The 57,000-nt window shown below is 59.0% G+C and carries 54 protein-coding genes (1 of these 54 only partly in view); 31 read left to right on the top strand and 23 right to left on the bottom strand.

Annotated elements, in window-relative coordinates; genetic code table 11:
* The first annotated feature begins 281 nt into the window (after nt 1–281).
* On the top strand, nt 282–554 hold the full coding sequence (locus VD17_RS23310) for a DUF2790 domain-containing protein (protein ID WP_046055860.1): 273 nt from the start codon (nt 282–284) through the stop codon (nt 552–554).
* Between the two features lie 63 nt (nt 555–617).
* On the opposite strand, the gene VD17_RS23315 is transcribed toward VD17_RS23310, so the two are convergent.
* The 5 genes from VD17_RS23315 to VD17_RS23335 form a co-directional block, all read right to left on the bottom strand.
* Entirely contained in the window at nt 618–1,556 is a 939-nt protein-coding gene (locus tag VD17_RS23315) for a LysR family transcriptional regulator (protein WP_046055861.1), read from the bottom strand.
* Nucleotides 1,557–1,725: 169 nt separating this feature from the next.
* Nucleotides 1,726–2,676 (bottom strand): aldo/keto reductase, encoded by a 951-nt coding sequence (locus tag VD17_RS23320; protein ID WP_046055862.1) that lies wholly within the window; start codon nt 2,674–2,676, stop codon nt 1,726–1,728.
* A gap of 23 nt (nt 2,677–2,699) precedes the next feature.
* The gene (locus VD17_RS23325; protein ID WP_046055863.1) at nt 2,700–4,190 is read right to left on the bottom strand and encodes an efflux transporter outer membrane subunit; all 1,491 of its coding nucleotides are present in this window, start codon (nt 4,188–4,190) and stop codon (nt 2,700–2,702) included.
* A 19-nt stretch (nt 4,191–4,209) separates the two neighbouring features.
* Nucleotides 4,210–5,694 (bottom strand): DHA2 family efflux MFS transporter permease subunit, encoded by a 1,485-nt coding sequence (locus tag VD17_RS23330; RefSeq protein WP_046055864.1) that lies wholly within the window; start codon nt 5,692–5,694, stop codon nt 4,210–4,212.
* The gene (locus VD17_RS23335) at nt 5,694–6,830 is read right to left on the bottom strand and encodes an HlyD family secretion protein (protein WP_046055865.1); all 1,137 of its coding nucleotides are present in this window, start codon (nt 6,828–6,830) and stop codon (nt 5,694–5,696) included. Before VD17_RS23335 ends, VD17_RS23330 begins: the two co-directional genes overlap by 1 nt.
* A 226-nt stretch (nt 6,831–7,056) precedes the next feature.
* Here VD17_RS23335 and VD17_RS23340 point away from each other — a divergent pair, with 226 nt between their 5' ends.
* Together VD17_RS23340 and mug are read left to right on the top strand one after the other, a co-directional pair.
* On the top strand, nt 7,057–7,683 hold the full coding sequence (locus VD17_RS23340) for a TetR/AcrR family transcriptional regulator (protein WP_046055866.1): 627 nt from the start codon (nt 7,057–7,059) through the stop codon (nt 7,681–7,683).
* Nucleotides 7,684–7,691: 8 nt separating this feature from the next.
* Nucleotides 7,692–8,213 carry a G/U mismatch-specific DNA glycosylase gene (gene mug, locus VD17_RS23345; RefSeq protein ID WP_046055961.1) on the top strand — a complete coding sequence of 174 codons (522 nt, stop codon included), beginning with the start codon at nt 7,692–7,694 and terminating at the stop codon, nt 8,211–8,213.
* Here mug and yghX read toward each other — a convergent pair.
* The 6 genes from yghX to glcD form a co-directional block, all read right to left on the bottom strand.
* Nucleotides 8,210–9,097, bottom strand: a complete 888-nt coding sequence (yghX, locus tag VD17_RS23350; protein ID WP_046055867.1) for a YghX family hydrolase — start codon at nt 9,095–9,097, stop codon at nt 8,210–8,212. The two genes, mug and yghX, sit on opposite strands and share 4 nt — an antisense overlap.
* 288 nt (nt 9,098–9,385) lie before the next feature.
* The gene (locus VD17_RS23355) at nt 9,386–11,566 is read right to left on the bottom strand and encodes a malate synthase G (protein ID WP_046055962.1); all 2,181 of its coding nucleotides are present in this window, start codon (nt 11,564–11,566) and stop codon (nt 9,386–9,388) included.
* A gap of 55 nt (nt 11,567–11,621) precedes the next feature.
* Entirely contained in the window at nt 11,622–12,023 is a 402-nt protein-coding gene (locus tag VD17_RS23360; protein WP_033056518.1) for a heme-binding protein, read from the bottom strand.
* Nucleotides 12,020–13,261 carry a glycolate oxidase subunit GlcF gene (gene glcF, locus VD17_RS23365; protein WP_046055868.1) on the bottom strand — a complete coding sequence of 414 codons (1,242 nt, stop codon included), beginning with the start codon at nt 13,259–13,261 and terminating at the stop codon, nt 12,020–12,022. Before glcF ends, VD17_RS23360 begins: the two co-directional genes overlap by 4 nt.
* Nucleotides 13,262–13,264: 3 nt before the next feature.
* Nucleotides 13,265–14,329 carry a glycolate oxidase subunit GlcE gene (gene glcE / locus VD17_RS23370; RefSeq protein WP_046055869.1) on the bottom strand — a complete coding sequence of 355 codons (1,065 nt, stop codon included), beginning with the start codon at nt 14,327–14,329 and terminating at the stop codon, nt 13,265–13,267.
* Nucleotides 14,329–15,828 (bottom strand): glycolate oxidase subunit GlcD, encoded by a 1,500-nt coding sequence (glcD, locus tag VD17_RS23375; RefSeq protein WP_046055870.1) that lies wholly within the window; start codon nt 15,826–15,828, stop codon nt 14,329–14,331. The genes glcE and glcD overlap by 1 nt, the downstream gene beginning before the upstream one ends.
* 234 nt (nt 15,829–16,062) lie before the next feature.
* Here glcD and glcC point away from each other — a divergent pair, with 234 nt between their 5' ends.
* The 6 genes from glcC to VD17_RS23405 all read left to right on the top strand — a co-directional run bounded on the left by glcC (nt 16,063) and on the right by VD17_RS23405 (nt 21,910).
* Complete coding sequence (gene glcC, locus VD17_RS23380; RefSeq protein ID WP_046055871.1) at nt 16,063–16,830, top strand: transcriptional regulator GlcC; 768 nt, start codon at nt 16,063–16,065, stop codon at nt 16,828–16,830.
* Nucleotides 16,830–17,741: a LysR family transcriptional regulator gene (locus tag VD17_RS23385; RefSeq protein ID WP_046055872.1), complete on the top strand. Its 912-nt coding sequence runs from the start codon at nt 16,830–16,832 to the stop codon at nt 17,739–17,741. Before glcC ends, VD17_RS23385 begins: the two co-directional genes overlap by 1 nt.
* 105 nt (nt 17,742–17,846) lie before the next feature.
* On the top strand, nt 17,847–18,776 hold the full coding sequence (locus VD17_RS23390; protein ID WP_046055873.1) for a hydroxymethylglutaryl-CoA lyase: 930 nt from the start codon (nt 17,847–17,849) through the stop codon (nt 18,774–18,776).
* Nucleotides 18,777–18,800: 24 nt separating this feature from the next.
* Entirely contained in the window at nt 18,801–19,991 is a 1,191-nt protein-coding gene (locus VD17_RS23395) for a CaiB/BaiF CoA transferase family protein (protein WP_046055874.1), read from the top strand.
* A 12-nt stretch (nt 19,992–20,003) separates the two neighbouring features.
* The gene (locus VD17_RS23400; protein WP_046055875.1) at nt 20,004–20,528 is read left to right on the top strand and encodes a gamma carbonic anhydrase family protein; all 525 of its coding nucleotides are present in this window, start codon (nt 20,004–20,006) and stop codon (nt 20,526–20,528) included.
* Nucleotides 20,529–20,593: 65 nt separating this feature from the next.
* Nucleotides 20,594–21,910: an MFS transporter gene (locus tag VD17_RS23405; RefSeq protein ID WP_046055876.1), complete on the top strand. Its 1,317-nt coding sequence runs from the start codon at nt 20,594–20,596 to the stop codon at nt 21,908–21,910.
* A gap of 50 nt (nt 21,911–21,960) precedes the next feature.
* Here the strand turns inward: VD17_RS23405 and VD17_RS23410 are convergent, their stop codons facing one another.
* Nucleotides 21,961–23,724, bottom strand: a complete 1,764-nt coding sequence (locus VD17_RS23410) for an L-lactate permease (protein WP_046055877.1) — start codon at nt 23,722–23,724, stop codon at nt 21,961–21,963.
* 172 nt (nt 23,725–23,896) lie between these two features.
* On the opposite strand from VD17_RS23410, the gene VD17_RS23415 reads away from it, so the two are divergent.
* Nucleotides 23,897–24,133, top strand: coding sequence for a hypothetical protein (locus VD17_RS23415; RefSeq protein WP_008151753.1), 237 nt, complete (start codon nt 23,897–23,899; stop codon nt 24,131–24,133).
* A gap of 42 nt (nt 24,134–24,175) precedes the next feature.
* Nucleotides 24,176–24,592, top strand: a complete 417-nt coding sequence (locus tag VD17_RS23420) for a DUF1801 domain-containing protein (protein ID WP_221174447.1) — start codon at nt 24,176–24,178, stop codon at nt 24,590–24,592.
* 33 nt (nt 24,593–24,625) lie between these two features.
* Here the strand turns inward: VD17_RS23420 and VD17_RS23425 are convergent, their stop codons facing one another.
* Nucleotides 24,626–25,555, bottom strand: coding sequence for a LysR family transcriptional regulator (locus VD17_RS23425; RefSeq protein ID WP_046055879.1), 930 nt, complete (start codon nt 25,553–25,555; stop codon nt 24,626–24,628).
* 81 nt (nt 25,556–25,636) lie between these two features.
* Nucleotides 25,637–26,611 carry a quinone oxidoreductase family protein gene (locus VD17_RS23430; protein ID WP_046055880.1) on the bottom strand — a complete coding sequence of 325 codons (975 nt, stop codon included), beginning with the start codon at nt 26,609–26,611 and terminating at the stop codon, nt 25,637–25,639.
* A gap of 691 nt (nt 26,612–27,302) precedes the next feature.
* Here VD17_RS23430 and VD17_RS23435 point away from each other — a divergent pair.
* Nucleotides 27,303–28,706: an MFS transporter gene (locus VD17_RS23435; protein WP_046055881.1), complete on the top strand. Its 1,404-nt coding sequence runs from the start codon at nt 27,303–27,305 to the stop codon at nt 28,704–28,706.
* 122 nt (nt 28,707–28,828) lie between these two features.
* On the opposite strand, the gene VD17_RS23440 is transcribed toward VD17_RS23435, so the two are convergent.
* On the bottom strand, nt 28,829–29,878 hold the full coding sequence (locus VD17_RS23440; protein WP_046055882.1) for a substrate-binding domain-containing protein: 1,050 nt from the start codon (nt 29,876–29,878) through the stop codon (nt 28,829–28,831).
* Between the two features lie 182 nt (nt 29,879–30,060).
* Between VD17_RS23440 and VD17_RS23445 the strand changes: the two genes are divergently transcribed.
* From VD17_RS23445 to VD17_RS23480, 8 genes are all read left to right on the top strand, one after another.
* Nucleotides 30,061–31,173: a fatty acid desaturase family protein gene (locus VD17_RS23445; RefSeq protein ID WP_046055883.1), complete on the top strand. Its 1,113-nt coding sequence runs from the start codon at nt 30,061–30,063 to the stop codon at nt 31,171–31,173.
* 37 nt (nt 31,174–31,210) lie between these two features.
* Nucleotides 31,211–31,531, top strand: coding sequence for a MocE family 2Fe-2S type ferredoxin (locus VD17_RS23450; RefSeq protein ID WP_046055884.1), 321 nt, complete (start codon nt 31,211–31,213; stop codon nt 31,529–31,531).
* 18 nt (nt 31,532–31,549) lie between these two features.
* Nucleotides 31,550–32,791, top strand: coding sequence for an NAD(P)/FAD-dependent oxidoreductase (locus VD17_RS23455; protein ID WP_046055885.1), 1,242 nt, complete (start codon nt 31,550–31,552; stop codon nt 32,789–32,791).
* Nucleotide 32,792: 1 nt separating this feature from the next.
* Nucleotides 32,793–33,641 carry a sugar phosphate isomerase/epimerase family protein gene (locus VD17_RS23460; protein WP_046055886.1) on the top strand — a complete coding sequence of 283 codons (849 nt, stop codon included), beginning with the start codon at nt 32,793–32,795 and terminating at the stop codon, nt 33,639–33,641.
* A gap of 73 nt (nt 33,642–33,714) precedes the next feature.
* Nucleotides 33,715–34,533, top strand: a complete 819-nt coding sequence (locus VD17_RS23465) for a CHAD domain-containing protein (protein ID WP_046055887.1) — start codon at nt 33,715–33,717, stop codon at nt 34,531–34,533.
* Nucleotides 34,534–34,724: 191 nt separating this feature from the next.
* Nucleotides 34,725–35,660, top strand: a complete 936-nt coding sequence (locus VD17_RS23470) for a Ppx/GppA family phosphatase (protein ID WP_046055888.1) — start codon at nt 34,725–34,727, stop codon at nt 35,658–35,660.
* Between the two features lie 60 nt (nt 35,661–35,720).
* Nucleotides 35,721–36,137: an arsenate reductase ArsC gene (locus tag VD17_RS23475; protein ID WP_046055963.1), complete on the top strand. Its 417-nt coding sequence runs from the start codon at nt 35,721–35,723 to the stop codon at nt 36,135–36,137.
* Nucleotides 36,138–36,915: 778 nt separating this feature from the next.
* Complete coding sequence (locus tag VD17_RS23480) at nt 36,916–37,356, top strand: cupin domain-containing protein (protein ID WP_046055889.1); 441 nt, start codon at nt 36,916–36,918, stop codon at nt 37,354–37,356.
* Between the two features lie 13 nt (nt 37,357–37,369).
* Here the strand turns inward: VD17_RS23480 and VD17_RS23485 are convergent, their stop codons facing one another.
* Nucleotides 37,370–38,800, bottom strand: coding sequence for an MFS transporter (locus tag VD17_RS23485; protein ID WP_046055890.1), 1,431 nt, complete (start codon nt 38,798–38,800; stop codon nt 37,370–37,372).
* A 134-nt stretch (nt 38,801–38,934) separates the two neighbouring features.
* On the opposite strand from VD17_RS23485, the gene VD17_RS23490 reads away from it, so the two are divergent.
* The 6 genes from VD17_RS23490 (at nt 38,935) to VD17_RS23515 (ending at nt 45,956) form a co-directional block, all read left to right on the top strand.
* Nucleotides 38,935–39,825, top strand: coding sequence for a LysR family transcriptional regulator (locus VD17_RS23490; protein ID WP_046055891.1), 891 nt, complete (start codon nt 38,935–38,937; stop codon nt 39,823–39,825).
* A gap of 483 nt (nt 39,826–40,308) precedes the next feature.
* The gene (locus VD17_RS23495; RefSeq protein ID WP_046055892.1) at nt 40,309–41,697 is read left to right on the top strand and encodes a diguanylate cyclase domain-containing protein; all 1,389 of its coding nucleotides are present in this window, start codon (nt 40,309–40,311) and stop codon (nt 41,695–41,697) included.
* Nucleotides 41,698–41,715: 18 nt separating this feature from the next.
* The gene (locus VD17_RS23500; protein ID WP_080932061.1) at nt 41,716–43,032 is read left to right on the top strand and encodes a glycosyltransferase family 2 protein; all 1,317 of its coding nucleotides are present in this window, start codon (nt 41,716–41,718) and stop codon (nt 43,030–43,032) included.
* On the top strand, nt 43,032–43,883 hold the full coding sequence (locus VD17_RS23505; RefSeq protein ID WP_185753201.1) for a hypothetical protein: 852 nt from the start codon (nt 43,032–43,034) through the stop codon (nt 43,881–43,883). The genes VD17_RS23500 and VD17_RS23505 overlap by 1 nt, the downstream gene beginning before the upstream one ends.
* A 6-nt stretch (nt 43,884–43,889) precedes the next feature.
* A complete protein-coding gene (locus tag VD17_RS23510; protein WP_046055894.1) occupies nt 43,890–45,005 on the top strand; it encodes an HlyD family secretion protein in 1,116 nt (371 codons plus the stop codon).
* Between the two features lie 3 nt (nt 45,006–45,008).
* Nucleotides 45,009–45,956: an NAD-dependent epimerase/dehydratase family protein gene (locus VD17_RS23515; RefSeq protein WP_046055895.1), complete on the top strand. Its 948-nt coding sequence runs from the start codon at nt 45,009–45,011 to the stop codon at nt 45,954–45,956.
* On the opposite strand, the gene VD17_RS23520 is transcribed toward VD17_RS23515, so the two are convergent.
* Nucleotides 45,928–46,188, bottom strand: coding sequence for a hypothetical protein (locus VD17_RS23520; protein WP_046055896.1), 261 nt, complete (start codon nt 46,186–46,188; stop codon nt 45,928–45,930). The genes VD17_RS23515 and VD17_RS23520 overlap by 29 nt on opposite strands.
* Nucleotides 46,189–46,601: 413 nt before the next feature.
* On the opposite strand from VD17_RS23520, the gene VD17_RS23530 reads away from it, so the two are divergent.
* On the top strand, nt 46,602–47,687 hold the full coding sequence (locus tag VD17_RS23530) for a lipoprotein (protein WP_046055898.1): 1,086 nt from the start codon (nt 46,602–46,604) through the stop codon (nt 47,685–47,687).
* Between the two features lie 2 nt (nt 47,688–47,689).
* Nucleotides 47,690–48,043 (top strand): DUF1428 domain-containing protein, encoded by a 354-nt coding sequence (locus VD17_RS23535; RefSeq protein WP_046055899.1) that lies wholly within the window; start codon nt 47,690–47,692, stop codon nt 48,041–48,043.
* Nucleotides 48,044–48,057: 14 nt separating this feature from the next.
* Here VD17_RS23535 and VD17_RS23540 read toward each other — a convergent pair whose 3' ends face one another.
* Nucleotides 48,058–48,252, bottom strand: a complete 195-nt coding sequence (locus VD17_RS23540) for a hypothetical protein (protein ID WP_033056474.1) — start codon at nt 48,250–48,252, stop codon at nt 48,058–48,060.
* Between the two features lie 59 nt (nt 48,253–48,311).
* Between VD17_RS23540 and thpR the strand changes: the two genes are divergently transcribed.
* Nucleotides 48,312–48,854, top strand: coding sequence for an RNA 2',3'-cyclic phosphodiesterase (gene thpR, locus VD17_RS23545; protein WP_046055900.1), 543 nt, complete (start codon nt 48,312–48,314; stop codon nt 48,852–48,854).
* Between the two features lie 236 nt (nt 48,855–49,090).
* Here the strand turns inward: thpR and VD17_RS23550 are convergent, their stop codons facing one another.
* From VD17_RS23550 to VD17_RS23570, 5 genes are all read right to left on the bottom strand, one after another.
* Entirely contained in the window at nt 49,091–50,188 is a 1,098-nt protein-coding gene (locus VD17_RS23550; protein ID WP_046055901.1) for a polyamine ABC transporter substrate-binding protein, read from the bottom strand.
* Between the two features lie 285 nt (nt 50,189–50,473).
* A complete protein-coding gene (locus tag VD17_RS23555; RefSeq protein ID WP_046055902.1) occupies nt 50,474–51,358 on the bottom strand; it encodes an ABC transporter permease subunit in 885 nt (294 codons plus the stop codon).
* Complete coding sequence (locus VD17_RS23560; protein ID WP_185753205.1) at nt 51,355–52,236, bottom strand: ABC transporter permease subunit; 882 nt, start codon at nt 52,234–52,236, stop codon at nt 51,355–51,357. Before VD17_RS23560 ends, VD17_RS23555 begins: the two co-directional genes overlap by 4 nt.
* Nucleotides 52,237–52,265: 29 nt before the next feature.
* The gene (gene potA, locus VD17_RS23565; RefSeq protein WP_046055904.1) at nt 52,266–53,408 is read right to left on the bottom strand and encodes a polyamine ABC transporter ATP-binding protein; all 1,143 of its coding nucleotides are present in this window, start codon (nt 53,406–53,408) and stop codon (nt 52,266–52,268) included.
* 374 nt (nt 53,409–53,782) lie between these two features.
* Entirely contained in the window at nt 53,783–54,544 is a 762-nt protein-coding gene (locus VD17_RS23570) for a gamma-glutamyl-gamma-aminobutyrate hydrolase family protein (RefSeq protein ID WP_046055905.1), read from the bottom strand.
* A 280-nt stretch (nt 54,545–54,824) separates the two neighbouring features.
* Here VD17_RS23570 and VD17_RS23575 point away from each other — a divergent pair, with 280 nt between their 5' ends.
* Together VD17_RS23575 and VD17_RS23580 are read left to right on the top strand one after the other, a co-directional pair.
* Complete coding sequence (locus VD17_RS23575; RefSeq protein WP_033056466.1) at nt 54,825–56,201, top strand: glutamine synthetase family protein; 1,377 nt, start codon at nt 54,825–54,827, stop codon at nt 56,199–56,201.
* 184 nt (nt 56,202–56,385) lie between these two features.
* On the top strand, nt 56,386–57,000 hold the start of the coding sequence (locus VD17_RS23580) for an aldehyde dehydrogenase (protein ID WP_046055906.1). The gene runs 876 nt beyond the window's last position; only the first 615 of its 1,491 coding nucleotides appear in the window; the start codon lies at nt 56,386–56,388; its stop codon lies off the right edge, out of view.

Consider the following 57,000-nt stretch of genomic DNA (forward strand, 5'->3'; position numbering starts at 1 on the left):
AGGCACCGAATGGAGGGGCAAGAGCCTTTGGTTACTTTGGGCTTTTCAAAGTGACTCGCTGTAAGAGCGAAACCGTAATCAGCCATCCCCGCAGAAACGGATATGTACCCCGACCTTAACTGAACAGCACTACCATTCATGCGGAATCTGGCAACAGTGTTTGTCCAGCTGGCTGCTGTTTGAGGGAGGGGTAAACACCTAGCATCGTCTCTACCCAGTGAGCAAAAAGAACAAGCGTCAACCCGCTCACGAGGTTAACTTTTAACGATAGGGTGAATACGATGAAAATCTCAAAACTTGCGATGTTTCTTGCACTTGGCGTTTTAGGTTCACAGGCCTTTGCAGGCGAAAGCCAATCAACTGCCGAGGACAGCAAGACGCCTGTTGAAACCTACACATACGACACGAAACTGGATATCCAGAAAGTCATTAAGGTGACCGATATCGCTGACCAGTGCGGGCCAGTCCCGGCGCAAATGACCTATGAAGACTCTCAGGGTCAACGGCATATCCTGCAGTATCAAGTCATGGGAACTGGCTGTTCAAATGGTTGAGCCGTGTGTGGAAGATGGAGGGTCGACACTCCATGCCTGCCACACTCGTCATTTAAAAGCTTGTTATCGTTTCCTCGGCGAACCTGTGATTTTTTCATCGGATGCCAACAAGTCCGGAATATAACTTTTAAGAAACTCCACCCATGTCTTGATCTTTGCATCCACGAATTTTCGTGATGGGTAGATCGCAAACAAATTCAACTCTTCAAGATGATAGTCGGGTAATACCCGCACTAACGTGCCCGCCCGGAGTCCATCGACTGCCGAAGCAATCGGCTGAATGCCGATGCCCATTCCGTTTGTAATCGCGATGGTCATGCCATCGGCAGTATTGATGTGCAAGGGAGACAACGGGATGTTGACGGTTTCCATGCCTTCTGGCCCCTCAAATGCCCAGTTTTCAGCCGGCATGACGGTATTCACAATTCTCAGGCAATCATGTGAGCCAAGCGCACTCGGGGACTCCGGGTGTCCGCGTTTCTTCAGGTACGCAGGCGAAGCGCAGAGGATGCTGTAGGTCATGCCGAGCCGCTGAGCGACAAACCCTGAATCGGGTAAATCCCGCGCTAAGACAATCGACATGTCATAGCCTTCTTCCAGCAAGTCAGGGAGCCGGTTGGTCAGGGTCAAATCAAACATCACCGAGGGATGAGTCTCTCTATAGCGGGCGATGGCATCGATCACGTAATGGTTGCCAATGGCTGACATCGCGTGAATTTTCAGCCGGCCAACGGGCAGGGTGTGAGCGGTGCCTGCTTCTTCATCCGCTTCGCGCATTTCGTCCAGGATTTTCTCGCAACGTTGCAAGTAGCGCAGACCGGCTTCGGTCAGCGCCAGGCGTCGGGTTGTCCGGTTGATCAAGCGTGTTTGAAGTCTGGCTTCCAGACTCGAAACAGCTTTGGAAACGTTGGTTGTTGTGGTGTCCAACACCTCAGCCGCCGCCGTAAAGCTGCCGCTCTGAACGACCGCAACAAAAAAACGCATGGTTTGGAAAACGTCCATCGTTTCCACCTCAGGGGTATGGATAAAAAGGGCGGCCCTGCAATAAGACCGCCCCCTCGTGGCTAATGCCGGTCAGTTAAGGTGAATAACCTGTGGGAGCAAGCTCGCTCCCACAGAGGTTGTGGTGTTCACACCCTTAACTGACCGGCATTAGCCGCCTCGTGGTGTATTACTTTTTCTGCGGAATAAATCCAGGTACACCCGTTTCCACGACTGAGTTGAATCGAACCCGGGTCGTAATATCTGACTGGATTTCAAGCATGGCCCTGTGTGGCAGGGTAGAAATATCAATGTTTTCCTGAATATGGCTCGGTGTCGCAGACGTGGTCAGGAAAGCGACTCCCCGCTGTACCGACCAGGCCAGTGCCACTTGAGCCGGGGTCTTCTGTATGCGCTTGGCGATCCCTGTGATTACCGTGTCTTCCAATACGTTCGGCTCCATACCATGGCCGAGTGGCGCAAAGGCAAGGACGATAATTCCATGTTGCTGGCAAAACTCAAGCAGTTCCCATTCAGGCAAATAAGGGTGGGATTCTACCTGCACCACGGCGGGTTTTATCCGGGCCACTGCCACGATTTCTTGCAACCGCTCCAGCGTGATATCAGACAAGCCGATGGACTTGCAGCGGCCTTCATCCACCAGGCGCTCAAGCGCCCGCCAAGTCTCAATTAACGTCACGCCTGAGTCGTAGATGACTCGACCGTGTTCGTCTCTGGGGTCCTGATCATCACCGGGTTGAAAGGCAAAAGGCGTATGGATCAGGTAGCAATCGATGTAATCAACTTGTAGCCGTCGGCAACTTGCCTCAAAAGCAGGTTCGACGCGCTCGGGACGATGGTTGGTGTTCCACAGTTTCGTGGTAATGAACACGTCCTCGCGCCGGACCTTACCCGCCTCAATCACTTCCTGTAGGGCAACGCCGACCCTCTCTTCATTTCGATAACGTTCTGCGCAATCGAAATGGCGAAAGCCTGCTTCCAGTGCGGCCTTGACCGCTTGTGTTGTAACGCTGAGATCCCGAAACAGCGTGCCAAAGCCAACGGCCGGCATCTCACCGGATCCGTGGATCAGAGGGAATCGGGTATCGCGAAGTGCATCGTGAAAGGATTCGTAAGGCATATCTTTGACTCCAATATCGGGTGCTACTGATAGGAAGGTTTCTGGTCTTCGCGACTGGCCACTCGTTGCTCAAACACGCCAACGGAGTTACCGCCGAGTGCCACATACAGGCGCACCGTGTCGAGGTACTGCGCGGTCTTCACTCTGATTTGACCCAGTAACGCTTGCTCATAAGCACGCTCCGCCTCCAGCACCTGGAGAATGCTGTTCTCGCCTTGCGCGTAGGCTTGTTGGTTCAGCCGAAAGCTCGTTTCCGCCGCTCGCAACGCGTCCTCCTGCGCCAGGTTCTCCTCGGCGTCATGATTGATCGCTTGCAGGGTGTCGGCGACCTGGCCGAATGAATTGATGACGGTTTGCTGGTAGCCGGCGAGGGTTGCCTTGTAGCCGTCGACGGCGGCCTGACGTTCAGCTTTGAGCGTTCCGCCATTGAAGATGGGCGCCGTGAGCCCGGCAGCGAAACCCCAGAGTGCGGCGCCGCCATTGCCTGAAGCCGCTTGTGCAAGCGACGCGGACAGCTCGACATGGGGATAGAGGTTGGCTGTCGCCACGCCAACCGCCGCGCTGGCCATGTGCAGTTCAGCCTCTGCTTGCCGTACGTCCGGCCGGTCGTGGGCCATTTCGGAAGGCAGACTGACCGGCACGTTTGCCGGCAAGGCAAATTCGGCGAGCGTGAAGTCAGGTGCGATCCAGTCAGCCGGGCCTTTGCCCGTCAGAATCGAGAGCGCGTGACGTGCCGAATCGCGCTGCTGGGCGAGGGGCGGCAACAGCGTGCGGTCCTGAGCAAGCCGCGTCTCGGCCAGCGAAACATCGATCTGCGTGGTGCTGCCATTGGCGTGCGCCATGCGCACCAGCTCGAGGTTCTTTGCATCATTGGCGAGCAACTTCTCGACGGCTGCCATCTGCGCGTTGGCCGAGGCCAGCAACAACGCCTGGCTCGCGACATCGCCCGTCAGGGTCAGGTACGCCGCTTCGTAGCGATGCTTCTGCAGATCGGTAAACGCTTGCTGTTGTTCGACCTGGCGCTTGTTACCGCCGAAAACGTCAAGGTCGAAGCCAACCCGTGGCCCAATCGCATAGAAGTTGGAGATGGAAGGCTCTTTCGCGGTGTGTACCCGTTGGCGGCCAGCCACGGCACCAAAATCGACTTGCGGATACAGCGCACCTTCCGCCGCAGCGACGGAGGAAGCCGCTTGCCGGATCGTCGCGTCCGCAGCTACGAGCTCAAGATTGCCGTCGATGGCGCGACGGACAAGCTTGTCGAGCTTCGGCGAACGAAACGCAGACCACCAATCACCGTTGACCTTCTTGCCCAGGTCAATGCGTTGTTCGCCGGGCTTGTTACTGCCTTGGCCGAGACGCTGCTCGGCCTGTTGGTCGTAGTGCTGCGACAGGCTCGGTGGCGGCATTTGATAGTCAGGGCCGACGGTACAGGCGGTCAGGAACGCAAGAGCCGACACCGCACCGAACGTGGTTTTGAACATCCGTCTGTTGATGAAGCGCGCATGGGATTTCATTTGGCAAACTCCACGAAAACTAGTTGGTCGCAACGGGCTTGCGAAGAAAAATAACCAGTGGGCTGACCACCAGCATCGCGAACATCAAAATCTTGAACTGGTCGATCACCGCGATAAAAGCCGCCTGGCCGGTGATCATTTCGTTGAGCCCCGCCAGTGCTTGCAGGGACGTCGGCGCGGAATGCGCAGCGGCGCGATACGGCGTCAGGTTACTGGCCAGCGCCATGTGCATCGCTTGCGTGTTGTTGAAGAAAAACAGCTGCACAATCGCAACGCCGAGGGTGCTGCCGTACACACGTGACAGATTGAACAGACCAGTGCCTTCCGGGCGTAACGTGGGGTCGAGCGTGCTGAACGCGACCTTTGTCAGCGACGGCATCAGCATGCCGATGCCAATCCCCTGGATCGCACCCGCCACCGCCACGGGCGACCAGTCCATCAACGGCGAATAGCCGAGCATCAGCCAGTTGGCATAAACCACCACGGCGACGCCCGCTGCCACGAACAATCGACGGTCGAAACGCTCGGGAACACGGCCCATCAACAGGAACGCACTGATCAGCCCGATCCCGCGTGGAATCGTCAGGGAACCCGTGGTGTCAGGCGGGTAGCCGAGAATCTCGTCGAGCATTGGCGAGGTCAGCGCCATGGTCGACAACAGCACGAAACCCACGGCGAAAAAGATCACCGTCGACAGCACGAAGTTGCGGTCTTTGAACAAACGCTTGTTGAGGAAATGCACCTTCGCAGTCAGCACATGCACCGCGAACAGGTAGAGCCCCAGTGCACAGCCGATCGCTTCCAGCCAGATCTCGGTCGAGGAAAACCAGTCCAGGCGTTCACCGCGATCAAGCAACATTTGCAGGCTGATCAAACCCAGCGTGAAGCTGCCGAAGCCAAAGAAGTCGAACGACGGACGTTTCTCGGCCTTCTTCTCGGCCAGCAACAGCGCCATCACCAGAAAGATAAACGTCGATAACGGAAGGCTGATGTAGAAGATCGGGCGCCATCCGAAATGTTCGCCAAGCCAACCGCCGATGCTCGGGCCACTGACGATGCCGAACAGCACGATGGCGGTCCACGTTGCGCCAAATTTCGCACGCTTCTCGAGTGGCAATGTCTCCATCGAAATCGCCATCGACAGCGGTGCCAGCACGCCACTCGCCAGGCCTTGAACAATGCGCGCGCCAACGAATTCCAGCGGCGTCGTTGCCTGTGTGGCGAGCAGCAAGCCAACGACGAAGAAGGCCAACGCGGCTTGGTAAACCCGCTTCAAGCCATAGCGCCCGGCGAGCCATTGCGCAATCGGCATCGTGATGGCGCTCGCCGCGAGGTACGAGGTAAATATCCAGCCAGCCTGGTCGTCGGTCATCGACAGGCTGCCCTGAATCAACCTGAGTACTGCATTCGGCAAAGGCAGGTTCGCCGACTGCATGTAGGTGGCGAGCAACGCGGCGAACCGTAATTCCCCCGCACTTTGAGGCCCCGCAAGATTGGCGTTCATCAGAAGTTACCTGCGGTCAACAGCGCTTTGAGCGGATGCCACCAAGGCGTGCGATACCCGGTATCGACCTTGACCGTGGCGCTGGTGCCCGAGAAAAGGGGCAGGGCAGGGTCCACCTCATCGAGTTCAAGTCGGACCGGCACCCGCTGGACCACCTTGACCCAGTTGCCGGTCGCGTTTTCAGGCGGCAGCAGGGCGAAGTCTGATCCGGCACCGGGGCTCATGCTGGTCACGTGGGCTTTGAAGGTGTGATCAGGGTACGTATCGATACTGATGGTCGCTTCCTGGCCTGGACGCATGTGGGTCACGTCGGTTTCACGGAAGTTGGCTTCAACCCAGATCTCGCGATCGGACAGCAGCGCGAAGGCTGGCGCACCGTTGTTGACGTAGTTGCCCACCTGCAAATCGTCGACCTTGGCCACGATGCCATCGTCCGGCGCATACACCGTCGCGTACGAGAGATACAGCTGCGCCTCGTCGAGCTGAGCCTTGGCTTCGCGCACCGACGGGTGACTATCGGCTTCGATGTTCGGGTTGCCGTTCAAGGCAACGACCGTGCTGGCGAGCTGTTGTTCGACCGACGCTATTCGTTGCCGGGCAACTTTAACGTCAGTGTCGGCGCGCTCGTAAATCGAGCGCGAGACAAACTCTGTAGCGACCAGCGCCTTCTTGCGGGCAAAATCCCGTTGGTCGAAATCGGCCGATTCTTTGGCTGATTGCAGTTCGGCTTGCTGCTGGCGGTAGCTGGCCTTGAGGCCATCGATGCGCAGCCGCGCGACGCTCAACTGTGCTTGTGCACGGTCAACCGCAATCTGCAGCGGTTTCGGGTCGATCCGAAACAGAACCTGGCCCTTGTGAACAGGCTGATTGTCCTCGACGGCGATCTCGACGACTTGCCCGGAAATGCGCGCGTTGATCGATGCTTTCGCCACGCGGGCGTAAGCGTTATCGGTCGAAACAAAGGGCTCGCCCGCCACATGGTGGGCGTATCCCACCGCAGCGAAGAGGAGAGGGAAACCCACCATCAGCACTGGCCGTAATTTCTCTTTAAGCGGCTTCTTGATGGGCGAATCAGACGGGTTCGGCCCTGGATGCTCGAAGGTCTGTGTCGCTGGGATGTCGAACTGTTTGGTCATGATCGAATGCACCTATTAACCGGGAAGTCGGGCTAACACCCACAAAAACAGCCATACCGTGTGCGGCCAGGAGGATCGCTCCGCCGCCTCTGTTTCGTCGCCGCAATACCCAGTTCGAGCTCCGCTACAACAAACCTGAAAACCAAGGAATTTCTGGTTCCTTAATTTTGTGCGATGGTGTAAGAATATCCCCCGAGCCCATCTTCATTCAAGGATTTTGTACGACATGGCACAAAAAAAGATTACAGAGGGCAAAGGCCGTGGCCGCCCACGCGCGTATGACCCGCAGACAGCGCTGCTGCAGGCACTTGATGTTTTTTGGAATACCGGATATTCCGGCGCTTCTCTGGACAGCATTGCCACAGCCGCCGGCATGAATCGCCCAAGCCTCTATGCGGCATTCGGTGACAAACACGCGCTCTATATCAAAGCGCTGGAGCAGTATTGGGAGTTTGCCGCGGCGGCCATGCAGGAGGCGCTGACGGACAACGAACTGACCTTGAGCCAGGCATTGATGCGGTTTTACGAAGGGCAGTTGTCGATTTACTTCTCGGGTGACGGCCAGCCGCGCGGGTGCTTTGCGATCGGCACGGCGACGACCGAAGCCGTCGAGGATTCTGAAATACGAGACGTGCTGTCGGACCGGCTCAGCAGGCTCGATGCCGATCTCGAAACGCGTCTGCGAGCGGCAATAGATTCCGGCGAGTTGAAAGGCAATGTCGACCCGGCAGCTCTTGCCGTACTCGCGTCATCCCTGCTGCACAGCATTTCGATACGTGCGCGGGCGGGCAAATCCCGCGATGAACTGACCGAGCTTGCACGCAGTGCGGTCAACGTGATCTGCGGTGGGTGAGGTTTTCAGTGAGTGAAGGACTCGACGATATTCTTGCCAAACAGCTAGCCGTGATTTTTTGTGGCATCAACCCAGGCATGACTGCCGCTGCCCAAGGCCATCATTTTGCGGGCCGGGGCAATCGCTTCTGGCGCACGCTCCATCTCGCTGGCTTTACGCCTGAGGAGGTGCGCCCGGAAAACGATCGGACGATCTTGCAGTATCAGTGTGGATTAACGGCCGTGGTGGAACGGCCGACGGCGCGAGCGGATCAGCTGTCTGCCCAAGAATTCATCGCTGCCGCTGCGGACTTTGAACAAAAGATCGAGCGCTATGCGCCACGCTTTGTGGCGTTTCTCGGTAAAGCGGCGTATTGCGCGCTATCCGGCCAACGAGACATTCCGTGGGGCCTTCAGTCAAAGACCTTCGGCAATGCTTCGGTCTGGATCCTGCCCAATCCCAGTGGACGAAATCGCGCATTCACGCTTGATCAACTGGTGGGCGCGTACCGCCAACTCTATTTAGCTACAGGCGAGCAACCACACCATTAAGCCAGGTATCGCCGAAACCACACCAGCGTCCGGTCCCAGGCCAGCTTGGCCGCAGCTTCATCGTATCGAGGCGTGGAATCGTTATGGAAACCATGGTTGGCGCCGGGGTAAATGTAGGCTTCATAGGTCTTGCCCGCAGCTTTCAGTGCCTTCTCATAGGCGGGCCAGCCTTCGTTGATGCGCGTATCCAGTTCACCGTAATGAAGCATCACCGGCGCCTTGATTCGGGCGACATCCTTGGCTTCTGGCTGACGGCCATAAAAGGACACTGCCGCCCCCAGTTCCGGATAAGCCACGGCCGCCGCATTGACGACGCCACCGCCGTAGCAGAACCCGGTGATGCCGACTTTTCCAGTGGTCGCGTCATGCTTCATCAACCACTCGATGGCAGCGAAAAAGTCATTCATGAGCTTTTCCGGGTCGACGGTCGCCTGCAACTCCCGGCCTTTGTCATCATTGCCAGGATAGCCGCCCACCGACGTCAGGCCATCAGGAGCGAGGGCGATGAAGCCTGCCTTGGCCACACGCCGCGCGACGTCCTCGATGTAAGGGTTGAGCCCGCGATTCTCATGCACGACCACCACCGCCGGCACCTTGCCGGTGGCTTTCGCCGGGCGCACCAGATAGCCACGAACCTGCCCGTTGCCCTTGGGGGAGGGATAGGTGATGTACTCGGCAACAATGTCCGGGTCGGTAAATTCCACCTGTTCGGCAAGCGCATAGTTCGGGCTCAGGGCGGCGAGCAGGGCGCTGGCGGTCAAACCACCCAAGGTGAACAACGCCGCCCGATCCAGAAACTCACGCCGGTTGATCTTGCCGTGGGCGTAGTAGTCGTACAGTTCGAGCAGTTCCGGGGCAAAGTCTTTCGCAGTGAGACGGGTCATCTGTGCGCTTCCTCTTGGGCGGGTCGATTGCTCTGTTGGCTGGACAGCATGGGCGATACCTATCGAGCGTAGCTGCCCACAAAAAAAAGAGGCCGGAGCCTCTAATGCTGATCAGTTAAGGATTTGAACACCGCTATCCTTGTGGGAGCGAGCTTGCTCGCGATAGCGGACTGGCAGACAACGTAAGTGTTGAATGTAAGACCGCCATCGCGAGCAAGCTCGCTCCCACAGGTTCCTCGGCTTAACTGACTGGTGTCAGGCCGGAGCCTCTTCTTTTGTTCCCTCTGCTTACACCCTCGACTGCTTGAACGCGAGCCGGAATTTATGCAACAGCGGTTCGGTATAACCATTGGGTTGTGCGCGTCCCTCGAACACCAATGCGCAGGCCGCTTGAAATGCAACCGACTGCTCGAAGTCCGGCGCCATTGGCGTGTAGATCGGATCACCGGCGTTCTGCTCATCGACGACCCGCGCCATGCGCTGCAATATCTCGACCGTCTGATCCTTGGTGATTACCCCGTGTCGCAGCCAGTTGGCCATGTGCTGACTGGAAATGCGCAAGGTCGCGCGATCTTCCATCAGGCCCACGTTATGGATGTCGGGCACCTTCGAGCAGCCAATCCCTTGTTCGACCCAACGCACCACATACCCCAGCAAGCCTTGGGCATTGTTTTCGACTTCCTGACGAATCTCATCGGCCGACCAGGATGGCTCGGTGACGACCGGCACGCTGAGCAAGCCGTCCAGAAGTGCCGGGCTGGCGCCACCGAAGTCCGTTGTTTCAAGGGACTCCTGCACCGAACGCACGTTGACCTGGTGGTAATGCAGCGCGTGCAAGGTGGCGGCGGTCGGCGAGGGCACCCATGCGGTATTTGCGCCTGCTTTGGGGTGGGCGATTTTTTGTTTGAGCATATCGGCCATCCGGTCCGGCATGGCCCACATGCCTTTGCCGATCTGCGCCCGCCCACGCAATCCACAGTCCAGGCCGACGAGCACGTTGTTGCGCTCGTAGGCCTCGATCCACGCGGTATTTTTCATGTCACCCTTGCGCAGCATCGCGCCTGCTTCCATGGCGGTGTGCATCTCGTCGCCGGTGCGATCCAGGAAACCGGTGTTGATGAACGCGACCCGTGAAGAAGCTGCGGCGATGCAGGCCTTGAGGTTGACGCTGGTGCGCCGCTCCTCGTCCATGATGCCCATTTTCAACGTATGACGTTCCAGCTGGAGCAGCTCTTCGATGTGGCTGAACAATTGCTCGGCGAAGGCCACTTCGGCGGGGCCGTGCATTTTCGGTTTGACGATGTAGACGCTACCGGTGCGGGAATTGCCGCGGCGTTGCAGGTCATGCAGGGCAATCAGGCAGGTGATGACGCCGTCGAGAATGCCCTCCGGGATTTCCAGTCCGTCCTTGTCGAGAATCGCCGGACTGGTCATCAGGTGCCCGACGTTGCGGATGAACAGCAACGACCGCCCGTGCAGCGTCAGTGAGCGGCCATCGGCGGCGGTGTACTCGCGGTCCGGGTTCAATTGTCGAGTGATGGTTTTACCGTTTTTCTCAAGGTCCTCTTTCAGGTCGCCCTTCATCAAACCCAGCCAGTTGCGGTACACCTGCACCTTGTCATCGGCATCGACCGCCGCGACCGAGTCTTCACAATCAATGATGGTCGAGAGCGCTGCTTCAATCAGCAGGTCCTTGACCCCAGCGGCGTCAGCCTGACCGATGACACTCTGGCGATCGATCTGAATCTCGACGTGCAGATCGTTGTTTTTCAGCAGGATGGCCGTGGGGTCAGAGAGCGAACCCTGATAACCGATGTACTGCGCGGCGTTCGATAAGCCGGTTTGACTGCCGTCATTCAAGTTGGCTTCCAGGGTGCCGTTGTCGATCCGGTAGCGTGACACCGCTGCATGGGAGCCGCTGCTCAAGGGGAATGCCTGATCCAGAAACGTCCGTGCAAACGCGATGACTTTCGCCCCGCGCACCGGGTTGTAAGTCCGGCCCGGTTCGGCACCGCCATCATCAGAAATCACATCGGTGCCGTAGAGCGCGTCGTACAGCGAGCCCCAACGAGCATTGGCGGCATTCAGCGCATAACGCGCGTTGACCGCCGGGACGACCAGTTGCGGTCCGGCCTGCACACTGATTTCTGTATCGACGTTTTCGGTGCTGACCTTGACGTCTGCGGGTTGCGGTTGCAGGTAACCGATACCGCTCAGGAAGCTGCGATAAGCCGGCATGTCTGTCACCGGTCCCGGGTGGGCGCGGTGCCAGATGTCCAGTTCGGTTTGCAGGCGATCACGTTCAGCCAGCAGCGCGCGGTTAAGAGGTGCCAGTTCATGCACCAGTGCGGCGAAACCACTCCAGAACGCTTGAGGGGCCAGGCCGGTTCCCGGCAGCACGTCCAGATCAACGAAACGTTGCAAGACAGGCGCGACCTTGAGGCCTTGGCAGTTCACGAATTCGGTCACTTTTTGCATCTCCATCACACAGTATTTATCGAGCAACGACAGCGTCACGTTCAGTTCACTTCAGGCATTGCGCGCCGGCCTTGGCCACTTGGGCATCCTGTTCGGCCTTGACCCCGGACACGCCGACCGCGCCGATCACCTGGCCGTCGACGATGATTGGCACGCCGCCCTCAAGGGACGTCAGCAATGGCGCGGACAAAAAGGCGTGGCGTCCACCATTGACCATCTCTTCATAGCCTTTGGATTCGCGCCGCCCCAGGGCCGAGGTGCGGGCCTTTTCGGTGGCGATGTAGGCGCCAATCGGAGCGCACCCATCGAGGCGTTCGAGAGCCAGGGGATGGCCGCCGTCATCGACAATCACGATGGTCACGGCCCATTGGTTGTTCTGCGCTTCGGTGCGTGCCGCCGCGAGGATTTGGCTGACTTCGGTCTGGCTCAGTACGGCTTTGCTTTTCATGAGGATTCTCCAGTGCTCGTTTGGGGCAAGGCGGCTTCGACTAATTCGATCCAGTGCCTGACAGGGGTTCGGCCCGCACCGTCGAGGTGGGACTGACAGCCGATATTGGCCGTGACAATGACTTCGGGATGTCCGCTTTCCAGCGCGTTGAGCTTGTTGTCGCGCAGTTGCCGGGACAGTTCAGGTTGGGTCAGCGAGTAAGTGCCCGCCGAGCCGCAACACAGGTGACTGTCGGTAACAGGCGTGAGGTTGAAGCCCAGGCTGGTCAGAATCGCTTCCACTGCGCCGCCCAGTTTCTGCGCGTGCTGCAAGGTGCAGGGGCAATGAAAGGCCAGGCGTTGGGCGCTGTGGATACCGAGCTTTTCCAATGGCTCGTCGCGCAGCACTTCGACCAGATCCTTGGCCAGCGCACTGACCTTTTTCGCCTTCTCGGCATAGGCCGGGTCGGTGCTGAGCAGGTGACCATAATCCTTGATGAAGGCACCGCAACCGCTGGCGGTTTGCACGATGGCTTCGGCACCGTTTTCAATGCTTGGCCACCACGCATCAATGTTGCGACGGGCGCGATCCAGGCCGGCCGCCTGAGCGTCGAGGTGATAATCCACGGCGCCGCAGCACCCAGCTTCGCGGGTCGGTGTGACGCTGATCCCCAGTCGATCCAGTACTCGGGCGGCGGCCGCGTTGGTATTGGGTGACAGACTCGGTTGCACGCAGCCTTCGAGCATCAGCACCTGCCGGGCGTGTCGAGTGACCGGGCGCGGCTTGGCCGGATAGATGCGGCGAGGCAACTTTATCTGCAAGGTGTTGGGCAACAATGCCCGGAACACCTGACCGCTGCTGACCAGTCCTTTGAACAGCGCAGGATTGGGTACGACGCTGCGCAGTCCCTCGCGCAATAACCGCTGACCGAGTGGGCGCGGCACCGCCGCATCGACCACCGCCCGGCCGATGTCCAGCAAGTTGTGGTAGTCGACGCCGGAAGGGCAGGTGGTTTCGCAGTTACGACACGACAGGCAGCGATCCAGGTGTTGTTGGGTCTTTTGCGTGACTTCGTTGCCCTCCAGAACCTGCTTGATCAGGTAGATGCGGCCCCGCGGTCCGTCCAGTTCATCGCCCAGCAATTGATAGGTCGGGCAGGTGGCATTGCAGAAACCGCAGTGCACGCAGGTGCGCAAGATGCTTTCGGCTTCTTCGGCGCGGGGCAGTTGGCGGGCGTGTTCGCTCAAAGTGGTCTGCATGGGTCAAAGCTCCGCGTACAGGCGCCCGGGGTTGAAGATGCCCTGAGGATCGAGTTGTTGCTTCAAGTTCCGGTGGTAGCGCATCAATGCGGCTGGCAACGGTTGGAACGGGCTGTCGATCAGGCCATGGGTGTAGCAGGTCACATGCCCGCCGACTTCTTCGACGATCGAGCGAACGAATGCTGCCTCTGCGTCGGATTTGAGCCAGCGCTGCGCACCGCCCCAATCGAGCAACTGACGGCCAGGCAGGGAAAGCCGAGGCGTGTTGTGAGGGACGGACAGGCGCCAAAGTGCCTGGTCCTCATCGAAGAAACTCAATCGATGTTCGTTGAGATCATCCCAATATGAAGCGTCCAGCAACTCGCCGCCGAGTCGGTCATGAGCCGCCGCCACCGAGCCTTCGCCACCCTCAAGCCGCAGGTGCAGGCGCTGCCCATCGTGGCACGCCGCGCTGATCGGCAGCGGCTGTTGTCCCCATTCCGCGAGGCGCAGCAAGGCGCGATCGCTGTCCATCTCCAGGCTGATGCTTAACGCTTGGCGCGGCTTGGGCAGGACCTTGAGCGAGACTTCGGTGATCACGCCGAGCGAGCCGTAGCTGCCGGCCATCAAGCGCGACAGGTCGTAGCCGGCGACGTTTTTCATGACTTCGCCACCGAAGCGTAAATGCTTGCCATGACCGGTGATGACCCGTGTCCCGAGGACGAAGTCCCTGACGGACCCGGACCAGGGACGCCGTGGTCCCGACAGCCCGCTGGCGATCATTCCGCCGACCGTCGCGCCGTCGCCGAAGGAGGGCGGTTCGCAGGGCAGCATCTGCTGCGCCGCGTCCAACACTTCAGCCAGTTCTGCCAATGGGGTGCCGCAGCGAACGGTGATCACCAGCTCGGTCGGGTCGTAGCTGACGATGCCTCGGTGGCTGCGCGTGTCGAGCACTTCGCCCGCCACGATGCGTCCAAGAAACGCCTTGCTGTTGGAGCCTTGAATGCGCAACGGCGTAGCGTTTTGCAGCGCCTGGTTGACCTGCTCCAGCAGCGAGGCGCTGTCGTCGATATCGTGTTCGCTGCGCATCAGAAACGCTCCAGTTCAGGGAAGGGCAACTGACCCATGTGAACGTGCATGGCGCCGAACTCGGCGCAGCGGTGCAGCGTCGGAATGTTCTTGCCGGGGTTGAGCAAGCCACTCGGATCGAAGGCGGCTTTGACGGCATGGAACACGGTCAGCTCATCGCTATTGAACTGCGCACACATCTGATTGATTTTCTCCCGGCCCACGCCGTGTTCACCGGTAATGCTGCCACCGACCTTCACGCACAATTCGAGGATCTTGCCGCCCAGTGTTTCGGCGCGATCGAGTTCGCCCGGTTGGTTGGCATCGAACAGAATCAGCGGGTGCATGTTGCCGTCACCGGCGTGAAAAACGTTGGCCACCCGCAGGCCGTACTCGGCCGACAATGCGGCGATCGCCTGCAGCACACCGGGCAACTCGCGGCGAGGAATCGTTCCGTCCATGCAGTAATAATCCGGTGAGAGACGGCCCACCGCCGGAAAGGCATTCTTGCGTCCAGCCCAGAAACGCACGCGTTCGGCTTCATCGCGGGCCTGGCGCACTTCGGTGGCACCGGCCTGTTCCAGCACCTGGCGCACGCGGTCGCAGTCATCATGAACGTCGGCTTCAACGCCATCGAGCTCACACAGCAAAATGGCTTCGGCGTCGACCGGATAGCCGGCGTGGATGAAGTCTTCGGCTGCGCGAATGGCCAGGTTGTCCATCATTTCCAGGCCACCGGGGATGATGCCGGCGGCAATAATGTCACCCACCGCACGGCCAGCCTTCTCGACGGAATCGAACGCCGCCAGCAGCACTTTGGCGGTCTGGGGTTTGGGCAGCAGTTTGACCGTGACTTCGGTGATGACACCGAGCATGCCTTCGGAACCGGTGAACAATGCCAGCAGATCGAAGCCCGGAGAATCGAGCGCCTGGGAACCCAGGGACAGGTGTTCGCCGTCGGCGGTGAGGATGTCGACCTTGAGCAGGTTGTGCACGGTCAGCCCGTACTTCAGGCAATGCACGCCACCGGCGTTTTCCGCCACATTACCGCCGATTGAACAGGCGATCTGCGAGGAAGGGTCCGGCGCGTAGTACAAGCCAAACGGCGCGGCTGCCTGGGAAATCGCCAGATTGCGCACCCCCGGCTGAACCCGAGCCGTGCGGGCGGCGGGGTCGATGTGCAGAATATTATTGAAGCGCGCCATCACCAGCAGCACGCCTTTTTCCAGCGGCAATGCACCGCCGGACAAACCGGTCCCGGCACCGCGGGCGACCACCGCGACCTGTCGCTCATGGCAGAGCCGAAGCACGCCTTGCACCTCGTCGATGTGACGCGGCAGCACCACCAGCATCGGTGTGGTGCGGTAAGCAGACAGTCCGTCGCATTCGTACGGTTTGAGCTCTTCCTGTTGATGCAGGACTTCCAGATCCGGCCACTGCGTGTGCAGGGCTTGCAGCAAGGCAGCTCTGTCGACATCAGGCAGGACGCCGTCGACGCGTTCATCGTAAAGAATGTTCATAGTCGGTTGACGACCCTCAGTTGTTTTTATAGGAGGTCTGTGTCCGTTTACCGCTGACTTGCATCATTGGCCTGAGGCGTTCTACTGTCTATGTGTTGTTTGGCTGGTCGAACCAGTTTTTTATTTGATGGTTTTTTATTTATGCAAAAAAACAGTTTTAAAACATTGGCTTATGTTGGTGTTTGAACATTTTTGGTTTTGGCAGTGAGGCTGGTCATACCAGTTGGAGAGTCGATGGAAAAGGCAGAAACGAGCCGCAATCCACAAGTCGCAGACGTGGTCTGTGAACGCATCGAACGGCTGATCGTGGACGGGGTACTCAAGACCGGGCAACTATTGCCGTCGGAGCGTCGTCTGACCGAGAAACTCGGCGTTTCACGCACGGCGCTTCGCGAGGGCCTGAAGCTGTTGCGCGCTCGCGGGATTATCAAGACAGAGCAGGGCAAAGGTTCATTTGTCGCCGACCTTTCGGGTCACGGTGCTGCGTCGCCGCTGATGCACTTGTTCAGCTCACAGCCTCGCACGCTCTACGATTTGTTTGAGGTCCGCAGCCTGCTCGAAGGCGAGTCCGCACGCTTGGCGGCGTTGCGCGGAACCGACGCCGACTTTGTCCTCATCACCCGCAGCTACGAGGCGTTGCTCAATGCCCATAGTCGTTCGCTGGAGGCGTCCGAACACGCCCGGCTCGATCATGCATTTCACCTGGCGATTTGCGAGGCCTCGCATAACCCGGTGCTGGTGCAGACCTTGCGCTCGCTGACGGATTTGCTGCTGAGCACGGTGTTTGCCTCGGTCAACAACCTCTACCACCGCGATCCGCAAAAGCGTCAGATCGACCGTCAACATGCGCGGCTCTACAACGCCGTCACCGGCCGTATGCCGGAACAGGCGCGCAAGGCGGCCATCGCGCACATCCAGAGCATCTGCGAGAACCTCAAGGAAATCGAAAGCGAAGAACAACGTCTGGTTCGGGCCACGCTGCGACTTGAGGGGTGGGCGTAATGCCGCATCTGGATCAGTTCTCCTTGCACCTGTTCATTCTGGTCTGCGACGAAGGCACCATCGCACGGGCCAGCGAGCGGGCATTCATCGCGCCATCGGCGGTCAGCAAACGGATCTCCGACATCGAGGTGCGCTTCGGCACGCCGTTGCTCAAACGCAGCAAACGCGGGGTTGAACCCACGCCAGCTGGTCAAGCTTTGCTGCGGCATGCCCGATTGCTGACGCGAGCGATGGAACGGCTCGACGCTGAGCTCAGCGAATACGCGGAGGGTGCTCGTGGGCATGTCCGGGTATTAGCGAACGTGTCCTCGATCATGGAGTTTTTGCCGGAAGAACTGTCCGATTTCATGTTGGCCAACCCGAGAATCCAGGCTGACATCGAAGAGCGTTTCAGCCCGGATGTGGTCCGTGGGGTGGCCGAAGGAAATGCCGACTTGGGTATTTGCAGGCGATCGATGGCCGTGGGCGATCTGGAGTTTCTACCTTACCGCCAGGACCATCTGGCCGTCGTGGTGGGGGCGAATCATCCCTTGGCCGATCGCACCAGCCTTGCGTTCGAAGAGACGCTGGATTTTGATCACTTGGGATTGTCGGCCTTCGCCACGCTCAATACCTTCATGCGCGAAGATGCGGAAAAGCACGGCCGGGAGTTGCGTTTCCGCTCCTATGTATCGTCATTCGACGCCGCGTTCCGGTTGGTGCAGTTCGGGCTGGGACTGGCGGTGTTCCCGCTGGAAGCCGTGGCGCGCTACAGGCAACTGTTCGACTTGCGCATCATCCCCCTGACCGACGTTTGGGCGCTGGGCGAGTTTGTGATCTGCGTGCGGGATCGTGATGCACTGTCGCTTTCAGCCCGTCGGCTGCTGGATCACCTGCTGTTACGGGCACCGCCACGACAAACCATGACCTGAATCCATCCATCGCGGTTGACGATGGATCAGGCCGTGAATCACGTCTTTTCGGCGCCTTGGTGTCTCTCTAGTCTGAGCCTGTGCTTCAGCCTGTGAGAGAACTTCATGACAACAATAACGATCAACGAAGTCGGTATGCGCGATGGATTGCAGAGCCTTCAAGCCATCATGCCCACTGCTGCCAAACGCCACTGGATTGATACCGCCTATGCGGCTGGCGTACGCCATATGGAAGTTGCATCCTTTGTGCCTGCCAAACTGCTGCCGCAAATGGCCGATGCCAAGGAAGTCGTTGCCCACGCCTTGAGTTACCCCGATCTGGTGGTCTCGGTCCTGGCGCCGAATCTGCGTGGCTGTCGGGATGCGCTTGAGTCCGGCGCCCACCGCATCATTGCGCCTGTTTCCGTCAGCGCGGCCCACAGCCTGGCCAATGTTCGGCGTACGCCACTGGAAATGGTCGAAGAGCTGGTGCGGATGTGCCAGTTACGCACCGAGCTGGGCTTGCAAAACGTTCAATTAATTGCCGGAATGTCCGTAGCCTTCGGCTGCACCCGCCAGGGCGATGTGCCGTTGAGCGACTTGTGCGAATTAACCCGACACGTACTTGAGGCCGGCTGCGATCTGGTCTCGCTCGGCGACACCACTGGCTATGCCAATCCCGGTCAGGTGGCGATCACGTTGCAGGCGGTCCGAGCCATCGCCGGTGACAAACTCAGGGCTGCGCATTTTCATGACACCCGTGGTCTGGCGCTGGCCAACAGTCTGGTGGCCGTGCAGCAAGGCATCACCGAACTCGATTCGTCCCTCGCCGGGCTGGGCGGTTGCCCGTTTGCACCGGGCGCGTCCGGCAACACCGTGACGGAAGACCTGGTGTTCATGCTGCACAGCATGGGCTGCGACACCGGCATCGATCTGGCCGCATTGATCGCATCACGAGATGTGCTGCATGCCGCGTTGCCAGACGAAACCCTTTACGGCTGCATTGCCCGCGCCGGTCTGCCACTCAATTACACACCACCCGCCAGCCGCGCTTGAGCTGTCCGATCGAGGAAAACATTCATGTCCAGACTTCCATTGGACGGCATTCGTGTCGTCGAAATTTCACACATGGTGATGGGGCCGACCTGCGGAATGATCCTCGGTGACCTCGGTGCCGAAGTCATCAAGATCGAGCCGACCCGCGGCGATGGAACGCGGCGTCTGCTGGGGGCCGGTGCCGGATTCTTTCGCACCTTCAACCGCAACAAGCAGTGCATCGCCATCGACGTCAACACCCCGCAAGGGCGCGACGCCGTGCTGGAACTCATCGACACCGCCGACGTGTTCATCGAGAACTTCAAACCCGGGCGCATGCAGAAACTCGGCTTCGGTTACGCAGCGATGCGTGAGCGTAACCCGCGCATCATCTATGCCTCGCACAAAGGCTTTCTCAACGGGCCGTATGACAATCGCCTGGCCTTGGATGAAGTGGTGCAGATGATGGCGGGCCTGGCCTACATGACCGGCCCTGTCGGCAGACCGCTGCGTGCCGGCAGCTCCGTGAACGACATCATGGGCGGGATGTTCGGGGCTATTGGCGTGCTTGCTGCGCTCAATGACCGGCACACCACCGGTGTCGGCCGTGAAGTGCAAAGTGCGCTTTACGAAAATTGCGTATTGCTCGCTGCCCAACACATGCAGCAGTACGCCGTGACCGGGCAGGCTGCCGCGCCGATGCCAAACCGCATCAGCGCCTGGGCGATCTACGACGTGTTCGAATTTGCCAACGGTGAGCAGATGTTCGTGGCGGCCACCGGCGAAGGGCAGTGGAATGCCTTATGCCAGTTGCTCGGTCAGACCGCATTGCTCGACGACCAGAGCCTTGCCACCAACAACGATCGTGTACTGCAGCGACCCCGGTTACTGACTCACCTGGCCGAAGTCTTTGCCACGATGGATGCTCAGGCGCTGGCCCTGGAGTTGGAGGCCCACAGCATTCCCTTTGCACCGATCCGTCGTCCTGAGGAGTTGTTCGACGATCCTCATCTGCTGCAAAGCGGCGGCCTGGCGAATCTCGAACTCGAAGATGGATCGTTCACCGCCATGCCATTGCTGCCGTTGTCCCTGGATGGCGAGCGTCTGCAACCGCGTCAATCGATTCCGCGCATCGGCGAGCATACGCACAAGGTCATGCGTGAACTTGGTTACAGCGACGAGCACATCGCCGAACTGTGTGCAGCCGGTGTGCTTAAAACGGACGCTCAAGCCTGAGGAGGCGCTGCCATGGCTATCTATCAATACGACACGCTGATCCCCGTCATCCACGCTGAAACCTTCGTCGCCGAAGACGCCACCGTCATCGGCAATGTCACGCTCGAGCAGGGCGTCAGTGTCTGGCCCCAGGCGGTTCTGCGTGGTGACAACGAGCCGATTCGAATCGGTCAGCACAGCAACGTACAAGAAGGCGCGGTCTTGCACGCCGACCCCGGATTTGCGCTGACGGTGGGCAATGGCGTCACCATCGGCCACCAGGCCATGTTGCATGGCTGCACCATCGGAGATGGGGCGCTGATAGGGATTCAGGCGGTGGTGCTCAATGGTGCGGTTATCGGCAAGAACTGCCTGGTCGGAGCCGGCGCGATTGTCACTGAAGGCAAGGTGTTCCCGGACAACTCCCTGATTCTGGGAGCACCCGCCAAAGTGGTGCGAGAGCTGACGCCTGAAGCCATCGCCGGCCTGCAGCGTAGCGCCCAGGACTATGTCGCCAAGGGCCAGGTTTACAAGGACAAATTGATTCGAATCAGCTAAACCCGTTGAGCAAGGTCCTGAAGGACGTTGCCTCTCTCCAATAATTACAACAATGGAGAAACACTATGGTTGCCATGACTGGCGAAATCGCACTGGCGCGCAATGAAGAAACGATCAATGAGCTACTGCTCTATCGGCGCGTGGCCTGGCGCATCATGCCGCTGGCCATTATCTGCTTTCTGTTTTCCTATTTTGACCGGATCAACATCAGCTTCGCCAAGACCCAGATGCAGCATGAACTGGGCTTGACCGATGCAGCATATGGACTGGCCGCGAGCATGTTCTTCATCGGCTATGTGCTGTTCGAAGTGCCCAGCAGCCTGGGCCTCAAACGCTACGGCGCCCCAGCCTGGATCTGCCGGATCATGGTGTCGTGGGGGCTGGCGACCGCGGCAATGATGTTTGCCTACACTCAGTACACGCTCTACTTTTTGCGTTTTCTGATTGGGGTAATGGAAGCCGGTTTTGGTCCGGCGATTCTGTTCTACTTGGCTTGCTGGTTCCCGAAAAAACATCTGGCGAAGATGAATGGCCTCTGGTTCTTGTCGGTCCCATTGGCGGGAGCATTGGGCGGGCCGGCTGCCGGGATTTTGTTGGGCACGATGGATGGCGTGCTTGGCCTGGCGGGTTGGCACTGGCTGTTCCTGATGTCGGGTTTACCGTGTGTGGTGCTGGGTGTGCTGGTGTTGTGGAAACTCGATCGTGACATCGAGTCGGCCAAATGGCTGACAAGGGGAGAGAAAGACCTGCTCGCCGCCAATCTGGCACATGACAAAGCCAGGCAAAAGCCGATATTGGGGTCGCTGTGGCGAGTGTTGCTGACGCGGGAAGTCGCGATCATGGCGTTCATCTACTTCGTGATCAAGACAGCTTCCTATGGCCTCAATTTCTGGATGCCGCACTTGATCAAGTCGTCCGGCGTGCAAAGCGTTTTTTGGGTCGGCATGCTGTCATCCCTGCCTTATATCGTTGCGTGCATCGGCATGATCTGGCTGACGCGGCTCTCGGACCGCACCGGCGAGCGCAAGAAATACCTGGTGATGTGCCTGCTGCTGGCGGCCGTGGGTTACTTGCTGGCCTGCCTGTTTTCCGATTCGTCCTGGGCCATGATGGCGGCCTTGGTCCTGGCGACGGCGGGCACGTTCATAGCCATTCCAATCTTCTGGACGATTCCACAATCGACCTTCTCAGGGCTGGCGATTGCCAGTGGAACCGCAGCCATCAACTCCATTGGCCAGCTCAGCGGCATGGTCGCTCCGGTTATGGTGGGCAAGATCAACGATGTCTCCGGCACCAGTTATATGGGCATGCTGTCCATCGCGCCGATGATCCTGATCGCGTGCTTTGTGGTCATGCGTTGGGTCAAGAATCCCAAACCTTGACCCCTGCGATGCACCAGGGGCCAAGACTTGAGAATGGCGGGCTACATCAATCAATGCCCACCAACAACCATATGACTGAACGGCGCCACATACGCCTGCAATGTCACTAAACCACCGACCAAGATGGCCAGGATGATCGAGTGGAAAAACACATAACGCAGGATTTCCCCTTCATGCCCGTACCAGCGGGTGGCGGTGGAGGCCACCACGATTGACTGCGCGTCGACCATCTTGCCCATGACCCCACCGGAACTGTTGGCGGCAGCCATCAACACCGGGCTGATCCCCAGCTGCTCGGCGGTCACCCGTTGCAAGCCGCCGAACAGCACGTTGGACGCCGTATCCGAACCGGTCAATGCCACGCCGAGCCAGCCGAGCAGGGTGCCGAACATGGGGTAGAAGATGCCCGTCGCGGCGAAGGCCAGGCCCATGGTCGCGTCCAGACCTGAATAGCGGGTGAGGAAGCCCAGGGCGAGCATCGCGACGATGGTGATCAGCGAGTAACGCACGACCCAGATCGTTCGCAGGTACTGGTGGATCAGCTGTGGAATGGAATAACCCATCAGCAGTCCGCCGAGGATCGCCGCCAGCAGGATGCCGCTACCGGTGCTGGTGAGCCAGGTGAACTTGTAGATCGCGTCCTCGGCTTTAGGCGCGGGCACTACAGGCGGGACCTTCTCGATCTGCTGGTGAATCGTGGTGAACGTCACGATCGGGGCGAAGATCGGATTCGCTTCGCGCATCGGTTTGCCCTGAGGGTCGAGCTTGGCCGAGTGAGTGGCCGGATCAATCGCCGGGCGGGTATCGAACATGTTTTTGAAACCCTGGGTGCCCCAGGCGAACACGAACACGGTGAGGATTATCCACGGCATCCACGCACGCATCACCGCAGGCTTGGCATCGCTGGCAAAGGTCGCGCTGGCGACGGGTTTTTCGTCATGCTCTTCGGCAATCTTGGAGTTGTCGACGCGCCCGGACAGTGCGGCGGAGGTATGCACGGTGGTCGGTTTCCAGACCCTGAGGAAACCGGTCAGGCAGGCCATGGAAATCAGTGCGGCGATCACGTCCACCAACATCGGCCCGTGGTAGTTGGACACCAGGAACTGCGGCACGGCAAAACTGACCCCGGCCACCAAAATCGGCGGCCAGATTTCCAGCATCTTGCGCCAACCGGCGAAGGCCCAGATCAACCAGAACGGCACGATCACCGAGAAGAACGGCAATTGCCGGCCGACCATCATCGACAGCTCCATTTCATCCAGCCCGGTCACCTTGGCCAGGGTGATGATCGGCGTGCCCAGCGCCCCGAACGCCACGGGCGCGGTGTTGGCGATCAACGCCAGGCCAGACGCGGCCAGTGGCGAGAAGCCCAGCCCGATCAGAATTGCCCCGGTCACCGCCACCGGCGTACCGAAGCCTGCGGCCCCTTCGAAGAACGCACCGAAGCAGAAGGCAATCAGCAGCAGTTGCAGGCGTCGATCGTCGGTGATGCGTGCCAGGGAATCCTGCAGCACTTTGAACGAGCCGTTCTCGGTGGTCAGCCGATGCAGGAAGATGATGTTGAGCACAATCCAGCCAATGGGTAGCAGGCCGTTGGCGGCGCCGTACAGTGCGGCTGAGCCGGCCATGTTCGCCGGCATGCCGAAGGCGAAGATCGCGATCACCAGCGCAGACGCCAGGGCCATCAATGCGGCCAGATGCGCCTTGACATGGAAAAACGCCAGGGCTGCCAGCATCACCACGACCGGCACTGCTGCCATGATGGTTGAAAGTATCGGGTTACCGAACGGATCGTAGATTTGCTGCCAGACCATGTTCCACCTCTGCTTTTTATTGTTGGGAGTGCAGACCCCGTGGGGGCGGTGGCTTCTAGTATAGGTGGCATTACGCCGCTGTCCTGGCAGGCCTTTTAGTGGGCCGCACTGAGCTAACATGGCCAATGGGTAAATGCGCTACTCGGACTTCAACGACGGGAGAAATACAGCCATGACTGAACGCCATATGCACCACAAGGAAACGCTGTCGAACGGATGCAAGATCGAGGTCAAAGCCGAGATATTGAAGGACGGCTCGCTGGGGATGTTCATCGGTGTTTACCGGCCCGATGGCACGGCCATTTTTGAGGACCACGATCCAAAACCGCATCTGCTGGACATGGAGGCTGCCTTCGACTGGGGGATCGAAAAGGCCAAGACCCTCGGCAACAGTCAAAAAACGCTGTAACACCCGGTTTTCGACACCCTCATGAAGAAGGCGACAACCACCATGAACAAAGAGCAGGTCGGTGCAAAGGAAGAAGAGGGCGCAGATTCTGCCTCTCAGCTGATCGACGCGAGAATCAAGGAGCTGGGAGATTGGCGGGGTGAGATGCTCGCTCGAGTCCGAACGCTCATCCGGCAAGCCGACCCCGACGTGGTCGAGGAATGGAAGTGGCGGGGCGTTCCAGTGTGGTCGCACGGCGGAATCATCTGCACCGGCGAGACCTACAAGCAGGTCGTGAAGCTGACGTTTGCCAAGGGCGCCTCGCTGGAGGACCCTTCAGGCCTCTTCAACGCCAGCCTCGAAGGCAACACCCGACGTGCGATTGATTTGCATGAGGGCGACACGATTGATGAGAACGCCTTGAAGGCGCTGATTCTCGCCGCCGTGGCGCTCAACACAAGCGGGCGTGCGAAACCCTGACGCCGCCTCGCCGACAGGTTTCGGTTTCAAGCGCTAAGGTCGGGGCAACTGCCATGGCGCGCCTCGCGCAAACGCTGCCTCGATCCAGTGCTTGAACGCAGTCGTCGTTGCCGTGTTGTACTTGGCTGACGGGCGCACCAGATAGACACCCGCGTCTGCATCCAGCTGCCAGTCGGGAAGCACTCTGATGAGATGACCGCTATCGATGTCCCTCGTCATGAGCCACTCACCGCCGGCAAGAATGCCCAGCCCCATGCGGGCAGCGGACAGGAGCGCCTCATTGTCGTTACTGACCATGGCGCTGCGCACCCTGATGCTCTGCTGATCGCCATCACGCGTCAGCTTCCATTCCGGGTACGAATGCAGTCCGGTGAAGCCCAGGCAATTGTGATCAGCGAGGTCTGCCGGTGTCTTCGGTTCGCCCCGGCGTTGCAGGTAGGCGGGTGCAGCACAGAGGATTCGGCGGTGATCGCACAGCTTCCTGGCGACCAGTCGATTGTCTGACAGCTCACCGATTCGGATCGCGGCATCGAAACCCTCCGCGACGATGTCGACGAATCGCTCCGAGTATTCGACCTCCAGCGACACCTCGGGGTAAGCCAGGGCGAACTCCGACACCAGCGCGCTGAGCCATAATCGTCCCATCGCGGCTGGCAGGGCGAGTCGCAACCGTCCCCTGACCTGTGCCGCGCCTTGGGCTGCCTCTTGCTCCGCTTGGGAAATCAAACTGACGGCATGACCAAGCTGCGAGACCAGACGCTGTCCCTCGTCGGTAAAACGCAGTTGCCTTGTGGTTCGTTCCACCAGACGTATTCCGAGACGAAGTTCCAACGCGCTGAGCCGTTTGGACAGCACCGACGGGTGCCGTTGCAGCCTCCTTCCGGCGGCGGCAAAAGAGCCGTGTTCGGAGAGCGCCAAGAGTGTGGCGAGTTCATCTGCCTGTCGGCTATCGAACAGATCCATGCAACGGCAAACCTCGCAAATTCAAGCAAACAAACGGTGCTGATGAAGGCTCGGGGGCATAGGTTTCGTCCCGGCGTCTACTCAGGGCGTAAGGACAATTGCACCTTGCGACAGTCCACTTTCCATATCGGCGTGCGCCCGCGCTACGTCAGCCAATGGGTAGCTACGCCAGATTCGAGGTTGAATGATACCGGCCGCCGCCGCTTGCAACACCTCCTGTGCGCGCTGCTGATACTCATGCGCGGTGGCCGTATGCGCGGCGAGAGACGGTCGGGTCAGGAACAGAGAGCCTTTGGCGTTGAGGGTGCTGACCTCGACAGCCGGCGGGATTCCCGAGGCCATGCCGAAAGACACCATCACGCCACGCGGGCGAAGGCTGTCGAGGGAGGCTTCGAAAGAAACCCGCCCGATGGGGTCATACACGACGTCAACCTTTTGCCCGTGGGTGATCTCCACAACCTGGGCAGCCAGTGTCGCTGCGTCGAACACCAGCACTTCATCACAACCGGCGTCCTTGGCCCGCTCGAAACTGTCCTGTTTCGAGACCACGCCTATCACGAAGGCGCCAAGGTGTTTGGCCCAAGGCACCATGATTTGCCCCAACGCACCCGCAGCGCCATACACCAGCATTCTGGTGCCTGGGCCAACGGGGTAGGTCGACTTGAGCAAGTAGTGGGCGGTGATGCCCTTGAAGAGCAGGGCCGCCGCTTCGTCGAAACCGAGGTCGTCGGGAATCTTCACAAGCCGATTGGCCGGATAGAGGCGACCGCTTGCATAAGCACCCATCGGGCCCGTGGCGTACGCGACTCGGTCCCCCACGGCGACTTCGGTGACACCTGGCCCGATCGCCGTGACCTGTCCGGCGCCTTCGAGGCCGAGTCCGGAGGGCAGGGGAACACGGGCAGCTCCGGAGCGTTGGCTCACGTCCAAAGGGTTGAGCCCGATGGCCGCTTGTTCCAGCCAGACTTCTCCGGCACCCGGTGTTTGCGCAGTGGTTTTTTCGAACCGCAAAACCTGAGGCCCGCCAGTTTCCTGAAGTGTAACGGTGCTTACCATTTGGAACTCCCGATGCGTTGGTCGTGCTGAGAGTCTAATGAGTTGCCAGTGAAGCACTAGTCAGGGCAATTGCAGTTCATTGCTGTACCAGGTGCAGCAATGGGTGCCGAGTGGATACGGTCTGATTTCGGCCAGTGATCGTGCTGGATGGCGTTGTCGTACGACTTTGCTTGGTGTCAAAACGCCCAGATCTTGCGATCAACACCCGAAAAACAAAAACCTGACGGGCCCACAACCAGCGGCATCTGTACGAAGTTGCGCTTTTAATGGGCAGCCTTTGTCGAGACGAACGGCAATTTTTCAGATTGACAGCCCGGTAGTGATATCGATATAAAAGACACGGTTGTACGACGACAGACGATTATCGGCTGTTAAACACTAAAAATAAAAACGAGTGTCGGCCCCATCATGAATTCAACCCGCCTGCGCATCTTCCAGAATGCCGCTTCTTATGGTTCGACCTCGACTGCTTGCCCATCTCCACGGTCAGGCTTGTCCCATACAACTGTCCCACCCAACGCCCGATAGCTCATGCCAAATGTCCAACTCCAGCCGCTGAGCAGGGAGTGCCCATTTTCGAGCCCGCCATACAGTGGCGTGGATTCATCGCGTTTTGGCGATGCTCTGCGACACAATTGATCTCGCTTGAAACCGAGAGATCATCACCATAATCCAACAATAAAGTGATGCCATGAATCTGAACGAGCCCATCAATCCGCAACGAATCGGCCAGGCTGTCGGCAAGTACCGCTGGACGATTTGCGCGCTGTTGTTTTTTGCCACTACCGTCAATTACCTGGACCGCCAGGTACTGAGTCTGTTGGCGCCGGATCTGTCGACGCAATTTGGCTGGAGTAACACCGATTACGCGAACATCGCGTCTGTCTTTCAGTTTGTGTACGCGATTTCCATGCTGTTCGCCGGCCGCTTCGTTGACAAGATCGGCACCAAGACCGCCTATGTGCTAGCGATCGGCATCTGGTCGACCGGCGCGATCATGCACGCCTTTGCGGAGCCGATGGGCGAGGGTATTGCCGGCATCAGCAGCGCCTTGGGCTTTGCCGTCATCCCGGTTTCGATCGCGGGTTTCATGCTGGCGCGCGCCGTGCTGGCGATCGGCGAAGCGGGTAACTTCCCGATCGCGATCAAGGCCACCGCCGAATACTTCCCGAAGAAGGAACGTTCCTTCGCCACCGGTATCTTCAACTCCGGCGCCAATGTGGGCGCGGTCCTGGCACCGATCAGCGTGCCGCTGATTGCCGGCCTTTGGGGCTGGGAAGCGGCGTTCATCGTGATCGGTGCGTTGGGCTTCGTTTGGGTGGCGGTGTGGATTGCACTGTACGAAAAACCGGAGCAGCAAAAACGCCTGTCGGTGCAGGAACTGGCCTACATCCGCAGCGATCAGGGCGCGCAAGCGCTCACCGGCACAGACTCGGGTGCCGCCGCTAAAAAAGTATCGTGGTTCAAGCTGCTGACCTACCGCCAGACCTGGGCCTTTGCCTTCGGCAAATTCATGACCGACGGCGTTTGGTGGTTTTTCCTGTTCTGGCTTCCGACCTACCTGTCGGCGCAATACGGCATGAAGGGCCAGGCCATCGTGTTGCCGCTGGCCGTGCTGTACAGCATGACCATGGTGGGCAGCATCGGCGGCGGCTGGTTCCCGAGCTACTTCATGTCACGCGGTGATGCGCCGTATGACGGCCGTATGAAAGCCATGCTGGTGATCGCTTTCTTCCCGCTGCTGGTACTGCTGGCGCAGCCATTCGGTTACATCAGTTTCTGGGTGCCGGTGCTGCTGATCGGCGTGGGCGCATCGGCGCACCAGGCATGGTCGTGCAACATCTTCACCACCGTGTCTGACATGTTCCCGCAAAAAACCATCGCTTCGGTGGTGGGCATTGGTGGTTTGGCCGGCGGCTTGGGCGGCGTCGTGATGACCAAGACCGGTGGTTGGGTGATCGACCATTACAAACTGATCGGCGATATCCATACCGGCTACATGATCATGTTTGCCATCTGTGCACTGGCCTATCTGGTGGCGTGGAGCGTGATGAAGGCGCTGGTGCCACGTCATAAGGAAATCACCGACCTGTAAACGGCGACGTGCATGGCCTGCTGACTTCCCGTCCGCAGGCCTGTGGCGAGGGAGCAAGCTCCCTCGCTACAGGTTTAGTGTGTCTGCGAAGTGTGTAGATGTACTCGATACCGCTCACAGGTTCAGGACCGGGCATTTTCTGACGTGACGATCTGCAAAGGAATATGGATGCGATGCCGGGCCGGATCGAAGTCCGGCGTGGTCTGCAATTCCACCAGCAAATCGACCAACGCTGTCGCTAGCAATCGCGGCTGGGAATCGATGACCAAACTGATCAAACCCTGCGACAAAGCCTGGCGCGACAGCTCGGTCGACTCCTGCAAAATGCAGCACAGCGACGGCCGCTTCGGTAACTGCGACAGGGCACTGATGATGCCGTCGCCGCCACCGCCGACCACGCACAACCCCCGCAAATCGTCATGCCGCGCCAACAGTTCCAGCGTCGCCTCTTCGGTGATGTCGCAGTTGTCCAGATTGATCACCGCTTCAAGCGGCCGCAACCCCGGTGCGTGCTCCGCCAGGTAACTGCGCAGCCCCTCCACGCGAGCCTGATGGCCGAGAAAACGGTGGCCGCCGAGCAGGACCCCGATGCTGCCTTTGCGCGCACCACAGGTGTGAGCCATCAGCCAGCCCATCGTGCGCCCGACCGCAAGATTATCCTGGCCGACGTAAGGCTCATTCGCGGCCTCATCGATGTCGGACAGCAGGGCAATCACCGGCACACCGGCCTCTCTGATCTGGGCGATGGCGGCGTTGATCAGCGGGTGAGCGAAGCTGACCACCGCCAGACCATCGCACTGCACCGCCAGTTGTTCAATCTGAGCAACGATGGCGTTCGGTGTGCGATCGAATACGTACTCGAACTGACAGCTCAGGTTGGCACCGGTCTGACGCTGCGCCGCCTCGGTGATGGCGGCGGCAACATTGGAATAGAACGCTTGGGCGGTACCGAGCAAGAGGATGCCGAAACGATAACTGGGACGCCGTTCGCGGATCCGCTGACCGATCAGCCGGGCGGCGAAATAACCGACGGCTTCGGCGGCCTGGAATACCTGCTCGGCGGCGGCCGGGCTGACCGGCGCCCTGGCGTTAAGTACCCGGTCTACGGTGGCGACACTCAACCGAGCGTGTTCGGCGACCGTGGCGATGGTGGGGCGTTTAGTGTTGTTCATGGCGGGTCCCGAAAACGCCTTGATAGAAAACTATCAAGCCTTGCTGGGCCTGGATGATAGCTTGATAGGGAATGTATTCAAGGGCTTGAGGGTAATCTTTGGGCTCTCTATCTTTTCTCCAACGATGTGATTTCGCATCGAAGCAAGTGCCTAAAACCATCAAGCTTGCGGAGAACAATAAAATGCCTGAACAAAACGCAGCCTATGAAAACCGCGGTAAACCCGTGCCTCGGGATTATCGATTGCTCGGTCCCGAAGCCGCCAAAGCGGCGCAAAAAGGTTTGGTGTCGGCCACCTGGTACCAATCGCCCATTTCCCGTAAACGCATGAAGGAACTGATGCAGCGCCGCGACGGCCCGGCCTTGCGCGATACCGCGATCTGGTTGCTGTCAATGGTCGTCACCGGCTTCGGTGGTTACTGGTTCTGGGGCTCCTGGGCCTGCGTTCCGTTCTTCTTCGTCTATGGGCTGCTTTACGGCACCGCGTCCAATGCCCGCTGGCACGAAGCGGGTCACGGTACGGCGTTCAAAACCCGCTGGATGAATGATGCGGTCTACCAGCTGTCGAGCTTCATGTTCATGTTCGAACCCCAGGTCTGGCGCTGGAGCCATGCGCGGCACCACACCGACACCATCATCGTCGGCCGCGATCCTGAGATCGTCGAGCCTCGTCCGCCGAGCCTGATCAGTATGGTGCTGAGCCTGTTCAGAATGCCCTACGCGTTGAAGACGATGGGTTCAGTCTGCCGGCATGCAATGGGGCGGATGGATGAAGAAGAGCAGACGTTCATCCCGGAATCCGAGTGGCCCAAGGTGATGCGGGACGCCCGTGTCTGGCTGGTGATTTATGGACTGGTCCTGGGCAGCGCACTGTATCTGCAGAGCTGGTTGCCGCTGATGTTTATCGGTCTGCCAACCCTGTACGGAGGCTGGCTGTCCTACCTGTTCGGGCTGTCGCAGCATGTCGGCCTGGCCGAGGATGAGCTCGATCACCGCACGAACTGCCGCACGATTTACATGGGACCGGTGATGCGCTTCCTGTACCTCAACATGAACTATCACCTTGAGCACCACATGTATCCGATGGTGCCGTTTCATGCGCTGGCGCAGCTTCACGAAGAGATCCGCCACGACTGCCCACCGCCGTACACCAGCCTGTTCGAAGCCTTCAAGGAAATCCTCCCGACCATCTGGAAGCAGCGCAAAGACCCGACCTATTTCATCCGTCGCCCTTTGCCACAACGCGCAGAACCTGCCGCAACCGCCCGGGCGGAAGCTGAAGTAACGCCGGCCTGACACCTTCCTGTCTGTACCACTAACAAGAGAAAACGCCATGACCGATCAATGGATCGACGTATGTGCCGTGGGCGAGATTAATGAAGAAGACGTCATTCGTTTCGACCATGGCCAGCACACCTATGCCGTCTACCGCTCCGCCGACAGCGAGTTCTTCGCCACCGCAGGCCTGTGCACCCACGAGTCCATCCACCTGGCCGATGGCTTGGTGATGCAGCATGTCATCGAGTGCCCCAAGCACAACGGGCGCTTTGACTACCGCTCCGGCAAAGCCCTTGGCGCACCGGTGTGCGTCAACCTCAAGACCTATCAGGTGCGGGTCGAGGCGGGGCGTGTCCTGCTCGCCATCACGGTTTAATTGCAGGGAGTCTGAGCCATGAATTCTGCCAATGCTCCACTGGTCATCGTCGGCGCCGGGCATGCGGGTGGCCGCGCCGCGCTGACCCTGCGTGCTGAAGGTTATGGCGGTCGCCTGATTCTGATCGGCGATGAGCCCCACCCTCCGTATGAACGTCCGCCGCTGTCCAAGGGGTTGTTGCAGGGCACGGTAGATCTGGCGGGTTACAGCTTGTGCGACAGCGCTCGACTCGCCGAACTGGACATCGAACACCTGGCCGGCAATCCGGTAAAAAAACTGGACCCGCCGCAGCATCGTCTGCAGTTGGCCGACGGTAGCTGGCTGGCCTATGCGCGTCTGTTGCTCGCGACGGGAGGGCGCTCGCGACGACTGGCCTCTGTGCCCGAGCATCTGGGCAACGTGCTTTACCTGCGGACCCACGACGAAGCGCTGGCACTGCGCGCTTCGTTGCGGCCCGGCGCTCGGTTGGTGATCATCGGCGGCGGCTTCATCGGACTTGAAGTCGCCGCGACCGCCCGAGCCTTGGGTTGCTCGGTGACTTTGCTCGAGGCCGGACCGCGTCTGGCGGGTCGGGTTTTACCGGAGCGGCTGTCCAGCGTCCTGCTGGAACTGCATCGCAGTCAGGGTGTGGATGTCCGATTGAACGTAACCATTGAGGCGGTGCAAGGCAGCGCTTGCGTCGAGGCGGTGCAACTGGTCGACGGTCAGCTTCTGCCCTGCGACCTGGTGGTCGTGGGCATCGGCATGCAACCCAACATCGAACTGGCCGCAGCCGCCGGGATCGAGGTCGGGCAGGGCATTCGTGTCGATGCTCAGTTGCGCACCAGCGCGCCTGACATCTTTGCGGCGGGCGATGTCTGTGAGTTTCAGCTGCACCCGCAAGGCGTTTTCCAGCGTCAGGAAACCTGGCGCAACGCCGAGACCCAGGGCCATCACGCCGCCCTGAATCTATTGGGCGGCGAGCAGCCCTACGAGGTCATTCCCGGTTTTTGGTCTGATCAGTACGACTGGGGGCTGCAGATCGTGGGCGTGATTTCCAACGCCGAACCGACGGCGAGCCGGACAACCCAGGGCGGTGGTTTCCTGTTGTTCTACCTCGATGCCGAGCAACGCCTGCAAGGTGCTTGCGGTTGGGGCCAGGGTAATAGCGTCGCCAAGGACATCAAATTGTGCGAACGACTGATCGCCAACCATAACCCCCTCTCGACGGACGCGTTGGCCGATGCCGGTGTGCCGCTCAAACAACTGCTCAGGAGCTGACATGCGTGAATTTCTGGTATTTCAGTCCCTGTGGGCCATGCAGGATCAGCACGGCCAATGCGACCTTCCCCTGGAAGCGCAGCTGGAGAAAATCGCCGCCGCCGGCTTCGACGGGATCACCGATCATTTCTGGGTCGCGCAACAGGCAAAACGTCTGAGTGCCGCTGCCAAGGCGCAGGGCCTGCAAATCGAAGGTCAGCTATTCCCCCGCACCGTGGATGATCTGGCGGCGGCGATTGATGTCGCCTCCTGCTACGGCTGCCACCACCTCACGCTGCAAGCCGATGTGAGGCCGCGCACGCTGGCGCAAGCGATCCAGCTGATCGAAGGCTGGCAGCGTCTGGCCGAGCAGGTGGACTTTCCGATCCTGCTGGAAACCCACCGTTATCGCCTCACCAGCGACCTGTTATTCACCCTCGACATCCTCGCTGAAATGCCCGATCTCAAGCTGTTGGCCGACTTGTCCCACTATGTCGTGGGCCGAGAACTGCCAGAGCTGGCCACCGCCGAGGACGACGAGCAGATCCATACCATCCTGCGTCACAGTTGGGGTTTTCATGGTCGCGTCGCCAATGGCGAACAGGTCCAGGTGCCTTTGAGCTTCGCCCAGCATCGACCTTGGCTGGAGCGTTTCCTGGGCTGGTGGCGCTATGGGATCGAGGATTGGCTGGCCCGACCGCACACACCTGCCAGTCTGTCCTTTACCTGTGAACTCGGTCCGCCGCCGTATGCCATTACGGGTGCCGACGGAGGTGATATTACCGATCGCTGGGCCGAGGCGTTGATGTTGAAGGCGCTGATGCGCGAGGTCTGGAAGGAGTGCCAGTTACGACCACACGAGGGTCACTGATTTAATGCCAGACAGGTCGAACGCACTGGCCAGTGCTAATCTCCTGTCCATCGCGTTTCAATGAGATGACCAAATGGCATTCGTCGATAAGTTCGTTGCTGAGATACTGGCCCTTCAGGTTGCCCTGTATCACGCCCGTGCTCGGTTGGAGGCACGAACTGATGGCGAAGCTTTGCATGATCTCAGGATCGCCGTGAGGCGTATCAGGAGTTTGCTCCGACCGATGCGCTCCATGAGCCAGGTGGCGGCTCTGAACATCGCGGCAGCTGAGGTGGGACGGCTGACTACACCCGCTCGGGACCTGGAGGTGATGATTCAGGAACTGGAGGGCAGGGGCTTTCCTGCCCTGGCTCAACTCAGAAAAACGCGCTTGGCCTCTCACTACTCCTGGATTCTAAAAAGCCCACACCTCAACAACTTGTTCATCCAGTTGGATGAATGGCCTTCCATTTTTCGATCAGTGGAAGCCAGCGGCGGTTTGAAACACGTCCAGCCTCAAATCGAAAAAGCACTGATAAAGCAGATTGACCGGCTGCATGCTGCCGTGGATGACGCTGGGTTTGATCGGCACGAGTTGAGAATCCTGGTCAAGCGCACGCGCTACCTCACGGAAGCGTTTCCCAGTCTTTCACCGCTTTCGGGTAAAGCGGCGAGTGCGCTCAAGGCACTGCAATCGGCTTTGGGCGCCTGGCATGACCATTATCAATGGTGCCAGAAGGCGCTGCTCGAATCCGACCTGCGCCCGCTGGAAAAGATATGGCAGAGCTGCGCAGCGACCGCTCTCGAAAAAGCCGAGTCCCAATTGGTCGATCTGTCAAAGCGGCTGCCAAAATCATCAGGCAAAAAAAAGCCGCCTAAAAGGGCAGCAGAAGAACAAGCACGCGTTGTATAGCCTGAGTATGACTGTCGAAGGTTACAGCGCGATGACACATTTTTTGAGTCCTTCGAAGATCACCTCCTCAAGACCGGCGATCCTGGTGTCTGTTCGTCCGTAAAGGGCAGCGGGTGTCATCTTAGCGTCATCGACCCCATGGCAAGATCCTCGCAAACCGCCTAGCGCGCTCAGCTTGCAAGGAATCCCCCATGAAAGGAGACGCTTCTCTATTTGCAGCCATTGACCTTGGTTCTAATGCGTTTCGCATGATGATCGGCCAGTCAGTCAGACGGCGTCAGGGGTTCGTGATCCAGGAAGTGAAAACCCTGCGTGAACCTGTCCGTTTGGCGGAAGGGTTTCAAGGCGGGGCGCTGGACGAGTTGGCTTTGGATCGGGGATGGCAAGCGCTCGCGCGATTCGGCAAAAAGTTACGCGGCTTCGAGGCCGGTCGTGTGCGGGCAGTGGCGACCAGCGCTGTGCGCGAAGCCGACAATGCGCAACTGTTTTTAGCCAGCGCGGAGCGGCACCTGGGGTTTCGGATTGATGTCATCTCTGGGCATGAAGAGGCCCGACTGGTGTACGCGGGTATTGCCCATACGATACCCGGTACCGAAAACAGGCGACTGGTCGTGGATATCGGCGGCGGTTCCACTGAATTGATTCTGGGGCAGGGCGCTCAGCCCCTGATGACCGAGAGTATCGCCATAGGCAGCGGCACCTTCGGCGCACGTTACTTTCAGGGTGGCTGTATCACGGCTCAGGCGCTCCTGGAAGCTGAGCGTGTAGCCACTCTACAATTTGAAAAAGTGGCGCGTCGTTATCGCACGCTGGGTTGGCAGCAAGTGATTGGCTCTTCAGGCACCGCACGGATGCTGGCCAAAGTCCTCAAGGCCAACGGGTTGAACGACTATGGCGAAAGCGGCATCACCTACAGCGGTCTGTTGCGCCTGTCGTTGCGCCTGCTTGAAGTGGGGCATGTCAAACAACTCGGCCTGTCGGGCTTGCAACCCCATCGCCAAAGTATCTTGCCTGGAGGTCTGGTGCTGATGCTGGCGGCATTCAAGGTGTTTGGTGTCTCGCACATGACGCCTTCCGAGCCGGGTCTGAGGTTCGGCGTTCTTCATGGTCTGATGAGTAAACACTGATCAGCCCGTAGCAACCTTGCCTCGATGAAGGCCAACAGTTTGAAACAGGGGAAGAACGTTATGGCTGACAAATGTCGGGTGCTGTTCGTTTGCGCAAAAAATGACGTTCGTTCACTCATGGCAGAAGCACTGCTGCGACACACTGACTCGGTACACTTCGAAGCTTTCAGCGCTGGCCTCGAAGCCAGTGAGATCGACTCACGCACCTTGGAATCTCTCGATCACATTGGGGTAGACCGCGTGGGGTTACGCAGTAAAGCAATCGATGAGTTTGAGGGACAGCCGTTCGACTATGTCATCACTCTGTGCGATAAATCGTCCGAAGAAGCCTCTCGGATGCCGTCTTCTGGCGAGGTGATGGTGTGGAGTTTTGAAGATCCGACGACCAGCGAGCGACATGAGCCTTTTCGTCATGCCCTTCAGGAAATTCACGACCGCATCAAGATGTTCGTCACCGTGAAGACCAGACAGTCATAGATCCAGGGAGGGCTCTGGGTTAATGCCGATCAGTTAAGCCGCAATGCAGTCCGTAGCAGCTGGCGAAGCCTGCGTTCGGCTGCGTAGCAGTCGTAAAATCAGCAACTGCGGTGTGTCAGGTGGACTGCGTTAGCCGGATTCACGACTGCTACGCAGCCGAACGCAGGCTTCGCCAGCTGCTACAAGGTTTGCGGCGCAGCTGAAATTGCTTAACTGAGTGGTATTAGGGCTCTGGGTCCATTTTTTTTTTGCTCGTCATTGGCCCCAGCGAGGTGTGTCACGGGCGTTAGTATTTTTCCATCCTGCCGCTCTTCCCACAGGGAAAAATCGTTCTAAAAAGCCCGCCTTGCGCTTTGCACTTTGTACTAATCTTGAACTTGTAGGTGAAGACGCAGACTGATGCGCAAGCGGATGGCGAGGAAACGTGGGGCGCGTTCCGAAGGGTACACGGTTAGAAAGATCTCCGCGCTGAGATCCAGCCCTTATGCCGTGTGAAGCAGGACAGCACAAAACTGTTCTGTGGGAAGCCTGATAAACCTTGTAAGCCGGAGACCAGCACCGGCCACCTACTCGATTTACAAAGCCCGCCTTGTGCGGGCTTTTTCGTGTCCGCAGGATCCGTTTGTATCGGAACGTATCCCGCGCACCTGCAGCTACCTTCGCATACAAAACCAGGGCATTGGCGACACTTGCGCGATACACGGCGGCCTCTCAATAGAGCCACCGCATCCGCGGCAAGCTCCGCGCGGCATTCCCGCGCACTGATTGGAGAAATGCCATGTCCCGTTTCAACCACTGTATCTCCGCTGGCATGCTCGGCGTCGCCGTTGCCGCGGCACTCACCGCTTTCGCGGGGCTCTCTCAAGCTCAAGAGGCGCCTGCGGCAAAAAGCTGGCAGGCGGGCCTTCACCGTACCGATCTGCTGCGCCAGGACCTCGACGTCGCCGGGCGTGAAGTGATCCAGGTCCGCGTTGATTTCGAGCCGGGTGTGGTGTCCCCCAAGCATTCCCATCCCGGGGTGGAAGTGGCCCACGTCATTGAGGGCACGTTTGAATACCAACTCGAGGGTCAGCCTCCTGTAACGCTCAAGGCTGGCGATTCCTTGTACATCCCCGCAGGCACCGCGCACGTCGCGAAGAACGTCGGCGCGAACAAAGCGTCTGAGCTGGCGACGTACATTGTGAAGAAAGACACGCCACTGGTCGTACTGGAAAAGTAAACGACCTGTCGGCTTACCGGCGGTCACGACGCACGGCCAGCGCGCGGCTTCCCAGCGCGATGGTCAGTGCGACTGAGATCAGCACCAGCGCCACGGCGAAGGTGATCCGCAGACCGCTGGCCACCGCTTCGGGTTGCGCCGTTGCAATGTCGACCGAGGCCGATGCGAGCGCGAACACCGCGCCCAAGGCGGACGCCCCCGTGATCAGCCCCAGATTGCGCGACAGGTTGAGCAGGCCGGAGATGACGCCTCGCTGGTCCGGCTGAACATCCGCCATGACCGCCGTGTTGTTGGCTGTCTGGAACAGGGCATAGCCGATAGTAATCACGACCATGGGGCCGATGTAGCCGCTGATGCCGAACGTCTCCGGCAGTACCGACAACGTGAAGCATCCAGTCGCCATTGCCACGAGTCCGGCGAGGGTCATGCGTTGGGCGCCAAAGCGGTCGGCAATACGGCCGGCGGGCACACCCGTCAGTGCCGCGACAAAAGGCCCGACCGACAAAACCAGTCCAACCAGAACGGCATCGAGCCCCAGCCCATGCGCGAGATAGAAGGGCCCGACCACGAGCGTCGCCATCATCACGGTTGCGACGAGCAGGCTCATGGCGAGGCTACCGCTGAGCACGGGATCACGGAACATCGCCAATCGAATCAACGGTGAGGTGACGCGAGCTTCGGTGAATACAAAGAGGCAGGCGCCGCCGCCCGCCGCCAACAGCAAGGCGATGTTGAACGGACCGAAACTGCCTCGCCCAAGGGTCATCGCCAGCGCGTAAGCGGCGAGCGTCAACGCCAGCAGCAGTGTGCCCAGCGGGTCGAAGCCGGCGCGATCGGTCGAGGGCTTCTGGCGATCGGCGGGCAAGTAGCGATGCGCGAGCACCAGCGTCAGCAAGCCCAGCGGTACGGTGATGAGGAAAATCGCGCGCCAGCCGAACCCGCCAATCAGCAGGCCACCGAGCGACGGTCCCATCGCGGTGCCAATCGCCGACATCGTCCCGAGCAAGCCCATGGCGCTGCCGGTTTTTGCCTTCGATACCGTCTCGCCGACAAAGGCCATGGTCAGCGCCATCATGATTGCCGCACCGATTCCCTGTAGCGCCCGGGCGCCAATCAGCAACCAGAGTGTGGGCGCAAACCCGCACAGGGCCGACGCCAGCGTAAACACGCCGATGCCGGTCAAGAGCAGCCGCCGACGCCCAGTGATGTCACCGAGCCGACCGACACTGACGATCAGGGTGGTAATGGCCAGAAGGTAGGCGAGGACAATCCACTGCACGTGCTGGAAGGAGGCGTTGAACACCTGGGCCAAGGTCGGCAAACCCACATTGGCGATGCTGGTGCCGAGCGAGGACAGCAGCATCGACAGCGAAAGACTGGCCAGCGCCCACCGAACCGACGGTGTCTGTTGCGCACGCTCTGCGATTGCACTGAGTGATTTCATGCTGTTCCTCTTTTCTGGCCACTCCCGAAGCGGAGCTATCAGAAATCTACGCCTCGGCCTAACATGGCGGAAGGCGCACCGTTTGCACTTGATACGTGCGTTCAACGCCATATCACTCTGCCGCGGGGCGCTGCATGTCCACTCCCGATTTCAATTTGCTGGTCACCCTTGATGTGCTGCTCGCCGAAGGTAGCGTGGCACGCGCCGCCAAGCGCTTGCGCCTGAGCCCGTCGGCCATGAGCCGGGCACTGGCGCGATTGCGTGAAACCACCGGCGATCCGCTGTTGGTCAGGGCCGGGCGCGGTCTGGTTGCCACCCCGCGAGCGCTCGAACTGCGTGAGCGAGTCAGTCAGTTGGTGCAGGACGCAGAAGCGGTCCTTCGGCCTGCCGAGCAACCCGACCTCAAACAGCTGAGCCGCACGTTCACGCTGCGCACCAGTGAAGGCTTTGTCGAGAATTTTGGCGCGGACCTGATTGCCCGCGTCGCCGAGCAAGCCCCTGGCGTGCGGCTGCGCTTCATGCACAAACCCGACAAAGACAGCGCGTCACTGCGCGACGGGACGGTCGATCTGGAAACGGGAGTGGTGGGGACAGCCGCTGGCCCGGAGTTGCGAACCCAAGGATTGTTTCGGGACCGTTTTATTGGCGTCGTGCGAATGGGGCATCCTCTGAGCGAAGGCGAGATAACCCCCGCACGTTATGCGGCAGGCAGCCACATCAGCGTGTCTCGGCGGGGGCTCGACAAGGGACCCATTGATGAGGCCCTTGAGCGCCTGGAACTGGAGCGGCAGATAGCAACCATCGTCGCAGGCGTCTCCACTGCGCTGGCGCTCGCCCGGACCACCGACCTGATCGCCAGCGTTCCTGAACGCCACACCGCCAGCCTGCGCACCGGCATGCACAGCTTTGCACTGCCGTTGTCACTTCCAGCGTTCACCGTCGCCATGCTCTGGCATCCGCGGCTGGATGCCGACCCTGTGTATCGCTGGTTACGGGGTTGCCTTCGAGAGGTGTGTTCCGAGTAAAAATTGTCAGATTTGATCTAATGTTCATTATTGAAACTATGATGTTTCACTTGTGTAACTATCGCATGATTATTCTGGTTCTATCAGTGAGTCATTTTGGTATAAAAATATTTTGAACTTATTAATATGAGTGCGGTAGCTGCAAGTATTTTGCGTAAATGGGAATTAACTGCTGATGCCGTTAAGTGGCGCAACGCTATCAGTGGTGGCAATTAACTAGTAGTGAGTATAGTTGTAAAGATTGAGTTACTAAGTGTGTGTAAGCTGATGAAATATAGGTAATTATTTTTTGAGGGTGATTAGACGCTTTACCGAGCCGTCGCGCGGTGAGCAAGGCGGGATTCAATTAAGAGTCATGGCGAAATATTGGCGGTCGATATATCAGAAAAATAACTTCATAATAATACTGACGTATTTCTGATGCGGTGCTAGTGTTTCTAACTCCTTTTAACCGTACTTGTCTGTCTGTCGAGGCCGTGCGTCATGACGACTCCAACTCCACGGATTGCGATACTGGGTAATAGAGTTCCAAGCTTGAATCTTCCAGAGCTTGAGCACTTCACTGATCTGGGCAGCTTGTTGGCTGCACCTGCATTTGATGTGGTGCTGCTGGACCTGCCAGCGGTTTATTCCGGGCGGGTGCTTCGAAAGTTGCGCACCCTTCACCCTTATCGCTACAGCCTCATTTACTGCTGCCGTGATCAGAACGGCTGGTGTGAAGCCTTGGGTGATGGCGCGTGCCCTGTAGAATCCAGCGAAATAAGAACCCTCTGGGGGATATGGCAAGAACGCTACAGGTTGTTCAAACGGGGTTCTGCCCCCGAGCGTTTTGAAAGTCGGGTGCTTTCATGGTTGTGGTTGCGTGACAACGCTCACATCTATGCCCTTCGAGACCCGGAGGTGCCTCAGCATTATCGCTATCCGTTGCTGGATGCCCTGGCTGATAACGAGCAGGTCAACTCGTTTGTCTGGCTCAGTCTGATGGTGCAGCAGGACTGGCTGGAGGAGGGGGTTCTGGTCGATCGCGTTCGCCTGTGTTCGGAGTGTGGCTCGGGCCGGCTCAATTACATTGATGTGTGTGCCGAATGTCAGGCCCTGGACATTTCACGGCAGCCTTCATTGCACTGCTTTACCTGTGGGCATGTGGGGCCACAGGAATCCTTTCTCAAAGACGGGGTGTTGTTGTGCCCCAACTGCTTGAACCGGTTGCGCCATATCGGCAGTGATTACGACCGCCCGATGGAGAACTATCGCTGTCGGTCATGTCAGGCGTTTTTTGTCGATGCCGACGTGCAGGCACGCTGCCTGGATTGCGGCCTGTCGCACACGCCTGACAAGTTGCGAGTACGCGAGGTCAGAGATTTCCGCCTGGCCGAGGCCGGCCGTTTCCGCTGCCGCCAGGAGTTCAGCGATCAAACGGTCCGTCACTTCGGTCGTCTCAATCTGTTAGGCGGCAAGGATTTCTATGACCTGCTGACCTGGCAGATGCAGGTCGTACGCCGCTACCAGACGCCTGTCTTCTCACTGCTCGGTCTGCGCTTCGTCAACCTGGCCGGCACGTTGACTCGCCTGGGTGAACACCACGGCCATGCCTTCATCGATAGCGTGGCTGATCGTTTGAAGGAAACCGTCAGGGAAACAGACCGCTGCTCTCGCAGTACCGAAGAGTACTTCTGGATCATGCTTCCCCATACCGATGGCAAGGGCCTGGAGACCGTCAAGCAACGCTTGGGCCGGGTCGCCGAGTTGTTTTCAGCACCGGAGGTCAGTGACATTTCCCTGCGTGTCGTCAGCATCACGGCGCCCCAGGATCTTCTCGAACAAGAAGATGGCGAACTACTCCTGGCCCGTCTGGCCAGTGAGTTGGCGTGACCTGCCATGAGCCCTTTAATGGAGCAACTCTATAACGCACTCAGCGGGATCATGGGGCCGGATGGTTTGAGCCGGTTGTTTTTCATGCTTTTCCCCTTGTTTCTGATCTTTGAATTACCCCTGATGATCATGGTGATGCTGGGTGTGTTGCGCTGGTTCACACGTCGGCGCACCCGTGTGCCGAAGATCAGCGTCTATCGGCCAAGGGTCTCTTGCATCATTACCTGCTACAGCGAGGGGATGGATGTTCAGACCACGCTGTTAAGCCTGTGCGAGCAGACGTACCCCGGCCACATCGAGATGATTCCGGTGGTGGACGGGGCCACGGTGAACCAGCCGACGCTCAGCGCCGTGCGCAGTTTCAGCGTGGATCCGCAGTTGTACCCCAGACGCCATTTGCGCCCGATCGCCAAATGGCAGAGGGGCGGGCGGGTGTCATCGTTGAACGCCGGCCTGTCGCTTGCCAGCGGTGAAATCGTGATGGCGCTTGATGGTGACACGTCCTTCGACAACAACATGGTCAGCTCCATCGTGCGCCATTTCGAGGACCCGTCGGTCCCTGCGGTCGCCGGTAGCCTGCGAGTGCGCAATGTCTGGGCTTCCTGGGTGACCGCGATGCAGGCGCTGGAATACCTGTTATCCATCCACATGTCGAAAATCGGTCTGGCCGAATGGAACCTGGTCAATAACGTCTCGGGGGCCTTCGGGGCATTCCGCCGCAGCTTTCTGGTGAAAATCGGTGGCTGGAACACGCACACCGCGGAGGATCTGGACCTGACGTTGCGCATCAAAAGTTACTTCAAGCGACACGACTTGAGGATTCCCTTCGAGCCGGAAGCGATTGGACACACCGATGCACCGTCGACGCTCAGTCAGTTTCTGATGCAGCGCTTGCGCTGGGATGGCGACCTGTTTTTTCTCTACATCAGAAAGCACAACCACAACATCAACCCCAGCTTGTTGGGCTGGCCGACCTTTCTGATGATCCTGCTCAGCGGCTTCTTTTTTCAGCTGGTGCTGCCGTTCCTCATCTTCAGCTACACCTTGCTGGCGTTATTTGTTCTGCCGGGCAAGACGCTGTTGTTTCTGTTCGTACTGATCTATGCGCTGTACCTGACGATCACGGCGCTGTTGTTCGGCGCCATGTTGTTGATGGTCTCCGACCGACCTGCAAAGGACATGACCCTGGGGTTGTTGGTGCCTTTCTTCCCGCTGTTCATGCTACTCCTGCGGTGCTGGAGCGCAGTGGCCATGCTCAACGAGATCTTTCGCCGGGGCCACGAAGAAAGCTCTATGGCACCGTGGTGGGTGCTTAAACGAGCCACGAGGTTTTGATGATGCGATCGATACTTCTGCTGCTGACGCTGTCGTTGCCCCCCACGATACTGGCCGCACAACCCCTTTCGGCTCAAGCGGTGGGGGCGCCGTCGAGCCAATGGTCCCAGGCCAGTTATGTCTGGGACAGCGAAGCGTTGCTCGATCCCGATCAACGCAAGGCGGAGCTCGAGCAACTGCGCAAGGCCGGGATGGACAAAATCTACCTTGGCCTCAAGTCCTCACAGTTGAAAGACCTCGCCACGACGCGCCAACGGCTGGAGCAATTGCTGCAAGACGCGGCCGGCAAGGGGGTGAAAGTCAGCCTGTTGCTCGGCGATCCGGCCTGGATCGAGCCGCAGGAACGCCATCAGCTCACCGACTTGTTGGCGAAGCTGAAGGGGCTTTCATTCACCAGCCTGCACCTGGACCTGGAACTCGAACAACTGGGCGTGCCGGTCCCGGATCAGCGCTTGAAGGATTTGCTCGATACCTTGCGCGCCGCCTCCGCAGCCAGCCCCTGGCCGGTAGAAATCTCCAGCCATCATCGTTGGTTTGCAGAGGCAAAACCCGGAAAAACCTGCCTGCCGTGCGCGCTTCCCGAGGCGGGTGTGCGTCAGGTCAGCCTGATGATCTACACCCGCAACCCGAAAAACAGCGCACGAATGGCAGAGCAGATCGCTCAACGCTGGCCCGATCTGCAATTTCGCCTGGCGCAAAGCACGGAGCCGCAACTGGATGCCACTGAATCCTGGGCCGGCGCGTCACCTGAGCAGTTGCAGCACCAGACCAGTGTCTGGCGCGAACAGCTGCAACCACGGGGAATTGCCGGCATTGACTGGCAAGCCTGGCGAGACTTTCCAAAACGGTGAGCCGTCATGAAGATTCGATTCGATAGTCGCAAAGAACTGAACCCCACCCAGGAACAAGGTTTGACGGTGCTCTACGCGCCGGGCAAACGCATGGCGTTTCGCGTTCGTTGGTATTTGATCCTGTTCCTGGTCGCGAGTCCCTTGATCTGGCTGGGAGGGAAGCTGGCTTACGGCATGTTGATGATCGACGCACCGGCGCAATTGCGCCTGCCGATTCTTGAGGTGCGCGCGCGGGATGCCGGGCGGGTCGATCAGCTGTTCGTCATGGCCGGGGAGCAGGTCCAGATCGATCAACCATTGGTCAGTCTCGACAATCCCGAATGGCGTGCGCGGCTCTCGCAGCTCGCCGCGATGCCGACCAAAACGTTGCCCGCCATCAACACCAAACTGGACACCAGGGAGCGTCAGTTGCTCAGGACCCGAGTGAGCAGGACGGAGGAGCGCGTGCAGGTGCTTGAAGACCTCGTCACATCAGGCGCCGTCTCTCGTGGAGAAGTGCTGGCCGCGCAGTCCGAACTCGACGCTTTTAAAGCCGACCTGTTGGCGTTCGAGCGCCGCGAACAGCTGGCTCGTCAGTCGCCGTTGAGCGTTGAGCGCGAGATTATTCAACAGACCGCCGAGCAACAATGGTTGAAGACACGCCTCGCCGCGTTGTCGGTCAAGGCTGCGCAGAGCGGTCGAATTGCGGAGGTGTTGGTCACGCCCGGCGAAAACGTCGGTGCCGGTACGCTGTTGATGCGCCTTGAACGGCTGGAAGAGCCTCTGCTGTGGATTTATCTGGAACCGCTGAACATCAGCTACGCCGCGATTGGCCAACCGCTGCGCGTGCGCATGCCCGATGGCGAGTGGTTGCCGGCCCACGTTGTCCAAGCCGTCGACAGCGCCGGTCGCACGCCGACGGTGTTGCGTGGGCCGTTCGCTGCCAGCGAGATGGGTTTACAGGTCGCCGCTCGGTTTGATCGCCCCCTGTCGCCGCGCTGGAGAATCGATCAACTGCCGTTGAATGTGCGCTTTCCCACCGACTGGCAACAAATGCTCAGTAACAGCCGTGAACTCATTGAGCAATTAGGCGACTTCATTGCAATGGATCGAACACCCACCACTGCACCGGGGAGTAAATAAATCATGACTGCAGATCGAATTCTTGTGACGGGCGGTGCCGGTTTCATCGGTTCGCACCTGGTCGAAGCACTGCTTGAAAGCGGTTATAGCGTTCGGGTTCTGGACGATCTTTCCAGTGGAAAATTGTCGAACTTGCCGATTGATCGCTGCCATTTGACCCTGGTGGTGGGGGATGTCGCCGACGCGCCGACGGTGGAGCGGGCGATGAAAGACTGCAACGCGGTGGTGCATCTGGCGGCGGTGGCCTCGGTGCAGGCGTCGGTCGATGACCCGGTCGCGACTCACCGAAGCAATTTCGTCGGCACGCTGAATATCTGCGAAGCCATGCGCCAGGCTGGTGTAAGACGGGTGGTTTACGCGTCCAGTGCGGCGATCTATGGCAACAATGGCGAGGGTATGGCGATTACCGAGGACACGCCCAAGAATCCACTGACCCCGTATGCCGCCGACAAGCTGGCCAGCGAACACTTCCTTGATTTCTACCGACGCCAGCATGGTCTTGAACCGGTCATTCTGCGGTTTTTCAATATCTACGGACCCCGTCAGGACCCTTCATCGCCTTATTCCGGTGTCATCAGCATTTTCAGCGAGAGGGCGCAAAAAAAACTCCCCATCACGGTTTACGGTGATGGGGAGCAAACAAGGGACTTTGTTTACGTCAATGACCTCGTAAAGGTCCTGGTACAGGCGGTCGCTGAGTCAAAGCCGATTATCGAACCGGTCAATGTCGGGTTTAACCGATCCACCAGCGTTAACGAACTGGTGGCGACGTTAAGTGAACTCCTGGGACGCCCCGTGACGTTGAACCACGACGTGCCGCGTTCCGGTGATATCAAACATTCGCGCGCCGACAACCGTCGTCTGCTTGAGCGCTTTTCCTTGAGTACACCGACCTGTTTTGCCGAGGGTTTGGGTCAACTACTCAGAAGTATTGATTCCGGCGGGCGGTAGCGGCGAGCTCAGTCGCCAGCAGGTGCTCTTCCAGCACATCGCTCAGGAACCGGAACTGATCATTGAGCCCGATCACCTCATTGTTGAAGTGATTGGCGGCGGAGGGCATCAGCAACGCCTCGAAGTTTTTGTCGAACACCAGTTCGAACGTTTTGCGGGAAACGAAGGATTGGGAATAGTAGTTATTGCCGAACACCGCAAAGCTTACGGCCAGGGTCACGGAGTGAATCATGACGTGCGCTCCTCAGACAGGACGTACCAGGAAAAAACGCTCAGTGTGACGGCCGTCAGGGCCAGGCAGGTCAGGAGATGGATAATCATGATTCGCCCCTCCGATGCGGGGTTTTGCGTTGGGTTAAGGCTGATCCTACGCTGACGGTTTTTGAGCGAAAGGCATTCGCGGCGATGGTGAATATCGACATAAGTGATGGACAGTTTTTGGGTGTTATTTAGGGCCCCTTCGCGAGCAAGCTCGCTCCCACATTGGACCGGGGGTAGCCGCTGAACTGTGGGAGCGAGCTTGCTCGCGAAGGCGGCCTGAAGAACACTCAACCCCAATCGAACAAACACCGACACCTATACTCAAATTAATAGGCCTTTGAACACCGGACATCCCGTTCGGGCAAGTCTGTAGGAACCGCGATCTTGAACGTGCGTTCGCTGATCGTCGCTCTGTTGGTGGTGCTGGCGGGATGCGCCACGCCTGTGCGTGCGCCGGTGCAAGTGGTGCCGGTGATTATTTCCCAAAGCACCTGGCAGATGGTGGATCAGGAGATTGTCGCGGCGTCGCAATCGGCCACCGAGCAGACCAAAATCTACGCGCGCGGTGCCATGGATTACTGGCGAACGCGGGTCTATCAACTGACCGAAGAGAACTTCATTCCGTGGTTCAGCAGTTACTGGACCCAGGAATGGCTGTCGATGAAGGTCAGCTGGTACACGATCAGCGCCAAGGGCGAGCAAGATGCCTCGGCCAAGCGCTTGGCGGCGTATCTGCTGGAGCAATACCAACAGCGTGTGCTGGCGCCAGTCGCGGTGGAAATCGATCCTGACGCGATTCTTGGCCAGGCGACGGCGTTCTACGTGGACATTCTTCAGGAAGAACTGCAGAAAATCTCCCAGCGTCACGGCGTGCCGATGGCTCAGCTCAACGGGCGGATCCAGAAAATCCCCGCCATCGCCCTCGGGCCTCCGCCGGCCCGGGACGCGTCGCTGTATCAAGTGGTTCATACCCAGCCGCTGAACACCTTGCCGGCCTACGCGGCGCTGATCGAGAAGATCCACAAGGCGGGCGGTGACAAGGGGGTGGGTTCGACAGACACCGCCATGGCGCCGGTGGCCAAACGCGCCAGCCAACGGATGGAGGCCGAAATGGCCCCGCGAGGGGCGGCCAGTGCAGTGGCCGCCGCAGCGGGCAAATTGGCCGGGGGATTGATTACCGTGGGGGTGGCGGGGATTCGCGCGCTTATCCAGGCCAATGACCGGCCTGACAGCGAGGCACTGATTCGCAGCAGTCTGGGTAACACGTTCGACAAGGCCTGGCTGAAGCTGGTGCAAAACCCGACCACCGGTGTGATGGCCGGTACGTTGTACATGGCGGCGCAGATCGAGGGCAATCTGGCGGGGAGCGCCGAAGTACCGTCGGTCAGTTCGGGAAGCGGATCTGTCGATTGGGGGCCGAAGGAATCGACTAACCAGCAGAACGACCCTCTACCCACAGCAGGAGAATGACCATGTCTTACGTTGATGGCTTCATCGCAGCCGTACCCACCGCCAACCGCGAAAAATTCAAGAAACACGCCGAAACCGCCGCTGACCTTTTCAAGGAAAGCGGCGCCCTCAGCGTCGCCGAATGCTGGGGCGACGACGTCCCTGACGGTAAAGTGACCTCGTTTCCGATGGCAGTAAAACTCAAGGAAGACGAAACCGTGGTGTTTTCCTGGATCATCTGGCCCGACAAGCCCACCCGCGATGCAGGCATGGAAAAAATCATGAACGATCCGCGCATGCAGCAGGACGTCAACCCGATGCCGTTCGATGGTCAAAGGCTGATCTTTGGCGGGTTCGAAATGATCGTAAAAGCCTGAAATAAACGACAGGATCACTCCGGCGTCGGGGTGATCCTGCAACTCTTGCGATTACGAATCTCGCTGTCCGTCGGCCGCTCTTTGATGAACTCGAAGCGCGGCTCACCTTCGTTGTAATGAACCAGCCAGCCCCATTCCAGCTCGGACTCGTCCTGACCGGGTTTCGGTGGCACGGCCCACCATGGTTCCTTGCTGATGATCTCGCGCATGGCCCCTCCAGTTGAATCGTTTGCATGAACTATAACTTGGATGTCAGGAGGTGCCAGCGATGAGCGACGAATCCCGTGAGCCGTTAAAACGACTGTTTTTTGCCTTGAACTGCACGCCCGAGCAACGTCGGGCCATTGCCCAATGGCGCAGCGCACTTGGGCTCAGGAGCGGACGTCCGGTGCCGGTGGAAAACTTTCATCTGACGTTGATGTTTTTGGGCGCTGTCGAGGTGGCGCAGATTGCCGATATCTGCACGGCCGCCGCCAATATTCGAACACCGGGTGTGCCTTTGAGGGTGGCGCTTGATCGATTGGATGTCTGGCGCAGGGCAGGGGTGTTGGTGCTCGCTCCGGAGCAGGCATCACCGGAGTTGCTGCGGCTGGTGTATGCGCTTGAGCAGGCCATGCTGCCGTTCGGGTTTGAGGATTCGCCGAAGAAGGAGTTTCGGCCGCATCTGACGCTGATGCGTGATTACCGAGTGCCGGTGCCCGAGTCCGCGACGCCGCCCGAGTTCTATCTGCGGGCCGATCACTTCACCCTGTTCGAATCCCATAAGGGCCGTTACCGAGCGCTGGCCGAGTGGCCGCTCGTTTCATCATAAAAAAAGGCGCCCGAGGAGGGCGCCCAAATTCACCTTAACCGAGGAAGCCAGGTGAGGCCGTTCTGCAGATAGGCGTGCAGCGGTGGTAAGGCGCTGCGTGAACGGAAACGGTTAGAACTGATATCTATGTTGAATGTCATGGCCTCATCGCGAGCAAGCTCGCTCCCACAGTGATCTGTGGTGGACGCTGATCCCCTGTGGGAGCGAGCTTGCTCGCGATGGCGGCCTTGAGTGAATTACTTGCCGAGCTTCACCCGCGTCCATCCTCGGGTCATCACCCGCTGAACGCCGATCGGCATATCCGGAATGGCATACAACGTCGCCATCACAGCCTGCGACGGATACGACCCCGGATCATCCCGAATCGCTTCATCCACCAACGGTGTGGCCGCCGCGTTGGCGTTGCTGTAGCCGATGTTGTTGGTGATCTCGGCGATGATGTCCGGACGCATCAGGAAGTTCATGAACAGGTAAGCGTTTTCCACGTTCGCCGCGTCCCGAGGGATCGCGACCATGTCGTAGAAACTGCCCGCGCCTTCCTTGGGAATGCTGTAGTCGACCTTCACCTTATCGCCCGCCTCTTGGGCGCGCGCCTTGGCTTGCAGCACGTCACCGGAGTAACCGACCGCCACGCAGATGTTGCCGTTGGCCAGGTCCGAGATGTATTTCGACGAATGGAAATACGCCACCGACGGACGAATCTTCATGAACAGCGCTTCAGCTTCGGCGATCTGCTCCTTGTTCTGCGAGTTCACCGGGTAACCCAGGTAGTGCAGGGCGGCCGGGAGCATCTCGGTCGGCGAATCAAGGAAACTGATGCCGCACGCTTTCAGCTTGGCGGCGTTTTCCGGTTTGAACAGCAAGTCCCAGGAGTTGGTCGGGGCGTTGCTGCCGAGCACTTCCTTGACCTTCTCCGGGTTGAAGCCGATGCCGATCGAGCCCCACATGTACGGGAAGGCATGGCCGTTATCCGGGTCGCTGGCAGAAGCATTTTTCAGCAGGACCGGGTTGAGGTTTTTCCAGTTCGGCAGCTTCGACTTGTCCAGTTCCTGATAGACGCCCGCCTTGATCTGCTTGGCCAGGAAACTGTTGGACGGCACGACGATGTCGTAGCCGGATTTGCCGGCGAGCAGCCGTGCCTCAAGGGTTTCATTGCTGTCGAACACGTCGTAGGTCACGCGGATGCCGGTCTCGTCTTCGAACTTCTTGACGGTGTCCGGGGCGATGTAATCCGACCAATTGTAGACGCGCAGTACCTTGTCATTGGCCTGGGCGCCCGTAGCCATTGCGCCCAATAAGGACAGTGTCAGCAGAGTCCTGCCAAACATTTTCATCGGTACAACTCCATTTCTCTTTTTATTCAAAATCACACAGCAAAAATGCAGTGAACACACAACCCTGTAGTACGGGGACTTACCTGTAGTGAGGGGATTTTTCTTTGAAGATGAGATTAATTTGTGGCGAGGGGATTTATCCCCGTTCGGCTGCGAAGCAGTCGTAAAACCATCACACGCGGTGTGCCTGACACACCTTGGTTGCAGGTTTTGGGGCCGCTTCGCGACCCAACGGGGATAAATCCCCTCACCACAGAATCCCCTCGCCACAGTTAACTCAACAGCCTAGGCCGTCGCTTCTACCATTTGCTTTTTAGGTTGCTGCCAGGATTCGCTGGCGGTCTGGTCCATCGCTTCCTGAATCGCACGTTTACGGGTGGCTTCGGCGCGGCGGCTGAAGAACCAGACCATGAACGTCACGATCGATACCGCCAACAGAATCAGACTGGCCACGGCATTGATCTCAGGCTTCACGCCCAGACGCACCGCCGAGAACACTTCCATCGGCAGGGTCGTGGAACCCGGGCCGGACACGAAGCTCGCCAGTACCAGGTCATCCAGCGACAAGGCAAACGACATCATGCCGCCGGCCGCCAGTGACGGCGCGATCATCGGAATGGTGATCAGGAAAAACACCTTGAACGGCTTCGCCCCGAGGTCCATGGCCGCTTCTTCGATGGACAGGTCCAGCTCACGCAAACGCGCCGACACTACCACCGCCACATACGCCGCGCAGAAGGTGGTGTGGGCGATCCAGATCGTCACCAACCCACGTTCCTGCGGCCAGCCAATCAACTGCGCCATCGCCACGAACAGCAGCAACAGCGACAGACCGGTGATCACTTCCGGCATCACCAGCGGCGCCGTCACCAAACCACCGAACAGCGTGCGGCCCTTGAAGCGCGTGACGCGAGTCAGCACAAACGCTGCCAACGTCCCCAGCGCTACCGCAGCTATCGCGGTGTAGCAGGCGATTTCCAGCGAGCGCACCACCGAACCCATCAGTTGCGAGTTGTCGGCCAGGCCGACATACCACTTCACCGACCAGCCGCCCCACACCGTCACCAATTTCGAGGCGTTGAACGAGTAGATCACCAGAATCAACATCGGCAGGTAGATAAACGACAAGCCGAAAATCAGCATGAACTTTGAAAATCCGAAGCGTTTCATCCCCGTGCCTCCATCTCTTTGGCCTGGCTGCGGTTGAACAGCAGAATCGGCACAATCAGGATCAACAGCATCACCACCGCCAGGGCGGACGCCACCGGCCAGTCGCGGTTATTGAAGAACTCTTGCCACAGCACGCGACCGATCATCAGGGTCTCCGGGCCGCCCAACAGTTCCGGAATCACGAACTCACCCACCACCGGAATGAACACCAGCATGCAACCGGCGATGATCCCGTTCTTGGCCAGCGGCACGGTGATTTTCCAGAAGTTGTTGAAGTTGCTCGAACCCAGGTCCGACGCGGCTTCCAGCAAGCTGCCGTCGTGCTTGACCAGGTTGGCGTACAGCGGCAGCACCATGAACGGCAGATACGCATACACCACGCCGATATACACAGCGGTGTTGGTGTTGAGGATCTCGATCGGGTGGTCGGTCAGCCCGGTCCACATCAGGAACGCGTTGAGCAAGCCGTTGTTGCTGAGGATGCCCATCCACGCATAGACGCGGATCAGGATCGCCGTCCAGGTCGGCATCATGATCAGCAACAGCAGAACGTTCTGCGTTTCCTTGCTTGCCTTGGTGATCGCGTAGGCCATCGGGAAACCGATCACCAGGCACATCAGCGTGCTTAAAAACGCGACCTTCAACGAGCCGAAGTAGGCCGAGATGTACAACTCATCCTGAGTCAGCAGCGAGTAGTTGCCGAGGTTCAACAGCAGCTGAAATTTCTGCTCGGCGAAGGTGTAGATTTCTGAGTAAGGAGGAATGGCCAGGGCCGCTTCCGAGAAGCTGATCTTCATCACCAGGAAGAACGGCAACAGGAAAAACAGGCACAGCCACAGGAAAGGAACCCCGATGACGAGCTTTCGACCACTCGGCATCAGCCGCATAAACTGCTGATTGAGTGTTTTCATGAGCGCAGTACCACGCCGCTGTCGTCTTCCCACCACACGTAGACCTTGTCGTCCCAGGTCGGACGTGAACCACGGCGTTCGGCGTTGGCCATGAACGACTGCACGACCTTGCCGCCAGGCAGTTCCACGTAAAACACCGAGTGACCGCCGAGGTAGGCAATGTCATGCACCTTGCCGCTGGACCAGTTGTAGCGGGTATCCGGTTTGGTAGTGCTGACCAGCAGTTTTTCCGGGCGGATGGCGTAGGTGATCGACTTGTCTTGCACCGAGGTGCTGACGCCGTGGCCGACGTAAATCTTCTGCTCCAGGTCCGGGCTGTGAATGATCGCGTGCCCTTCAAGGTCCTCGACCACGGTACCGTCGAAGGCGTTCACGTTGCCGATGAATTCGCAGACCATGCGGCTGACCGGCGCTTCATAAATGTCCACCGGGCTGCCGATCTGCGCGATCCAGCCGAGGTGCATGATCGCGATGCGTTGGGCCATGGTCATGGCCTCTTCCTGGTCGTGGGTCACCATCACGCAGGTCACGCCGACCCGCTCGATGATCTCGACAAGCTCAAGCTGCATTTGCGAACGCAGCTTCTTGTCCAGAGCACCCATCGGTTCGTCGAGCAGCAACAGCTTCGGACGCTTGGCCAGGGAGCGAGCGAGCGCCACACGCTGACGCTGACCACCGGACAACTGATGCGGTTTACGCTTGGCGTATTGGGTCATGTGTACCAGTCGCAGCATCTCTTCAACGCGGGCGTCGATTTCGCTGTTGGACAGACGATCCTGCTTCAGGCCGAAGGCGATGTTCTGCGCCACCGTCATGTGCGGGAACAGCGCGTAGGACTGGAACATCATATTGATCGGCCGTTCGTACGGCGGCATGTCGGTGATGTCGACACCGTCGAGCAGAATCCGCCCTTCGGTCGGGCGCTCGAAGCCGGCGAGCATGCGCAGCAGTGTCGATTTGCCGGAACCGGAACCGCCGAGCAGGGCGAAGATTTCCCCTTGATGGATCTCAAGCGAGACATCGTCCACTGCGGTGGTTTCGTCGAATTTCTTGGTGACGCGGTCGACTTTCACCAGCACCTTTTTCGGTGACTGGTGACCTTCAAGAGCCTTCCTGTAGATGCTGGAGGCGTTTGCCATGTGAAACTCCCAACAGGTTTCAGTCGTCGGGCCAACGCGGCCTGACTTAATAGTTGATTGCAAGCCCGGGGCTGTACGGTGCCAGTGAGTTCGGCAGTGCCCCCTGTAGGAGTGAGCCTGCTCGCGATAGCGGTGGATCAGTCAACATTGATGTCGCATGACACATTGCAATCGCCGGCAAGCCGGTCTCACTCCTACAGGGGTATTGCGTTTGACTCACTGGCATCGCCCGCCTTGGGCTTATTCGGCGCCGCCGTCCTGGCTGCCTGGTAGTACTTGTTGTTATTGCAGTGTGTTGTTGTCGTGAGGGACCGGCGCGCAAAGGCACGCCCGCCTGACTCACGGGGCAGTAAATTGATTAATCGAGTGTTAAGTCAGCGCTTGTTACGCAGCGCGGCCCGTCGCCGGCACGCATCGCCAAACGCCTGGAAAATACTCAAGTAGGGCGGATTCGACAGAACCTGCCATTCCGGGTGCCACTGCACACCGACGGCGAAGGTCGGGCTGTGTTCCACCGAGATCGCCTCGATCAAACCGTCCGGCGCAATCGCTTCCGCACGCAGGCCGGGCGCCAGTCGGTTGATGCCTTGGCTGTGAATCGAATTGACCTGGAACACCTGCGGCAAATCCAGCGCCTCGAACACACCGCCCGGTTGCACGTCGACCGCGTGAGCCGGTGCGTATTGCACCGCCAGGTCTGGATGATTCGCTTCCCGGTGATCCAGCATGCCGGGGAGTTCGTGGACCTTCTGATGCAGGCTGCCGCCGAACGCCACGTTCATTTCCTGAAAGCCCCGGCAGATGCCGAGCACCGGAACGCCCGCCGCAATGGCCGCACGCAATAAGGGGAGGGTGGTGGCGTCCCGTTGCGGATCGTGATCCGTGCCGGGGGCGCTGTCGGGGCCTTGATAGTGGAAAGGTTCCACATTCGAGGGCGAGCCGGTCAGCAGCAGACCGTCGAGCTGCGCGAGCAGGTCATCGATTTCGGTCAGATCGCCTAAAGAAGGAATGACAACCGGCAGCCCCAAAGCCGCGACGCTGACAGCACGCAAGTACTTGTCGCCGCTGACATGGTAGGGGTGCAGGCCAATCTGTTTGACGCACGCAGTAACGCCGATCAATGGCTTGAATGCCATTTTTATCACCTCGAAGTTTCACACTTGAACGAGCTTTTCCGGAGCTTAGCCTTGTTGATTTTAATTAACAACTCTCATGTAAAAAATTCTAAACGCCATACGTCTGATCTTCAGGATTTACACGGTGTGCAGGACTGATCTGGCACTCTCGTGCCCAAGAAAGGCCCGAAAATAAAGGTTGAGAGGTCAAGTGTTCGCTATTGACTTCACTTTGCCGTTCGGGTTGACTGGGCTCGCAACAAGGTAGTGAACATAATAATTAACAGCTAATAGGTGCATCATGTCGGTCCCTCTGCGTACCGTTCAACTCAACGAAGCAAACGCATTCCTTAAGAAATATCCTGAGGTTTTGTACGTCGACCTTCTGATTGCGGATATGAACGGTGTGGTGCGCGGCAAGCGCATCGAGCGCACCAGTCTTCATAAGGTTTACGAAAAAGGCATCAACCTCCCGGCGTCGCTATTTGCTCTGGACATCAACGGTTCTACGGTGGAAAGCACCGGCCTGGGTCTGGACATCGGTGACTCAGACCGAATCTGCTTCCCCATCCCGGATACGCTCAGCATCGAGCCTTGGCAGAAGCGCCCGACCGCGCAACTGTTAATGACCATGCACGAACTCGAAGGCCAGCCGTTCTTCGCTGACCCTCGCGAAGTGCTGCGTCAGGTCGTGAGCAAGTTCGATGACATGGGCCTGACCATCTGCGCCGCGTTCGAACTCGAGTTCTATCTGATCGACCAGGACAACGTGAACGGTCGTCCGCAATCGCCACGCTCGCCGGTCTCCGGCAAACGTCCGATGTCGACCCAGGTGTATTTGATCGACGACCTCGACGAATACGTCGATTGCCTGCAAGACATCCTCGAAGGCGCGAAAGAGCAGGGCATCCCGGCCGACGCCATCGTCAAGGAAAGCGCCCCGGCGCAGTTCGAAGTGAACCTGCATCACGTCAACGACCCGATCAAGGCCTGCGACTACGCGGTGTTGCTCAAGCGTCTGGTGAAAAACATCGCCTACGACCACGAGATGGACACCACGTTTATGGCCAAGCCGTATCCGGGCCAGGCGGGTAACGGTTTGCACGTGCACATTTCGATTCTCGACAAAGAAGGCAACAACATCTTTGCCAGCGAGGATCCCGAGCAGAACGCCGCGCTGCGACACGCGATCGGCGGTGTGCTCGAGACCCTGCCGGCGCAGATGGCGTTCCTCTGCCCGAACGTCAACTCGTACCGTCGTTTCGGCGCGCAGTTCTACGTGCCGAACTCGCCGAGCTGGGGCATCGACAACCGTACCGTTGCAGTGCGTGTGCCAACCGGTTCGCCGGACTCCGTGCGCATCGAGCACCGCGTAGCGGGCGCCGATGCCAACCCGTACTTGCTGATGGCGTCGGTCCTGGCCGGTATTCACCACGGCCTGACCAACGAAATCGAGCCGGGCGCACCTGTCGAAGGCAACAGCTACGAGCAGAACGAGCAGAGCCTGCCGAACAACCTGCGCGATGCACTGCGTGAGCTGGACGACAGCGAAGTCATGGCCCGTTACATCGACCCGATGTACATCGACGTGTTCGTGGCGTGCAAGGAAAGCGAGCTGGCCGAGTTCGAGAACTCCATCTCCGACCTTGAGTACAACTGGTACCTGCACACCGTCTAAGGTGAACAACACCGATCAACTGTAGGAGTGAGCCTGCTCGCGATAGCGGTGTGTCATACAACACCAATGTTGACTGTGCTGCCGCCATCGCGAGCAGGCTCGCTCCTACAGGGGGCTGCATTTCAACACTCTGGTTGAGCGGCATTCAGTCCCACTACTTATTCCTCTGCGTCGAGTCACAACCATGACAAACACTCGCAGCGACTGGGAGCAACGCTTCCAGTCCCTAACACTCGAAGGCCGCGCATTCATCGACGGCCAGTACTGCCCGGCACTCAGCGGCGACACCTTTGAATGCATGAGCCCGGTCGACGGCCGCTTCCTGGCCAACGTCGCCAGCACCGACGAAGCCGACGCCAATGCGGCAGTCGCCGTCGCGCGCCGCACCTTCGAATCCGGCATCTGGGCCAACCTCGCTCCGGCCGAGCGCAAGCGCATCCTGATTCGCTTCGCCGACCTCATCCTGGCCAACCAGGAAGAACTCGCCCTGCTCGAAACCCTCGACATGGGCAAGCCGATCAACGACTCGATGAACATCGACATCCCGGCGACCGCCAACGCGATCCGCTGGAGCGCCGAAGCCATCGACAAGATCTACGACGAAGTCGCCGCCACCCCGCACGACCAACTCGGCCTCATCACCCGCGAACCTGCCGGTGTTGTCGCCGCCATCGTGCCGTGGAACTTCCCGTTGATCATGGCCAGCTGGAAGTTCGCCCCAGCCCTCGCGGCCGGCAACTCGTTCATCCTCAAGCCTTCGGAAAAGTCGCCACTGACCGCGATCCGCATCGCGCAATTG

Origin of the sequence: Pseudomonas fluorescens (genome assembly GCF_000968015.1) — a bacterium.
Lineage (GTDB): Bacteria > Pseudomonadota > Gammaproteobacteria > Pseudomonadales > Pseudomonadaceae > Aquipseudomonas > Aquipseudomonas fluorescens_W.

Excerpts from the sequence above, each read along its gene's own strand:
- VD17_RS23310 (WP_046055860.1), top strand. The coding sequence starts at position 282 with ATGAAAATCTCAAAACTTGCGATGTTTCTTGCACTTGGCGTTTTAGGT.
- VD17_RS23315 (WP_046055861.1), bottom strand. The coding sequence starts at position 1,556 with ATGGACGTTTTCCAAACCATGCGTTTTTTTGTTGCGGTCGTTCAGAGC.
- VD17_RS23320 (WP_046055862.1), bottom strand. The coding sequence starts at position 2,676 with ATGCCTTACGAATCCTTTCACGATGCACTTCGCGATACCCGATTCCCT.
- VD17_RS23325 (WP_046055863.1), bottom strand. The coding sequence starts at position 4,190 with ATGAAATCCCATGCGCGCTTCATCAACAGACGGATGTTCAAAACCACG.
- VD17_RS23330 (WP_046055864.1), bottom strand. The coding sequence starts at position 5,694 with ATGAACGCCAATCTTGCGGGGCCTCAAAGTGCGGGGGAATTACGGTTC.
- VD17_RS23335 (WP_046055865.1), bottom strand. The coding sequence starts at position 6,830 with ATGACCAAACAGTTCGACATCCCAGCGACACAGACCTTCGAGCATCCA.
- VD17_RS23340 (WP_046055866.1), top strand. The coding sequence starts at position 7,057 with ATGGCACAAAAAAAGATTACAGAGGGCAAAGGCCGTGGCCGCCCACGC.
- yghX (WP_046055867.1), bottom strand. The coding sequence starts at position 9,097 with ATGACCCGTCTCACTGCGAAAGACTTTGCCCCGGAACTGCTCGAACTG.
- VD17_RS23360 (WP_033056518.1), bottom strand. The coding sequence starts at position 12,023 with ATGAAAAGCAAAGCCGTACTGAGCCAGACCGAAGTCAGCCAAATCCTC.
- glcF (WP_046055868.1), bottom strand. The coding sequence starts at position 13,261 with ATGCAGACCACTTTGAGCGAACACGCCCGCCAACTGCCCCGCGCCGAA.
- glcE (WP_046055869.1), bottom strand. The coding sequence starts at position 14,329 with ATGCGCAGCGAACACGATATCGACGACAGCGCCTCGCTGCTGGAGCAG.
- glcD (WP_046055870.1), bottom strand. The coding sequence starts at position 15,828 with ATGAACATTCTTTACGATGAACGCGTCGACGGCGTCCTGCCTGATGTC.
- glcC (WP_046055871.1), top strand. The coding sequence starts at position 16,063 with ATGGAAAAGGCAGAAACGAGCCGCAATCCACAAGTCGCAGACGTGGTC.
- VD17_RS23385 (WP_046055872.1), top strand. The coding sequence starts at position 16,830 with ATGCCGCATCTGGATCAGTTCTCCTTGCACCTGTTCATTCTGGTCTGC.
- VD17_RS23390 (WP_046055873.1), top strand. The coding sequence starts at position 17,847 with ATGACAACAATAACGATCAACGAAGTCGGTATGCGCGATGGATTGCAG.
- VD17_RS23395 (WP_046055874.1), top strand. The coding sequence starts at position 18,801 with ATGTCCAGACTTCCATTGGACGGCATTCGTGTCGTCGAAATTTCACAC.
- VD17_RS23400 (WP_046055875.1), top strand. The coding sequence starts at position 20,004 with ATGGCTATCTATCAATACGACACGCTGATCCCCGTCATCCACGCTGAA.
- VD17_RS23405 (WP_046055876.1), top strand. The coding sequence starts at position 20,594 with ATGGTTGCCATGACTGGCGAAATCGCACTGGCGCGCAATGAAGAAACG.
- VD17_RS23410 (WP_046055877.1), bottom strand. The coding sequence starts at position 23,724 with ATGGTCTGGCAGCAAATCTACGATCCGTTCGGTAACCCGATACTTTCA.
- VD17_RS23415 (WP_008151753.1), top strand. The coding sequence starts at position 23,897 with ATGACTGAACGCCATATGCACCACAAGGAAACGCTGTCGAACGGATGC.
- VD17_RS23420 (WP_221174447.1), top strand. The coding sequence starts at position 24,176 with ATGAACAAAGAGCAGGTCGGTGCAAAGGAAGAAGAGGGCGCAGATTCT.
- VD17_RS23425 (WP_046055879.1), bottom strand. The coding sequence starts at position 25,555 with ATGGATCTGTTCGATAGCCGACAGGCAGATGAACTCGCCACACTCTTG.
- VD17_RS23430 (WP_046055880.1), bottom strand. The coding sequence starts at position 26,611 with ATGGTAAGCACCGTTACACTTCAGGAAACTGGCGGGCCTCAGGTTTTG.
- VD17_RS23435 (WP_046055881.1), top strand. The coding sequence starts at position 27,303 with ATGAATCTGAACGAGCCCATCAATCCGCAACGAATCGGCCAGGCTGTC.
- VD17_RS23440 (WP_046055882.1), bottom strand. The coding sequence starts at position 29,878 with ATGAACAACACTAAACGCCCCACCATCGCCACGGTCGCCGAACACGCT.
- VD17_RS23445 (WP_046055883.1), top strand. The coding sequence starts at position 30,061 with ATGCCTGAACAAAACGCAGCCTATGAAAACCGCGGTAAACCCGTGCCT.
- VD17_RS23450 (WP_046055884.1), top strand. The coding sequence starts at position 31,211 with ATGACCGATCAATGGATCGACGTATGTGCCGTGGGCGAGATTAATGAA.
- VD17_RS23455 (WP_046055885.1), top strand. The coding sequence starts at position 31,550 with ATGAATTCTGCCAATGCTCCACTGGTCATCGTCGGCGCCGGGCATGCG.
- VD17_RS23460 (WP_046055886.1), top strand. The coding sequence starts at position 32,793 with ATGCGTGAATTTCTGGTATTTCAGTCCCTGTGGGCCATGCAGGATCAG.
- VD17_RS23465 (WP_046055887.1), top strand. The coding sequence starts at position 33,715 with ATGGCATTCGTCGATAAGTTCGTTGCTGAGATACTGGCCCTTCAGGTT.
- VD17_RS23470 (WP_046055888.1), top strand. The coding sequence starts at position 34,725 with ATGAAAGGAGACGCTTCTCTATTTGCAGCCATTGACCTTGGTTCTAAT.
- VD17_RS23475 (WP_046055963.1), top strand. The coding sequence starts at position 35,721 with ATGGCTGACAAATGTCGGGTGCTGTTCGTTTGCGCAAAAAATGACGTT.
- VD17_RS23480 (WP_046055889.1), top strand. The coding sequence starts at position 36,916 with ATGTCCCGTTTCAACCACTGTATCTCCGCTGGCATGCTCGGCGTCGCC.
- VD17_RS23485 (WP_046055890.1), bottom strand. The coding sequence starts at position 38,800 with ATGAAATCACTCAGTGCAATCGCAGAGCGTGCGCAACAGACACCGTCG.
- VD17_RS23490 (WP_046055891.1), top strand. The coding sequence starts at position 38,935 with ATGTCCACTCCCGATTTCAATTTGCTGGTCACCCTTGATGTGCTGCTC.
- VD17_RS23495 (WP_046055892.1), top strand. The coding sequence starts at position 40,309 with ATGACGACTCCAACTCCACGGATTGCGATACTGGGTAATAGAGTTCCA.
- VD17_RS23500 (WP_080932061.1), top strand. The coding sequence starts at position 41,716 with ATGGAGCAACTCTATAACGCACTCAGCGGGATCATGGGGCCGGATGGT.
- VD17_RS23505 (WP_185753201.1), top strand. The coding sequence starts at position 43,032 with ATGATGCGATCGATACTTCTGCTGCTGACGCTGTCGTTGCCCCCCACG.
- VD17_RS23510 (WP_046055894.1), top strand. The coding sequence starts at position 43,890 with ATGAAGATTCGATTCGATAGTCGCAAAGAACTGAACCCCACCCAGGAA.
- VD17_RS23515 (WP_046055895.1), top strand. The coding sequence starts at position 45,009 with ATGACTGCAGATCGAATTCTTGTGACGGGCGGTGCCGGTTTCATCGGT.
- VD17_RS23520 (WP_046055896.1), bottom strand. The coding sequence starts at position 46,188 with ATGATTCACTCCGTGACCCTGGCCGTAAGCTTTGCGGTGTTCGGCAAT.
- VD17_RS23535 (WP_046055899.1), top strand. The coding sequence starts at position 47,690 with ATGTCTTACGTTGATGGCTTCATCGCAGCCGTACCCACCGCCAACCGC.
- VD17_RS23540 (WP_033056474.1), bottom strand. The coding sequence starts at position 48,252 with ATGCGCGAGATCATCAGCAAGGAACCATGGTGGGCCGTGCCACCGAAA.
- thpR (WP_046055900.1), top strand. The coding sequence starts at position 48,312 with ATGAGCGACGAATCCCGTGAGCCGTTAAAACGACTGTTTTTTGCCTTG.
- VD17_RS23550 (WP_046055901.1), bottom strand. The coding sequence starts at position 50,188 with ATGAAAATGTTTGGCAGGACTCTGCTGACACTGTCCTTATTGGGCGCA.
- VD17_RS23555 (WP_046055902.1), bottom strand. The coding sequence starts at position 51,358 with ATGAAACGCTTCGGATTTTCAAAGTTCATGCTGATTTTCGGCTTGTCG.
- VD17_RS23560 (WP_185753205.1), bottom strand. The coding sequence starts at position 52,236 with ATGCCGAGTGGTCGAAAGCTCGTCATCGGGGTTCCTTTCCTGTGGCTG.
- potA (WP_046055904.1), bottom strand. The coding sequence starts at position 53,408 with ATGGCAAACGCCTCCAGCATCTACAGGAAGGCTCTTGAAGGTCACCAG.
- VD17_RS23570 (WP_046055905.1), bottom strand. The coding sequence starts at position 54,544 with ATGGCATTCAAGCCATTGATCGGCGTTACTGCGTGCGTCAAACAGATT.
- VD17_RS23575 (WP_033056466.1), top strand. The coding sequence starts at position 54,825 with ATGTCGGTCCCTCTGCGTACCGTTCAACTCAACGAAGCAAACGCATTC.